Below are 46918 nucleotides of genomic sequence, written 5' to 3'. Positions count from 1 at the left end.
CGTGAGTCCTAGTAGATAGTGACTTCCTGACTACTTCGCCGCATTCTGAGCAGTTCTGGCTTGTGTAGGCAGGATTAACTGCGACAGTAGCCCTACCAAATTTATTCCCAAAATGCTCTAACCATTTCCTAAACTGATACCAACCAGCATCGTTAATAGACTTAGCCAAACAGTGGTTTTTAACTAGATTTTTTACCCTCAAATCTTCATAGGCGACCAGGTCGTTAGACCGGATTACGCAACGTGCCAGTCTCTTGGCATGTTCTTCACGCTGCCTACTTATTTTGAGGTGCTGTTTACCTAGTCTATTAATTGCTTTCTTACGGTTAGTAGAGCCTTTCTTTTTCCGATAAACCCGGCGTTGATAAAACTTTAATCGCTTTTCCCCCGTCCTGTAAAAACGGGGGTTAGGTTCAGTATTACCCCTAGAATCGGTATAGAATTCTTTTAGCCCTACGTCCAATCCTACGGTGGCATCTGCTGGCTCCAACTGTTCACTTACATCGACAGAGATGCAAAACTGAACGTAGTAACCATCTGCCCTTTTGACTATACGAACTCGTTTGATTTGCTTTTTGTCAAAGCGCCACAAGTCCCAGGTCCCTTTGAGTTTTAGCTTCCCAATTCCTTTTTTATCACTGAAAGTGATTGATTTTTTGTCAGGGTAAAGTTTCCATCCTGATTGCTTATACTCAACCGACCTACAGTGTTTCTGAAAACGGGGATAGCCTTTCTTCCCAGATACTTTTTTCTTGCAGTTTTCAAAGAAGCGAGAAATTGATGACCATGCTCTTTCAGCCGCAGCTTGTCGGGCGGTAGAATTTAGTTCATTAGCAAACGGGAAATTCTTGGCTAGTATCTTGCAATATTTACTAAGGTCGTATTTCCCTGTTCCCTTATTATCCATCCATAAACGGATGCAACTATTGCGGATAAACTTGACCGTCCGAATCCCTTCATCAATAGCTTGGTATTGATACGGTTTACCGTAGGCTTTCAGCTCAATTATGATCATCAGAACTCGACCTCTTCTGTTCTATTATTACGCTAACACGCTTAGCGAAAACTGTCAAACCATAATTCAATCTTTTTCACGGCGACTAAAGTCGCGCTTACACTTTCATCCCGGAGACGAAACCTTAAAACAAGGCAGCCTTAATCATAAAGTTTTAACCCTTTTACCCATAGCCGACCAACCATAAAGGCTGCCTTGTTTTTGCGGTAACTTCTGACCCGACCTAAAGGTGCGGGGCTTTCAGTGTTTTGTTTTCTAGTAATGGCTTAATCTCTTGATTACCGACCCTTTACCTTATTGCCTTAAGGTAGGGAAAGTATTCACGCCTTGTTGCCCCTATGCACCAATTTTCGAGAGCAATTCTAGAGAGAAAGCAGCAAGAGCCAAAGGTTAAACGCCGATTGCATTTTTACGCTAGGGGTGAGCAGATCCCTCTAGTAGCACAGGGTGTTTGGGAGGTAGACGAGGGCCGAGTCCAGCTGAGTACCCTTTCCCCAGAAGGGGAGGAGATATGGTTGGGTTGGGCAGAGTCTTCTGCATTCTTTGGTAATTGGTTTTCTGTCCTGTCAACTTATCAGGCAATCGCCCTATCTGATGTCCGTCTCAAATGGTATTCTTTAGCTGAAATCAACAATTCTCCCTATATAGCCCAGACCATTTTACCCCAACTAGTGCGTCGGATGCGACAGACAGAGATCCTGTTAGCAATCTCGGGTCAGCGCCGGGTTGAGGTACGCCTACAACATTTACTATTGCTATTAAAACGGGAAGTTGGTGAGCCAGTACCAGAAGGGATTCGGATTGGCATGCGTCTTACTCATCAGGATTTAGCCAATGCAATTGGAACGACGCGGGTTACAGTTACCCGACTGCTCACCAAGTTCAAGAATGAGGGAGCCATTACTGTTGATAGCGTTCGCCACATTATCCTAAAGCACGACAGCTTTACAAATGTAGCGGATTGGTGATAGGATTCTCAGACTAACAGATATCTTGGGCTGAAACCAGAAAAGCGCGCCATAAAGTTCGCTATTCGGCTTATCTTTAGTTGCAGCCCCGATTAATTCCCCAAACCTACTCCCTAGGGGAGAGGGTCAATGTGCGCTAGTTCAGCCCATCTATCTGGAATGCTGATCCGTTGTGTTCTTCAGGAGTAAGAGGCCTGTCTCTCGAAGCGATTTCAATTCCACCACCAAACGGTCAACGACCAGCACGATTGGTCGTAGCGTTACACGGTTGGGGTGCTAATGCTCAAGCTGTGGCATCTCTAGTGCCATCGTTAAACTTGCCCAACACCCAATTTTTAATTCCCGATGCTCCTTTTAGCCACCCTCAGGTAACTGGTGGCAGAATGTGGTACGACTTGGCAAGAGACGACTATCGGGGATTAGAAGAAAGCGAAGAGCGCTTGACCTACTGGCTCAATTCTCTCCAAGGTTTTACAGGTATTCCTTTGTCCTCCACAATTTTGTGTGGCTTTTCTCAAGGTGGGGCAATGGCTCTAGATGTAGGGTTGACCTTACCCCTGGCAGGTTTAGCCTCCTTGAGTGGCTATATGCATCAAACCCCTCAAAAGGTTGATTCATCGTTGCCGTCCATTCTAATTGTTCATGGTAGACAAGATACGGTTGTTCCTTTAAGTGCTGCTCACCGGTTACGAGATTATTTGCTCAACTTGGGAGCAGCAGTGCAGTACAGAGAATTAGATATGGGTCATGAGATTTCATCAGAGCTTTTAGAATTGCTCCGGGAATTTATTTTATTCAATAGATAGTCAACAGAGATCGTCAATATCCTAACTTCTCTGGAATCCCTTTAAAATAGAAATAAAATTATTCCCTCCTTGGTCTGATCAGTAATTCAGAGGCACAATAGTGGTGCTCAAACCATAACTACTGAGTAATTTCAGAACCCGATCAATATTTTCCAGGGTTGTGAACAATCCGGCTTGCATCACAGTTCTTCCTTGAAAGGAGGTCAGGAAAGAATCGGGAATTAGCGATCGCATTAAATCTTGTTGCTGCTCACTCTCAGCATTTACCAAAATCCGGTAACCCTGACTGGGTAGAGCTGAAGTAGGATTATTCCCTTGAGGTCCCCTTTGTTCCGAGTTTGATTGGGTACTTGTAGAAAACACTGGAATTGAGCTACCTGAATTGGAGCTAGCACTAGTATTTTGATTACTAGTATTTTGATTAACCGGTGTACTGATCTGACTAGACATTGACATCATAACGTTAACCTCCTCAGTCGAGGCTGCTTCTAATGTCGGTTTTGAACTGTCACTTGACCCATCAATCACATCCTGTGACGGTGAAGCTGGAGTAAAACTGCTAGAATCCTCTCCTGGTTTGGCTGGAGATGTTGGTTCCTCAAAAGATGACTGCTCCTGATTTTGAATAACTTTCAGAGTCAGGGGTGTCAGGGGTTCAGAATGTGACCGTTGAGTCCTAGCATCAGAAGGCTGTTGGGTTTCAGAGGTTTGCTGACTCTCAGTTTGAGACCTTGCTGCTGGTCTAGAAGATTCAGTACTTGCAGAATTATCTAGAGCTGCGTCTTTGCCGATGTTATCAGTCGAGGTAGATAGCTGAGGCTCCAAACTCGATGGAATAGGAAATGAAGCTGCTGAGACCTGAGCAGATGTAGATTCCTTTGTAGGTTCCTTTTCGGCAGGCGGTTGAGATGGGACGACTTGGCTGGGGGTGGTGGGATTCTCCTGAGAATTAGGCGTAGTCTTCTGTGAGTGATTAGAGTTTTCTGCCATGACAACGGCTTGGTTGTCAGAACCATCAGAAGTACTAGCTGGTTTACTAACAGCTGGTTTACTCATAGCTGGTGTTTCAAGCTTCGACTCTTGAATGATATCCTTGTCAGTTTTCCCTGAATTCACCTCACTGTTAGTTTCCTTTTCTAGCTGATTACCAAAAGCGATCACAGTAGGCTCAGAGTCCTGATTGTTAATATCAAACCGCCCATTCCCTCGAAATATATTGTTTAATTTATTGTTTAATGTATTGTTTGTTGATTCTGTTGAATTTCCCCAATCCGGATTAGCTCCCACCTTGAGGACTAATCCATCCAGTTGGGAATTTTCAATCAGGTTATTCTGGAAAAATGGTTGAGCATTGGTTTCAACCACTACCCCATTTTTATTGCCAGTGATGCGATTATTAACGATATGGGGTGCAACGTTTTCGGCAATCAGAATTCCTAAGTCATTATTTTCAAATACATTGTCATCCACTTGAGTGTTTGAGGTTCCGTAAATGCTGAGCCCATTTCCTTTATTCTTGTAGAAGTAGTTACTGCGAATTGTTGGTGTACTATTTCCCTCCACAGCAATCCCGCTTTTGCTATTCCCAGTTAAGGTATTGTCTTCCACTAAAACCGAACCGACTTCCAGCCACAAACCATAACCTTCTGGATTAGTATTGTTAAGGGTTACGCCAGAAATAATTGTTTGGTCAGCACCTACGATTAGGACATCGTGACTAGCAGCCGTGGCACTAACAAAGGTACCACCGCCGCGAATCACCACATCGTGACCTCTAGTGCGGGGGTTGCCCTGTAGCTTGATACCGGGTTTCAGAAGTAGGGGGAAGGTTTCACCCATTTCACTGCTGTAGATACCCCTAGAGAGTACAATCACAGTATTGGTCTGGGCAGCTTGTAGCGCCTGAGTGATAGTTTTCAACGGTGAATCCTGGGTGCCATCACCACTACTGTCGTTTCCGGTAACTGGGTTTACAAACAAAAATTTGCTTTCTATGGTATAATCCATTTTGATTCCCCGATCATCCTGAGTTGATTGGGCTAAAGCTGTGGTTCCTCCTAATCCTAGTGGCACCATTTTTGAAGGGATAACTTGGCTGAAGATGCTAAAGGTTAATCCCAGCAAAATCGTTGTTACTGGTAACCCAAGATCAAAGGGTCTAGGCTGATGTTGGTGATGTTGGTGATGGCAGTGGGAATGATTGGCCTTGGGCCACGCTACGGGATTGGCCTTGGGCCACGCTAAGCGAAGGTAAATAGTTAATTCTATAGTGTTAATTATGATCAAACTCATGGCTGTTCTCCTTTAGTCCAATGTTCATGGAATTTGACATAACAGTTGAGTTGAATGTCAAGCTTGATCGTATCCATAAACTAGGATAGTTGTAATCTATTTGTAATCATTTATCACTTGAAATGTGTCCGTTGCTAAAGGTTACTGACCACAGAAACAAGCTTTCCATCCACTGTTAGGATAGATAATAATGGAGTAGTTAGTAATGGAAGAGCAAGACAGCGGCATTATGGTTCAAAAAGCGGCGATTTGCCGAATTTTGGATGCAAATTTAGACCGAGCTAGAGAAGGCTTGCGAATTATTGAGGAGTGGTGCCGCTTTGGTCTCAACAGCGCCCAGATGGCTGGGGAGTGCAAGGAAATGCGCCAGGAATTAGCCCGTTGGCACAGCTCGGAAATCAGGATCTTCCGAGATACCTCAGGGGATCCAGGAACTGGACTAACTCATCCCCAGGAAGAACGACGTTCCAGCATTCAGCAGCTTTTACAGGCTAATTTGTGTCGGGTGCAAGAAGCACTACGGGTGTTGGAAGAATATGGTAAGCTATACGATGCTCAGATGGGGATCGCCTTTAAGCAGATGCGCTATCGGGTTTACACCCTAGAAAGCAATTTACTGGGATATCAGCGTCATCAGTTGCTAGAGCGATCGCATCTCTACTTGATTACATCCTTGTCAGACCAGTGGTTTGCCAAAGTAGAGGCTGCCCTCCAAGGTGGACTAACCTTGGTACAGTACCGGGAAAAACAAGCAGATGATGGGGACAAACTGGCTGATGCTCAGAAACTGTGCCAGCTGTGCCATCACTACGGTGCTTTGTTTATTATGAATGACCGGGTAGATTTAGCTCTGGCAGTGGAGGCTGATGGGGTTCATATCGGACAACAAGATGTGCCAATTGCGTTAGCACGGCAGCTACTCGGGTCCCAGCGTATCATTGGTTGCTCGACTACTAACCCTGATGAACTACACCGGGCAATTGCTGAAGGGGCAGATTATATTGGTGTCGGACCGGTTTATGAAACCCCCACTAAACCCAATAAGGCAGCAGCTGGTTTGGATTATGTCAAGTATGCTAAAGAGCATGCTACAATTCCATGGTTTGCAATTGGGGGAATTGATCCAAACAATTTAAACTATGTCTTGGATGCAGGAGCTCAACGAGTGGCGGTTGTGCGGGGGATCATGGAGGCGGAACAACCGACTCTAGTTACTCAATATTTTCTGTCCCAGCTCAAACGAGAGCACACTCTTCGATCTCTTGAAGCTGGCGTTTCTAAACCCTAATGTCCTAAAACTAGATAATAGTTAGACATGTTAGGTAATAAGTAATAGTGACTAATTTTGAATAGCTTGCTGGTAAATATTAGCTGATGATATCTAACAACACAACTCAAATTACCCTTGAAGTTAATGGTGAATCCCGGACCTGTTCTTGTGACACTAAACTACCCCAGCTATTAGAACAGCTAGGCTTAAATCCGCGCCTGGTGGCGGTAGAATACAATGGTGAAATTCTCCATCGGCAGTTTTGGAACCAGACTCAAATGCGGCAGGGAGACCAGCTGGAAATTGTCACAATTGTTGGCGGCGGTTGACTTTAAAGGAGATATTTTAAAATCTCCCCATCAATCTTCTTGATCATGGGTATTCAACTGGACTTGATATCACCAAAGCCAAGGGTAAAAGACAGTCAAACACAAATTAGCTCAGGAGTTAAACCTAGATTGTTGCATAACTGTCGAATCTCTTCTTCATAGATAGGGTTCATCACAATAACCAGATCAGGTTGGTAATCCTGGAGAAATTCTGGTGGAACAATTTCCTGTCCTGTTCCAGCAACGTACTTCCCCTGTTTGCGGGGATTGAGATCTACGATGTAATCAATCACATCTTGGCACTTGAGCAGATTCAAAAAAGTAACCCCTTTTGAGCCAGCACCCCATGCTACGGCTTTTTTTCCAGTTTGAGCGATGGTTGTCAGTTTGTGCTGCCAGCTTTCTAACTTCTCCTGAAACCTAGCGGTAAAGCTGGCAATATCGCGAGTCAATACCTCGATTTCATCCGGTTTTCCATAGCTGTTCGGGATTTCCCCATGCACTGGCTTTGCTTCCAGGCACAGGAACTGACCACCAAACGCCTCCTTGATTTCACTAACTTGAAACCCAGCATTGACAAAAGCTTGCCCTAGAGAAGTGGGGGCGAAATAGCAGCAGTGTTCATAGATAATGTCCCACACTGCTAAATGGCGAAAGGTATCTAAGGCGTTGGGGACTTCAAACAAAACAATGGTATTAAGGCGAGAACCGATCGCCTGTCGTAGTGGCTTGAGCAAATCTGCGGGATTGGAAATGTGCTCTAGGGTGTGCCGACAACAAATTAGATCGGCTTGATACTCTTGGTAAAGCTGTGAATAGAAATCTTGAACAAACTTGACTTGAGTCTGGAGTTGTTGATGCTCTGACCTAGGAACATAGCTGGGGTCAAAACCTACTCCTCGGTTATTACCTAGTTCACACAGACTTATCAGAAAATCCCCTTTGCCACAACCAATTTCAATAATGTCTTTATTGTAGAGATGGTGGCGCTTCACTAATCCAGCGGCAAGGGATTGGGCATAGTCCTGAAATCGGGCAGAGTAATGTAAGGAGTTTTCATAGTCCTGGGAATAACCTAATTTAGTAGGGTCAAACGCTAGGTTGCTAATAAAACCACAGCTAGGACAGAACCCTAGTTTGATATCTCCCTTAGGACAGTTTTGAGCAGTTTGACGCGATCGCCACAGGAGATTACAGTACACTGGCACCGCCAACATCTCAAAAAACACCTCTAAATCGGCAGAGGCACATACAGGACAGTTGTGGTTAGATAACGTGTTCATTTCAAGTTTTCACTCCATGAGACTAATACAGGGAAAGTACAAATAATCAGCTATCAGCTGACGGCTGATAGCTGACGGCTGATAGCTTTTAAGGAAACTTGGGTCAGATCACCCTTTCGAGAGTTTTCAGTGTCGGGATTTCACTAGCGATCGCATTACCAATCTCCAAAGAAGCCGTAGCACCAGGAGAGGGAGCGTTACAAACATGCATTGCTTTAGGACTATTGACAATTAAAAAATCATCCACCAGCTTGCCATCATTTTTTAAGGCTTGAGCTCTGACCCCAGCATGGGTGGGCACTAAGTCATCTGCTTGGATTTCAGGAATCAACCGTTGCAAACTCTTAACAAACGCAGCTTTACTGAAGGAGCGGATGATTTCCTGAATCCCTGCGTCTCCATGTTTGACAGCTAGTTTCCAGAAACCGGGATAGCTCATGACCTCCACAAAATCTTGCAGGTCAAAATCAGTCTTTCGATAACCTTCGCGCTTGAAACTAAGTACAGCATTCGGTCCAGCATGGACACTGCCATCAATCATGCGGGTGAAATGAACCCCAAGGAACGGAAAATTTGGATTAGGAACTGGATAAATTAGGTCCTTGACTAGATAGCGTTTCTCTGGCTTGAGTTCATAGTACTCACCCCGGAAAGGAACGATTTTAGCTGGAGGCTCAGCATCACCCAACTTAGCAATGCGATCGCTATGTAGTCCAGCACAGTTGATCACAAAGCGAGTGGGATAGTTACCATTGTTGGTTTCCAGCACTAGACCATCCCCAGTTTCCAGGATCTTTTCAACCTTACTATTGAGACGTAAATCCCCTCCCTGGACACGAACCAGTTCAACGTATTTTTCACAGACCTGCTTGTAGTTTACAATCCCAGTCGAATAAACTCGAATTCCAGCTAAACAACGGACATGGGGTTCAATTTCCTTAACCTCTTCACCAGTAATCTTGGCAATCTCTATACCATTTTCCAAACCCCTTTGGTAAAGAGTATCCAGTAATGGTAGTTCTTCTGGTTCAGTTGCTACAATCACTTTGCCGCAGACGTCATAATCAATGCCATGCTTTTGGCAGAATGCCACCATCGAGCGGTTTCCTTCGTAACAAAACTTAGCCTTGAAACTCCCTGGTTTGTAGTAGATTCCAGAATGAATCACACCACTGTTATTGCCAGTTTGGTGAGCCGCCCAACTGCTCTCTTTTTCCAGTACCATAATTTTGGCATCTGGATAACGTTGACCCAATGCCATGGCTGTGGATAAGCCAATGATTCCTCCTCCAATAATCGCCAAGTCGTACATGGTTATTCTTATTACTTACACTATTAAGGTTAACTTTAAATGTTCAATGTTGAATGTTGAAAGTTGAATGTTGAATGTTGAGTCTTGAATGTTGAATGTTGAATGTTGAGTCTTGAATGTTGAATGTTGAATGTTGAATGTTGAATGTTGAATGTTGAATGTTGAATGTTGAATGTTGAATGTTGAATGTTGAATATCAAAAGTTAACCGTATCCCTTAGAAAGGTATAATAAGGGAAAATATAGTATTTTTTTTTATGGTGAGGTACACCTTGAATCTGAAAAGGTTGTTAATTGAAACTTATGGTCTACCTCATTGGAGTAAAAACCGCTATAAACAATTAATTAATACTCAAAAAGTTTGGGTAAGCCTACTCACTTCCCATACTTTTTTGTACCAGAAAACCTATTGGAGTATTTGCCATTTTGGCCTAAAATGACGACAAAAAAATAAAAAATGACAAAGACTCTTTTTCCCGCAAGCATCCAAGCCTTACGTTATTTTTGATCAACTTTCCTTGGTGCTTTCTGATGGAAAAATTTTTTCCAAGTGTGTGCAGAAAAAACATAGTTCCCAAGTACACCTAAACAACTCCAGTAAACAATTTATGAGTCATAAGTCTTTAATTTTTGACTCATGACTCATAACTCATAACTCATGACTGATATTTATAGAGATATTACCTCTGTAGTTACTCCCATCTTATCCAACATTTGCTGAATTTCATGACAATATATCGAATTCATGACAATCACCTGATCAGGTCTGTATTCCTTTAAAAACTCTGGTGCCATAATTTTTTTACCAACACCAGGGATAAATTTTCCATGACGATGAGGATTAATGTCCACCACGTATTCAATTTTGTCTGTGGTATCAAGAGTGGTTAGAAAAGCCACACACTTGGAACCCGAACCCCAAACTACAACACGCTTGCCTTGAGCATGCATCTGCTCTAAGTGCTGCCTCCAATTCTCCAGCTTCTTGCTAATCTCGTTGGTGAAGTGTTTAACATGCTGGGTCACTTCCTCAAGACTCTCTTCCAGAGGATGTACTTTGTCAGATGGGATGGTGACAGGTCGGGTTTCAATTAACAGATATTGTTCACCATAAGCTCGATACAGGTCAGTCACTTCAAAACCACAGTTGCGGAATAATCGCGCTAGGGATCCAGGGGTGAAATAGGAGCAGTGTTCGTAGTAAATGTCTTCAAAGGCTAAGTCTTTCAGTACTCGTATGGTATCTGGTATCTCAAACACCACAACGGTATTGAGGCGATCGCCAATGGAGCGGCGCACGGTACTAATAAACTCAGCAGTAGGATAAATATGCTCTAGGGTATGGCGACAACATATAAAATCACCTACATACTCAGCATAGCGCTCTGAGTAATAGTCTTGAATAAAGGTGACCCGGTCAGCGGCTTCACTCTGGACTCGTCCTATTACAGCAGACGGGTCAATACCAACACCGCGATTGTTACCTAATTCGCACAGCAGCAAGAGGAAATCTCCTTTGCTACAACCAATCTCTATAATGTCTTTGTTATGAAGGTCGTATTTGTCGATCAGATGATTGGCTAGATCAAGGGCAAACTGATTGAAGGTTGGGGAAAAACTCTGTTGGTCTTCATAATTGGGAGCGTAAGCTGACCACCTGGGATCAAAGGAAACATTAGTGATGAAGCCGCAATCTTCACAAAACCCCAAAACCACATCACCGCAAGGGAAGTCTAGAGCTGCTTCCTGGGTTGACATCATTAAGCAACTGTGAACTGGTACGTTATGTACTTCATAAAATAGGGACAATCCTTGGTTTCCACAGTTGGGACAAATATGTTCTGATAATGAAATCGGTTGTGTGTGAGCAAAATTTTTGTACAATGCTTGTTGTATCATTTTGAGTGACTATTTTAGAATTTAAATGTGATGACTTCATAGGATTTGAGTGCCAATCAATATCAATCCCAGATTGAGCGGGTAATTCAGACCATTAAGCACGATATACCAACCCTGTCTTAGCAAGATATTGCCTATAATTTTTATACAAAAAATAGTTAATTTCAAGACCAAATTAGTCGATTTAAAGTAAAATTAAACTATCGAATTATAGTTTATATACTGAGATTTAACGCTCGGCTATTTTTTAGCACAATTTATTTCGTTCTGCATGATATCTCTCAAACCGATGAAAAGGTGATCACGGCAAATTGGACAGGGGTGCATCTCATATTTGTAAAAAAGTGGGTGCGTTAGGGACGGGCTCGCCAAGACGCAAGCCATAGCAAGTTTTGGGACAGTCCGTCCCGTAACGCACCACCGCGTCAAATAGCAAAAGTGAGATGCACCCATTGGACAGTTCGTGGGTGACACATTCCGGGTACCTTGGAAAGGTCATGTGTTTTTCAATGGCTCTTCTAGCTACCTCCTGACCAAAGATGGTTTTATCACCAATCACCTGGATACCTGGAATCGCAAACCAAGCTAGATTTTTCAGCAGTTTTTCCCCTGTGGTTTACCATAGCTGATTGATGAATTTATTTGGCATTGAAGTTAACGATTCCCCTACTGCGAATGATGCAACATTATCACCATACCTACTAATTTTTCAATAATGATTAAAGGTACTTGTACATAGAATTGGCATGAGCTGAATGAATTGAGTAATTGCCGGATAGTGGAACCTTATGCGACTTTGAGATTTAAGTATATTTGGTTGTTATTAGGCAAATAGGCTTGGAAATCATAGGTTTTGTTATACTAGGTTAATGGGGTAAAACTAGATTCAGACTTTACCATAAATTTCCAGATTTTAATGCCGTTTATTAATTTAAAATTTTCGATAAAATGGATAAAAATCCTAGAAAAAATCAGGATATTATTCCAGATTTTAACCTTCACAACAAACAACTGGTTCAATCGGATCGGGATGGGTATCTGCCAGCAGTAACAGTGGCAGAATTAGTCTGTGGTGGGCAGGATAACCCAGATACCCCACTCATCCTCAAACAATTAGCTCAATCGGATCAGTATTGGGATGTACGACAAGCAGCAGCCGAAGCATTAGCCCATGGTTGGAAAGATCATCCGGTTACCTTACCTTTACTCAAACAATTGGCTCAATCGGTTCAGAATGGGTATGTGCGACAGGTAGCAGTGCAAGAATTAGCTCGTGGTTGGAAGGGTGAACGTGATATCTTACTTATTCTTAAACAACGAGCTCAATCCGATCAGGATGCCGATGTGCGAATAGCAGCAGTTTCAGGATTAGTCGATGGTTGGCAAGATCATCCGGATACCTTACCCATTCTCAAACAACTGGCTCAATTTGACCACAATTCCGATGTGCGACGAGTAGCAATGGCAAAATTAGTCCATGGTTGGAAAAATCACCACGATACCTTAGCTATTCTCAAACAACTGGCTCAATCAGATCAGTCTTGGCGTGTGCGACAAGCAGCAGTAGCAGAATTAGTCCGTGGTTGGAAAGATGATCCAGATACCTTACCCATCCTCAAACAATTGGCTGAATCGGATCAGGATGCCGCTGTTCGACAAGCAGTAGCTGAAGCATTAGCTCGTGGTTGGAAAGATGATCCAGATACCTTACCCATCCTCAAACAATTGGCTGAATCGGATCAGGATGCCGCTGTTCGACAAGCAGTAGCCGAAGCATTAGCTTCTAGTTGGCAAGATCATCATGATACGTTACCTATTCTCAAACAATTGGCTCAATCGGATCAGGATTTGGCTGTGCGACAAACAGCAGCCGAAGCATTACCTCGTAGTTGTAAAAATCACCCGGATACGTTACCCTTTCTCAAACAATTGGCTCAATCGGATCGGAATGGATATGTGCGGCAAATAGCAGTGCAAGTATTAGCCCGTGGCTGGAAAGATGAAGATGAACCGGATATCCTACTTTTTCTCAAACAACGGGCTAAATCAGATCGGAATTTGGATGTGCGAATAGCAGTGCTGGGAGAATTAGTCCGTGGTTGGAAAGATCACCCAGACACTTTACATTTTCTCCAACAACGAGCTGAATCAGATCCGCATTGCCGTGTGCGAGCAGCAGTTATGACAGAATTAATCTGTGGTTGGAAAAATCAACCTGGGATGTTTGAATTTTTGTGCGTTCGCGCTGTCAATGATCCCTTTTATCGCAAGCAGCGCCGGGAAGAAAACCCTCGGCAAATTGCCCTGACAGCAATCATTGATGACTATCCAAACCATCCCCAAACTCTACTACTATTGCGAGATAGAGCAAAGCATGACTCAGATCAGAAAGTGCAGAAGTTCGCTAAAGAAAAATTGGCAAGTATCCGTACCCTCCCAAACTACCAAAGTTGACTTAAATTATAGCATTTATCAAATAGGTGAGGTATACCAATTTGGGATTTTATGGAATAGTGATGGCTCCCTACTCCCTACTCCCTACTCCCTACTCCCTTACTTGATCGTCAACCGTCAACTCTAAACAATCTTTGGTTGTGGAATCGGAATAATAAATTTACCTCCTTGTTGTCGATATGCTTCTTGTTGCTGCAAAATTTCATCAGCAAAATTCCAAGCTAGCAGCAACACATAATCTGGTTTATCCTCTAACAGTTTTGATGGTGGGAAAATCGGTAAATGATTAATGCCCATGTAGCGACCATGTTTGAATGGATTTAAATCCACTACATAATCCACCAGGGTTTTATTAATCCCAAAATAACTGAGCAGAGTAGTTGCTTTAGCTGCTGCTCCATAGGCTGCAACCTTTTTACCCGGTTTCTTCAAATCCCAGAGGATATCCAGTAAAGAAAGCTTAATTTCCTGAACACGGTTAGCAAAATCACGATAGTAATCAATGCGGTCAACTCCCCGCGCTACTTCTTCTGCTAATAGAGATTTTACGGATTCCTTGACCTGTTCCTTAGGCTCCACAAATAGGCGTAACGAACCCCCATGGATTGGAGTACGTTGGATGTCATTTAGGAATAAACCATGTTTCCTAAACAACCGATCCAAAGCAGTTACTGAAAAATAGCATAAGTGTTGATGGTAGATAGTGTCAAATTCACAGTGATCTACCAAGTCAACCACATAGGGGACTTCAATCACTGCTACACCAGTCTCTTTCAGCAGAACCCCAATTCCTGCTACAAAGCCATTCAGATCTGGCACATGAGCCAAGACATTGTTAGCAAGAAAAACATCAGCTTTCCGTCCTTCAGAGTGTAGCTCTATTGCCAAATCTTTGGTAAAGAATGTACAAAGAGTAGGAATACCTGCTTTTTGGGCAGCTTCCGCAGGTCCAGAGGCTGGGTCAATTCCCAGCACCGGAATTCCTTTTTCAACAAAGTTTTTGAGCATATAGCCATCATTACTAGCTGCTTCAATCACTAGACTGTTGCTATTGAGTTGTCTTGAATCAATGATGGCGTTAGCACTATCTCCAAAGTGTTTTAGTAACGATTTTGATACAGAAGAAAAATAGGGGTAGTCTCGACAAAATAGGATTTCCGGGGGGACACTTTCGGTGATTTGGACTAAACCACTGCTAGGATAAAACGCCAGATCCAATGGAGCAGTATATTCAGGTTTATCTAACTGGTCTTTAGTAAGTAATCCATCAGCTAATGGGGTGTAACCGAAGGAAATAATTAACTCTAAGTCATCAGTGCTGTTAGCACGGCAAATAGGCATTTTAACTAGTTATATAAATTATCATAAAAAGCTCAGGGGGTGACAAGCGCTCTTTAAAATATTACAGGGGTTAGGTTAATGGGGTTAGGTGTTAGGTAAAATTGCCCTGGCGGGATGGATTGATTAAAACTATCATTGACGAAGTATGCGTGAAAATTGCTTCAATTGCTGGGAAATACAAATGACACCGATACGCTCATTTTACCCAATACCTAAAACCTAAAACATAACACCTATATAGGTTTGAGCTTTGTTGTCACCCCGTGAGCATAAAAAGTTAACGACATAGTTTTACCTTTTAAGTAAAAAAGTAAAATGCAAAATACAAAAGACAATAGTAAAGATGGTTTTAATGGAATCAGAGTAAAAAAAAAATTGACGCCCTTTTGGTAATTGGTAATTGGTAATTAGAGTAGGATTACCGATTAGCGATTACCAATGACCCAACAGCTCCTAAACAGTAATAGGTTGTATTTTAGGAGATGTAGGTAGCTGGGTACGCCAACGCAGGGTTTGATCTAATCTGCTAGTGCTAAGTAATTGTTTGATGTGAGCAATACGCTGATACCTCGGTCCCTCAAACTCTTCCAAGGTTAAGCCTACGGTTTGATAAGCTTGGTAGAGTTCTTGAGCTCCCCGACGGGCATTCCATTGGGGTTTGAATTCGGATAATGTCTGAATGATCCTACTACAATCAACGCGATAACAGCGCTTATCGGGTCCAGCATTTTTAGCGTATTCAATTTCGCAGCCTGGAACTGTTTCTTTGACAATTTCGGCTAACTCTCGAATGCGATAGTTGTCCTCATTCCGTCCCACATTAAACCCTTGATTGTGTACCAGCTCACGAGGTGCTTCCAACACTGCAATAAAAGCTTGAGAAATATCTTCAATATGGACAATGGGACGCCAAGGGGTGCCATCGCTCTTGATATACACTTGACCCGTGGTAAATGCCCAAGCCACCAAGTTATTGAGTACTAAATCAAAGCGCAAACGCGGCGAAACACCGTAAGCCGTAGCATTCCGCAGAAACGTAGGACTAAAGTTATCGTCCGCTAACTGAGTAACATCTTGCTCGACACGAACTTTAGAAATGCCGTAAGGAGTGACAGGGTTGAAGGATGATTCTTCAGTCAACCAGTCATCACCACCAGCACCATAGTTACTACAGGACGATGAGAAGACGAAGCGCTCAATGCCTGCGGCTTTGGCTAACTTAGCCAAATGAACTGAAGCAGCATGATTAATCTGATACGTTAAGTCAGGATTTAGATTCCCCAGAGGATCGTTGGAAAGCCCTGCTAAGTGGATTAGAGCATCAAATCCTTCTAGTTCTGTTGCCGTAACGTCACGGATATCCTTTTTTAGCTCTGGAATTTTTCGAATTCCTTCACCAAAAGTACTCTTTTCAAATAAGTCGCTATCAAGACCAAATACATCATACCCTTGAGCTAATAGCATTGGCACCATGACTGTGCCGATGTAGCCCTTGTGACCAGTTACTAATACTCGCATTATTTTCCTCCCAAATTTTCCAAGGTGCATTGCCACTGTTCCACAGACTTTCTAACCTGCGCTTGTCGCGCAAGGTATCCATGCATTGCCAGAATGAAGTGTGGTGATAGGCCATCAGTTGCCCATCTTTGGCAAGTCGCTCCAGTGGTGCTTTTTCCCACTGGGTGTCATCGCCATCGATATAGTCAAAAACTCCGGGTTCTAAAACAAAGAAAGCACCGTTGATCCAGCCTTCTCTGGTTTGAGGCTTTTCAGAGAATTCCGTAATCTGGTTTCCATCTAGGTCTAAGTAACCAAAACGTGCAGGTGGACGTACTGCAGTTAAGGTAGCTAATTTGCCATGAGAGCGATGGAATTCCAGGAGGGCATTTAAATTAACATCAGAAACTCCATCTCCCCAAGTGAGCATAAATGTCTGATTGCCTACGTAGGGAGCGAGCCGTTTAATCCGACCGCCTGTATTGGTGTAAATACCAGTATCAATTAAATCAACTGTCCAATCCGGTGCTGCAGGACCGTGCTGGATGACTTTGCCATTGTTAAGGTTGACTGTTAAGTTACTATTAAGTGAACTATAGTCCACCATGTATTTTTTAATAACTTCTGCCTTATAACCTAGGGCAATCACAAAATCTTGGAAGCCATAATGATAATAATGCATCATGATATGCCAGAGGATTGGTCGCCCTCCGATTGCTACCATTGGCTTTGGTTTTGTGTCAGTTTCTTCCGCTAGACGAGTACCGAGCCCCCCGGCAAGAATTGCTACTTTCATATGACTGTTGAGACCAAAATCACTAACAACAAAATTACTAACAGGTTTTACTTAAACTCAATCATATATTTATGAATTCAGTCATCAATAAACCTATCGATGTATCCTATAAAATTCGGTTAAATAATGCTCATAATTCCTGAGGGTAATTGGTAATTGGTAATTAGTAATTTTTAGTTGGTAGTTAGTAATTAGGAATTGCTAGTTGATGATGAACCATCACCCATTACTCATTACCAAAAATTCAGGGATTATTTGGAAAGTAATTAACCGGACTTGATATCATTCAGTATTTTCAATTAAACCCAAGTTGTACTTAGATCTGTTGCCAGATTGGCTTGAATTAAATTTCACAAAAATTAATTAATTAAATATTAAATATTGTGATTTTTTTGACATAAAGTGGTAGTCGAACAATGCTAAAAACACGATTAACTAAGAACTGCTACCACTGGATGATCAGTAAAGGTTTGGCAAGACTGATTCACAATATGTTACTTTTTATACATCTAACGCATAAATATCAATCCCAAAGACTTAAAAATCTAGTAGGCATTCCTCTGCACCTAGCCAAGCTCATGCTCTTCTCCCTAAGCCTACCTAGCCAAGCTCACGCTCTTCTCCCTAAGCCTGTGCAGCCTACTATTGGTGATCGGGCTTACCTGCTAGCTTTTCCACCTTGGTCAGTTCTTCAGTAGCAGCGAATCCCCTCTATCCTTTGGATGCGAACATGGTCAATGTGTGGGATTAGGGTGCCAAAGGTGATGGTATTACCGATGACACAGTTGCCATTCGCCTAGCAGTTCAGGATAATCTCACGAAACATTACACCCTGTTCCAACAGGAACCTATTTGGTTAGTGATTCAATTGAGTGGAAGAATCAGAAGCGTGTGTTTGGGCATTTCTGACTTGGCAGGGTGAAGGCACTGACAAGACTATGAGCAAGCTTCAGGAGAAAGCCAAAGGTTTTGGTCATCCTTAGCAGCCCAGGGAATCGGCTTAGAATGGTTGTATGGGCTAGTTCAAGAGCCAAGTAGACTCTCGAACCGCTACTACAGTACCATGCCGCCTTTTATCTATCTGTCTTTAAAGCAACTGTTTTTAGAGAGTTTGTTGATAAAAATAATATGAAACAGTTAGCAAATAAATTATTAGGTTAAGAACTAAAACTAAACCTGGATAAACACAGGAAAAAATTCGCTTTATCTGTGTTATTGTTGAGTTGTTTGCCGTTTCAATAAACCCTAGGTAATAATTATAAGGGCTAAGTCGAGGTTATAGCAACTTTCATGCTTGATGAAGTAAACTCGTCCTCAATGACTTACTCACACACAGCCAATGAACATAATCACTCTCATTTTATTTATTGCTGGCTTTGTACTTTTAGTTGTTGGGGCGGAAATCTTGGTGAAGGGCGCATCACAGTTGGCGTTGGTAGCAGGTGTCTCCCCCTTAGTGATTGGGCTGACTATAGTCGCTTACTGCACCAGTGCCCCAGAATTAGCCGTAGCATTGCAGTCGAGTTATGACGGACAAGCGGATATTGCCCTTGGTAACATTGTTGGCAGCAACATTGCCAATATTTTGCTAATCTTGGGAATATCGGCAACTATGTTACCTTTGGTTGTATCCCGGCAGTTGGTGCGATTAGATGTACCTTTGATGATTGGCATATCATTCCTACTCTTGTTTATGAGCTTGGATGGCCAACTGGGTAGAGTCGATGGCAGCATCCTGTTGGCTGGCGCGATCGCATATAGTTTATTCACCATTATTCAGAGTCGCAAGGAAAATCAGGAAATCCGAGACCACGATACCCCTCAAACCAAATCTCGCCAGTCTCGTACTAGCCTTAAAAAGATAGTTACTCAGTTAGGGCTGATTTTTTTCGGCTTAGGAATGTTAGTACTAGGTTCCCGCTGGCTGATTAATGGGGCTATTGCTATGGCCAAGATGTTTGGCTGGAGCGAGTTAATTATTGGCTTAACCATTATCGCTGTTGGCACCTCTCTTCCAGAAATTGCCACCTCCATTATTGCCAGTGTCCGTGGTGAGCGAGATCTTGCCGTAGGTAACGCTATTGGCAGCAATATTTTTAATATCCTGTTGGTGCTGGGGATGTGTAGCTTGATTGTGCCTGATGGTATACAGGTGTCAACTCCTGCCCTAAACTTCGACATTCCAGTAATGATTGCAGTAGCGGTGGCTTGTCTGCCAATTTTCTTTACTGGCTATCAAATTTCCCGGTGGGAGGGATTTCTCTTTTTAAGCTATTACGGTGCCTATACCTTGTATTTGTTCCTAAACGCCACACAACACCAAGCTTTATCACAATTTAGTACTATCATGATGACATTTGTCGTACCTCTAACGATAGTTACCCTAGTCATTTTGGTGATGGGCAGTATACGGACTAGCATCAAGTCTGGTTGAATAATTGCCGAATTGCTGAATTGTTCCGATTGAGCAATTCAGCAATTGTATTTGTTAATTCTTGATTGAGGTAGTGCTAAGCTCAATTTGTCGAACAGCTACCATATATCTAAAAATATAATCGGCTAACTCCAAGTAGATCTGGGCACGTTCGGTGGAAGACGCCCAAACAGTTATACCGTGGTTCCGAATTAATAGGATATTGACTGATGGCGATGCAGCCTGAAAGCGATCGCATATCTCACTACTAATGCGAGAAACATCTAGATGGTTGACAAATACTGGTACCGTGACTTTAGGGTTCTCCTCCCGTACTCCAAAGCCCTTAAGCATTTCTAGCGGCGGCAAAGGCAGGGTATCGTCTTTAGTGAAGCCAGAAACTAAATTCGACTCAATGGTGTGAATATGATAACAGGCTTTAGCATCTGGGAATAAAGAGTAGATACTTTGATGAATGCTTGTTTCAGCTGAAGGACGAGATTCAGGTGATGGTTTTTCTACTACTGTGCCATCAGTGGCTATGCGAATAAAGTCTTTGCTGCCTAGCTGCCCTTTATGGCATCCACTCGCAGTAATCCAGAAGCTGCCATCGGGCTGTTTAGCAGAGAGGTTACCGGCTGTCCCCACCATCCAACCTAATTGATAGAAGTGACTAGCAGCAGTAATTAAGGTTGGTCTTGGATCAATAGCTGATAGTAATTGGTGGTGATTTCGGATTGAGGAGCCATGATTAACCATTGTTCCACCGCTGGGATAGCTTTTGTTGTACATCAAAAAAATCATCCCACGGAATGTAGGGCTTTTGGCGCTCCTCCAGGTATTTGCTGAGGCGATCGCGGGCGAATACTACCGGGGCTTTCAGGCTCATATTCAAGTCCGTTACCGAATCGCCAATGGCGATCTGCTCTTGAGCCGGGTGTTGTGCCATCACCCGCACTTTAGACACAAGTTCTGTCTCTCCTTCAAACTCAGAGGTTACCTTTAGAAAATCCCCGGTAGTTTCCACATCAACAGCATAAATAGCTGCTACCCGCTCAAGTAAGGATTTTTTCCCCGTGCTTCCCTGACTGAGAACCGTTTCCACCATGCAGCGCAAACCACCGGAAACGACAATGAAAGGGACATTTTGAGTATCAAGAAAGTCTAACAATTGCTCTAAACCAGGCCGAATCGGTTTGGATTGAGCGTAGGCAATAATGTCAGGATAGCTAGCTGAAGGAATTGACTCTAACATCTGGCGCACACCTTCCCTCAGAGTCAGCTTCATACTGTACAGCTGGGGCATAATTTGGGCGGACAACTCGGGAGCAAAGTGTTTGAGCATGCCCACAAAGGTTTCAACGGCGGTAATGGTACCGTCGAAGTCGCAGAATACAACTCGATTCACAATGGTATTTAGTCTAAGAGTGCTCAGTCCTGAGTAAGAACTGTGGCTGTTGACGATATGTTCACGATAAATAGTATTACTATATGCATTACTATAGTAGTGATCAAAAATGTGAGGTACTTACGTCCTTGGAGTTAATGGAAGTAAGTATTACGGAGTAAAGATTACGGAGTAGGGTAAAGAAACCAGAGTGTACCTCATAATTATGATAAACACTATCTTGTCATTACCCCATAACCCGATTACCCGATTACCTCCGAGATGAATGTATGGCTTCAAAAAATGCTTTAACGCCAGCAGCAGGACCATCGGGATGATCCATAATGCCAGTTCCAGCATTAAGAATAACCTCTTGTCCGTAATCTGCTACAACCTTAGGCACAATCCCAGCATGAATGCCAGCGGAGGGCACAGGAAATACATTACGCGATCGCAAACTATCTCGAATTCGCTTTTCCTCCTCTGGGTCAAAGGGTAAACTACCATAATGGGCGGGATATAGCACCGCATCTGCCCCACCATGAGCCATCAGGGTTCCCAAAACCACTGAGTAAGCCATCCCGTGGTTTGGGGCTCCACACAGGGCTCCTGCTAAGGCGGGATGGGCAAAAATAGGCACATTAATCTCTGGATCAGCAGCTAGGGCTTCTAGGACAGAGAAACCGTAGGTCAAGACATTCAGCAGCAGGGCATTTGCCCCTTCCTTTACCAACGTATGAGCTTTATCAAGCAATTTGTCAGCCGAACCAGTTACATTAATGGCATAGAGTACAGTGCGCCCAGTTTGCTGTTTGATTTCATCAAGTACCTTACGGCAGACTTCTAGACGTTTCAGGGTTGGTGCTATCTCCAAATCCCCCAGAATCTCATCATCTTTAATAATGTCAAGTCCAGCTCCAGCAACCTCTTGTAAAATCTTCCCATGGTCTTCCGCTGAGAGTCCCAAGGCTGGCTTAAAAATTGCCATAATCAGGGGACGGTCAACTACTCCTAGTCTTTCCCGAATCCCGGTAATTCCGAATTTGGGATGCCTACCGTAGTGTTCTGGCAAGCGCACTGCCATGACTTTAGCTGGTCCTGCCATGGAGTATTTGCCAAAAATCATGGTTAGTAGAGTAGGGATATCGTTTTCCACATTAGCTTCGGGAAAACGGATGGTAGCCAAACCAGAACCATCAGGGTTAATGACACCTTGAACAACAGTACCAAGATGGGAGCGAAACACATTTTCGAGATGGGCAAAACGAGCATTCCAGGTGCCTGCGGTTTGCCCAACAGCAATCACTTTCGCTTGTTTTTCGACATCAACACCGCGAGGAAAGCGGTAGTCAACTTCAATGGACATATTCAATAAGTTATGAACTGGAATATTCTCAAACAGCTACTACCGGCTTCATCCGAATTTCCGTACCCGTGTATTCCGGAACCCAGCCTTCAGTAGTGATAAAGTAGCGCACAGCTTTAACCCGTCGTGATGGTGTCAGATAAAACCAATGTTCAGTATTCGCTGGCACATTAATGTACTCCTCAGGCTGCACAGTCAACTCCATTTGGCTGCCATCAGGACGTACAAACCCAAAAACCCCTTCTCCAGCAATTATGTAGCGCACTTCATCGTCAGTATGGTAGTGACAATCCTTAAATTTGGAAAGGAGGGCATCAAGATTAGGTATGTCTGGATACAGTACGATTAAGTCACGGGATTGATAGCCAGCGGTTTCCTTAAGTTGTTCAAAGTAGCTATCTAAAGCTTTAAGTACTGTATCCTTTTCAATATCACTAAGGGTGTCTTGCTCTAGAAGGCTGTGAATTTCTGGGTTGTCCCCTACAGACCAGTGATTTAGCTGAACCTTCAGAGGTGCTAATTCTCCGGCAATATCACTTAGCTCGGTATAGGTTGTACCATCTTCAAGTCGTAAAACCGCCATCATGTCCCTCCTGTTAGCTGTTCGATCTCTAAAGCAAAAAATTATAATATTAAGCATTGCTCTAGGTCAACCCACACCAGCCATCCAAACACTATTATTAGGTATCACAAGGCATAAAACGCTTCCAGAAAGGCTGTTTTAGAATAAAGTCCGCCCAGTTTTCCTCAGAAAGGTTAACATAAATTAATATAAGAAGCTAAATTCTATATTTGCCACATCCTCGAATCTATGGAGGTAACAACGAGTGAATAAAAAGTGGAGAAACGCAGGGCTGTATGCACTCCTAGCCATAGTGGTGATCGCCCTTGGTACAGCATTTTTGGACAAACCGTCCCCAAGTCGAGATACGTGGCGGTACGACCAGCTGATTAGCCAAGTCGAGAACGACAAGGTGGAAACCGTTAGAATCAGTGCTGACCGCAGTAAAGCGATCGCGATCGCTCAAGATGGTCGTCAGGTAGAGGTCAATCTCCCCAATGACCCACAACTAATCAACCTTCTGAATAATAACGGTGTAGATATTTCAGTTCTACCCCAGAGTGATGAAGGCTTCTGGTTCAAGACCTTAAGCAGCTTCTTCTTCCCGATTCTGCTTTTGGTGGGATTGTTTCTATTACTGCGGCGTGCCCAGAATGGTCCAGGTTCTCAAGCCATGAACTTTGGCAAGTCCAAAGCTAGAGTCCAAATGGAACCCCAAACTCAGGTAACCTTTGGGGATGTGGCAGGTATTGAGCAAGCCAAGCTAGAACTTAACGAAGTAGTAGACTTCCTCAAAAATGCTGACCGCTTCACTGCTATTGGGGCTAAAATTCCCAAGGGAGTCCTACTCGTCGGACCTCCAGGAACCGGTAAAACTCTCTTAGCTCGTGCAGTAGCTGGGGAAGCAGGTGTTCCGTTTTTCTCCATCTCTGGTTCTGAGTTCGTCGAGATGTTCGTAGGGGTTGGTGCTTCTCGGGTGCGAGACCTATTTGAGCAAGCCAAGAACAATGCTCCATGTATTGTATTTATTGATGAAATCGATGCTGTGGGGCGTCAGCGGGGTGCCGGTTTAGGCGGTGGTAATGATGAACGGGAGCAAACCCTCAACCAGTTGCTGACTGAAATGGATGGGTTTGAAGGTAATACCGGTATTATCATTATTGCTGCTACCAACCGCCCAGATGTTCTTGATGCTGCCCTACTACGCCCTGGTCGTTTTGATCGACAGGTAGTAGTAGACCGTCCTGATTATTCCGGACGTTTGGAAATTCTCAACGTTCATGCTCGTGGGAAAACCCTGGCCAAAGATGTGGATCTCGAGAAGATTGCCCGTCGGACCCCTGGTTTCACCGGAGCAGATTTATCCAACTTGCTCAATGAAGCAGCAATTTTGGCAGCCCGTCGCAACTTAACCGAAATCTCTATGGATGAGGTGAATGATGCCATTGACCGGGTGCTTGCAGGGCCAGAGAAGAAAGACCGGGTAATGAGCGAGAAACGCAAAACCCTAGTAGCGTTTCACGAAGCAGGTCACGCCCTTGTGGGTGCCTTAATGCCCGATTATGACCCAGTGCAGAAAATTAGCATTATTCCTCGGGGTCGTGCTGGTGGTTTGACTTGGTTCACCCCTAGCGAAGACCGGATGGATTCAGGCATGTTTTCCCGTTCTTACCTGCAAAATCAGATGGCAGTGGCCTTAGGTGGTCGGATTGCTGAAGAAATTATCTTCGGTGAAGAAGAAGTGACCACAGGTGCTTCCAATGACTTGCAACAGGTGACTCGGGTGGCACGGCAGATGGTGATGCGCTATGGTATGAGCGATCGCCTTGGCCCAGTAGCCCTAGGACGGCAGAATGGCAGTATGTTCCTAGGTCGGGATATTGCCTCAGACCGGGATTTCTCAGATGCCACAGCATCAACCATTGATGAAGAAGTTCGCAAGCTAGTTGATGAAGCCTACGAACGGGCTAAGAATGTAATTCTTGGCAATAAGCACATCCTCGATAAGCTTGCTGAAATGCTGATTGATAAAGAAACCGTAGATGCTGAGGAACTCCAAGAGATTCTAAGCACTAACGATGTCAAGATGGCTGCGATCGCTCTTTAACACAAGGCGATTTGGGCAATCACCTAGGTAAATACAATGGTGAATACAATAGCCTCTAGCTATTAATCATCCGTAACAGGATACCGTAACAGGACAGTGTAACTAAGCACTGTCCTGTATTATTTTGAGATTAAATCTTAAACAAGCATAACGATATAATTATTTCTGTTAAAAATTCCATAAGCTAATTTAAATAATAAGTCAGGGGATCCTATAATCCGACTGATTTTATTTGTGATAGTATAATCAAACCAAAGCTAGGGGTGCCTGAGCAACCAGGCTGAGATTACACCCTTAGAACCTGAGTCCGGTTAATACCGGCGGAGGGAAGCTGTGATCGAGGAAATTAAATATGCGTATTGAATGGGTTGCCAAGCGCCGTGGTCAGAGCAATGTGACTCAAATGTACTATGCTCGCCAGGGTCTTCTGACAGAAGAGATGCACTACGTAGCCCAGCGGGAAAACCTTCCCGTTGAGCTGATCAAAGATGAAGTGGCACGGGGGCGAATGATTATCCCCGCCAATATCAACCACACTAACCTAGAGCCAATGTGTATTGGTATCGCCTCCAAATGTAAGGTGAATGCCAATATCGGTGCCTCCCCCAACTCTTCTAATATTGATGAAGAGCTAGAGAAGGTTAACTTGGCCGTGAAGTACGGGGCCGATACCGTTATGGACTTGTCTACAGGTGGTGGCAACTTGGATGAGATTCGTTCCGCCATCATTAATGCCTCACCCGTACCCATTGGCACGGTACCAGTTTACCAAACCTTAGAGAGTGTCCACGGCAAGGTGGAAAACCTTACTGCCGATGACTTTCTCCACATCATTGAGAAGCACGCTCAGCAGGGAGTTGACTATCAAACCATCCACGCTGGCATCTTAATTGAACATCTGCCTTTGGTCAGAAACCGGCTAACCGGCATTGTTTCTCGTGGTGGTGGTATCCTCGCCAAGTGGATGCTCCATCACCACAAGCAAAATCCCCTCTATACCCACTTTGACGACATTATCGAGATTTTCAAGAAATACGATGTCTCCTTCAGCTTAGGGGATTCCCTGCGTCCTGGCTGCACCCATGATGCATCTGATCAAGCCCAGTTAGCAGAATTGAAAACATTGGGGCAGTTGACTCGTCGTGCTTGGGAACATGATGTACAGGTGATGGTAGAAGGACCTGGTCATGTGCCGATGGATCAAATTGAGTTCAATGTCAGAAAGCAGATGGAAGAGTGTTCAGAAGCACCTTTCTATGTCCTAGGACCACTAGTGACAGACATTGCGCCTGGATATGACCATATCACCTCTGCCATTGGAGCAGCTTTGGCTGGCTGGTACGGTACCGCAATGCTGTGCTATGTAACCCCGAAAGAACATTTGGGACTGCCCGATGCTGAAGATGTCCGCAATGGCTTGATTGCCTACAAGATTGCTGCTCATGCGGCGGATATTGCCAGGCATCGTCCAGGAGCACGAGACCGGGATGATCAACTCTCCATTGCTCGCTACAACTTCGACTGGAACCGCCAGTTTGAACTTTCCCTTGACCCCGAACGAGCTCGGGAATACCATGATGAAACCCTGCCAGCAGATATCTATAAGACAGCAGAGTTTTGTTCCATGTGTGGACCAAAGTTCTGTCCCATGCAAACTAAAGTTGATGCTGATGCCTTGACTGAACTAGAGAAGTTCTTGGCGAAAGAACCTGCCCATCAAGGTTAATTCAATGGCGTTGGTTAATAATGGAATGATTTTAAGAGTTAGGTGGAATAGGCATCTTGCCTGTTCGGCGATCTTGTGGGGCGGGCAGGATGCCCACTCTACTCCTATTCATTCAAAGATTAAGCAACGCCAATTCAATCAACAATAAGCTAAACTTTTGAAAAACCCGGTTTCTTACCAGAAGCCGGTTTTTTTTACACTCCCACGGCCAAAAGCACGTGGGATTATTTTTACCGGCACTTACCTATTAGAGGGCTACAGGCTGGGAATCGGGAATCGGGAATCGGGAATCGGGAATCGGGAATCGGGAATAGGAAATACCAAATAGGAAATAGGGAATACGCAATAAGGAATACGCAATTGGGAATAGGGAATAGGCAAGAAGCAATAGAAAAGCCAGGGTAAACGCATCTTATTTGATATAAATGGTAACAGCAAAAAAAATGATTAACTCAATTTTTTGTTAAATTCGAATAAATCCCATCCTAAAAGCAGTTTTTTTTGTTCAAAGTCAACAAATTTTCCGCTGACTTTAAACAAGAATCAAAGTCGGATTTCCCTACGAAACCAGAATGTAGAGTACTCTCAAATCAACCAAGGATAACACAGCCAATATAGCAGAAGTCAGAAGTCAGAAGTCAGAAGTCAGAAGTCAAACTCTTGCGCTTACTTAGGTTTGAGACTTTTGTCATGTCCGCGCCTGCCCTGGCGACTGCTATAATTGAGAATAAGTGGCGCTTATTGAGAATCAACCGGGTAATTCTAGATTTTTGATACTATTGTTTAATTTTTAACTGTTAATTTTGATACAAATTTAGATGCGTTTACCCTGGAATTATACCATAGGCAATCAACCCAAACCCCAAGCTGACAATAATGACAAAACCCAAGCTCCTGGTTTGGTTTTTTTCTACCCAGCTTCTCCTTGAGCAAAGGCTAGTTCCTAGAATCAGGATTAGTGCATTGAAAAGCCGACAGAGTGCCCAGGTAAATGGAAGTGACGCACTCCCACCGCTAAGCTGGCGCTATAGCGTGGGCTTCTTCATCCGTTCGCCAAAGGCTAGGCCATAGGCCAAAGACTGAGAAGCGATCGAGTGTCCGTGCCGTCCCTTAGGATAGACACGATTTGCTTCGTGGTACTATTGTCCATATCGCCAGATACGACTAGCTTCCCACTACGCCGTTTTATACTTGGGAAAACGCCCAGCCCAAGTCGTTTGAGGTTGATTGCGGCATTCACATCCCGGTCAACCAAAACCTTTTCAACCGGATCGTAATACTTTCTGATTGAGCAATCGGTAAATATAACTTCGTTCCGATAACTCAGAATCATTGATGAATACGCCGGTTTTTGTTTGATAACCACTGCTCCAGCTTTTGAGGCTATGTAGTCCAGTGTGGTTATAAATTCACCAAACGCCGCGTCTAACCAAGACTTGTTCAGCCCAGACTTAGCCGATTGGCCGTTAGGCAAATACGTCCCATCAGCGGCTTTGTTGGGTTTATTTCGTTTTGTCAGTCCCTTGATATTTAGCAACTCTAGGAAAAACACTTTCTTGCCGGTTTTCACCAGCAAGTGAGCCAGGTTGTAACGGTGATTCTGGCGCTGCCTAGCAATGCGTTGATGTATTCGAGATTCACGCAATGCTAGCTGGCGACGGGCTTTAGAACCTTTACGTTTCGATGATTTCTTAGCAGAGACGGCCTTGAGTTTTGGTAAAGACTTACGCAGCGGTTTAGCTGATTTGTATTTGGTATTTTCAGATGTGGCAATGTAGTCATCGCCCTCTAGCACTGCGTCAAGACCGATTGAGTTATCCCAAGTGGGGACAATCTGATCAGGCGTCAACTTAGGCACCGTAGGATCTGCTACGGTCAGGTTGATATACCAACCATCGGCTTTTTTAGTCAAGCTAACACGTTTGACAACGGCACCATCCGGCATTGGTCGGTGCATCCGAACCTTCACCATTCCGAGCTTGGGAAGCTTGATATAGAGCCAGTTTTTGCGGACAAGATGAATCCACCTTGGTTTGACCATTGCGAACACCATCGTCCGGTAGCTGGATTGGTTCTTAAACCGTGGCTTACCGCTACGCAAGCCATTGGAATCACCCGATATATAACGCTTGAAAGCATCGTCAGCCCGTTTGCAGACATCCTGCAAAACGGTTGAATCTAATCGGGTGAAGTCCAACAGCTCACCGCTATGAAACACCTTGATCAGATCTGTTTTGAGTCCAGGCAATTGTGACTGTTGACCGTATCTAGTCGGCTGATCTCTGAGCTCAGGTAACGGGCAAACTAACGGACAAGCGTTGACTTTGGTTCTATTGTTGTCCCACCAATCGAAACGATCTCCGAGCTGGCGGTTATACCAATAGCGACACACTCGAAGCCAATAATTAGCCTCAAGTTTTTGCTTAGTGTTTAAGTAAGCTCGATACTGAAGCGTTGATTTCATAGCGGCCGATCCGACCATTACTGCGGGGCTTAGTGTTATTATAGCACCAGCACAGGAATTAGTGTCAACCCATGCCTAAAGATGATATCCACCGTGCTAGAGGCGTTTCAAACTTGAAAGCTCCTCAACGTGTTAGTCCCAAAATACCGGCGTAAAGTCTTCACAGGGGTGATGCTAACCCGCGTAGAATCAATATTTTCAGAACTGATGTCTAAGTGGGAAGGTAGTTTGGTCGAGTTCAATGGTGAAGCGGATCACGTTCATTTATTGATCCAATACAATCCCCAGACTCAGCTGAGCAAACTAATCAATAATCTCAAGACCGTTTCCAGTCGATACCTACGGAAATAATTTCCCGATCAAGTGAATAAGTATTACTCGAAAAAAGTGTTCTGGACTGGCGGCTACTTCATTGCTAGTTGTGGAGGGGTTACCGTTGAACAACTCAAAGAATACGTTCAGAGTCAGGACAGACCTGACTGATGTTGGGTGATGGGGCATCGAACCCCATCACCCAACCTGGCTTTCATCCCACGCTAAGCTGTGGCTTAAGCGTGGGAATTCCCGCCGAGCTAGTTAAATTACGATTATCGGCGACAACATCAATTAAGCGGTCAGCAGCCAGAGTATGAAAGGCATTTATCACACCAGCAAAAAAAAGTGATACGCCGATGATAGGAACGATTGGGTCTTTGGTGATGCTGTAGTTCGTGAAGGCTAAGCAAACAGTAAAAAACGCTGTACAGACAGCACTCCACTCCAGGAGTGTGTGTACAAAACTTCCGGAAAAGACCGAGTGCATGGCATCATTAACTTCATGGGGTTCCCATTCAGAGGCTGCCGAGAGGTCAAACAGTTCCTGATGGGTACTAAAATCAACCCCTAATTGATGCAGAATATAGGGTAAAATGCAGATAAAAATGACTGTCCAAACAAATGGTTTGGGCAACCTAGTTTTGCCGAAAAGCCTGGCTTTTATCATAGTTTTTATTCCATAGTTTTCATTCCCAATATGGCTTTCGGTTTGATGAGTGATCAAGATGAGGAAGGTCTTTAGGTAAGACTTGCCTAAATCATGCCACCAATAGGCAATACCAAGTACAGTTCTAGTGCCAGAGTCTATTGACTCAGTGATGGAATACCCTAGAGCTGTTCATTATGGGTTAGAATCATTGAACAACATGGACTTCTGTGATGCCAGTTAGATATACCAGTTACATATAGAGTTCCCGACTAGTCCGACCCAAATAACGGCGTTGTAATTGTAGCGGGATGATTTATGGAGATCGGGAAGAGACGGGAAGTGGGGGAAGATACTGCAAGAAGGGGAAGTAACCTGTGAGGCATATAATCTGAATTAGCACTATGAATTAGCACTATGAATTAGCACTATTAATGCTACAAATGATTTGATTTCTTTGATTGAATTGGTAAGGGGGCAGGGGTACTCAGGAGTAAGGGAAAGGACTTTGTAGTTTTTCTCCCTTACTCAAAAATCGACAATTTAAGTGCGCGACATCGTCAATTAATCCGTATCCACTGGGAAAACGTAGCCCCTTGACCACAATAGTTATTTTCCTCATCAATGAGATTCCAGACGATAAAATCTAAAATCTGGAACCGTTTACCAGTGCTAGAAATGCGGACACCTTGAGAGTTGCTAATATAGCCCTGGCTTGTCACTTGGTTAAGCAGGCGTAAGCGCTCCTCCCTTTCCATTGGCTCAGCTGAATATCTCGAAGGCATCTGAGTCAATTGGTTCCAATCCATTTCCCACAATTCCAAAGCTTTCCGATTGCCATAGTTGTAAATGGGGTCTGATTCAGTGTTGTGAGAGAAGACGGCAAAGGGAGCTTCAAATAGTGCCTGTGCAATTTCGATAGGTAAGCCACTGGTATCGATTAGAGAATGCCCTGTCCAATGATGAAAGCTATTGATTAGACGTTGGCTCTGGCGAATTACTGGGTCTTGTTGCCAAGGAAATTGGAGCTCAGTGTTCATCGGTTTATTATTGTGTACAGATTTATCACCCTTAGGAAACTATAGTAATCGTGACGCTCCTACACTCTCCTAACGGGTGAGTGTAGGCTTCTAGCACTCCTTAGAGCTACTAGAACTTGCTTCAAGGTACTATTAGTTAGAGAACTATCAACAACAGGATTCCCTCTACGCCGTTTTATAGTGGGGAACACGCCCAGCCCCACTCGTTTTAGGTTGATTGCGGCATTGATATCGCGATCGACCATCAGCATTTCTTGCTCATCCCAATACTCGCGGATAGAGCAGTCAGTAAATACAAACTCGTCTCGATAGCTCAACAGTTGAGAGGTATAGACAGGGTTACACTTTTTCGTTACTGCTCCAGCTTTTCCAGCTATGTAGGCCAGTATCTCAAAGAACTGTCCAAACCCTGCATCCGACCAAGACTTGTTTAATCCCGATTTTGCGGACTGTCCATTAGGCAAATATCCACCATTACTATCTGGCTTGGGTTTATTTCGTTTCTTTAAACCAGAAAGGTTCAAATTTTCATAATAGAAAACTTTTTTTCCGGTTCTAACCAGGAGATGAGCTGTTTTATAGGCATGATCCTTTCGGCTCCTAGCGATCCGTTGATGTATTCTCCCTTCACGCGATTGCAGCTTCCTCCGAGCTTTACTCCCTTTTTTTCTGGCATTCTTTTTGGTTTCTACCTTTTTGATAACAGCCTGATTTTTGCGGTAAGACTTAAGTGAGGGTAGCTTAGTATTTTCAGATGTCGCCAGATAATCATCTCCGTACAGGACTGCATCCAATCCCATGGTATTATTCCAAGTAGGAGTAACACTTTCTGGTTTAAAAGTTGGGACTGTAGGATCCTCTAAACATAAGGTCGTGTACCAACCATCGGCTTTTTTGGTTATTAGGATATTTTTGAGTTTAAACCCGTCAGGTAACGGACGATGGAGTCGGACTTTAACCCACCCTTTGAGCTTTGTTATCTTCAGCCATATCCATTTATTCTCGATTCTGGCTACAGTAAAAGAGCCTTTACCTTCTATTTTTAAAGTTCTGTATCTAGCTTGATTTTTGAATCGAGGTTTTCCGCTACGAGTACCAGTTTTATCGCCCTTGATGAATCGATTGAAAGCTAGGTCTGCTCTTTTACATACGTCCTGTAAAGTATTTGCCGGAACTCGGGTAAAGTCCAGCAATTCCCATGAGTGGACAACTGTTACCAAATCTTTTTTCCAGATTGGCAGAAGCTTTTTTTGACTAAAGTAACTGGGATTATCTCTAAGCTCTGGGAGGTAAGTAATCAACGGACAAGAATTAACACCAGTAAGGTTTTTATTCCACCACCGCCAGCGATCGCCTAACTGCCAGTTATACCAGTAACGACAAATTCGTAGCCAATCGTTTAGTTGTAATTTTTGTTGAGTAGTTGGATCAGCTCGGTATTGGTAGTTGAGCAGTATAACAATCACCTCTTGGCTTTTATTGCGCTTTCATATATATAGATAATAACAATCTTTCCGAAAAGTTTCAGCATCTGTGTTTACTCCCATAAAAAGCTTTTATGATTTACTTATGCCCGCATTCCTCTCACGTCTCATCCGATAGGGGAGCGTGAGAGGAATGCGGTTCCAGCTGAACTCCTGCAACTGCTTGATTACTCCGCTTCCCCAATCAGGGTAAAAGCCGCCCATTCCACTGGATTTGGGTACTGTTTAAGAGTCGTAAGCATGGCTTGACGCAGAGCAACTGCTTTGTCAGGTGTTTGTTGTAGCTGGCGATAGAATTCAATCATCAGGTCAGCTGTGGAGTCATCAGGTACTTTCCAGAGGGAAACAACCACACTAGGTACACCAGCAGCAACTAAAGAACGGGATAATCCAATCACGCCATCACTGGTAACTCTACCTCTACCAGTGTTGCAAGCACTTAAAACTACTAACTCAGCACTAAGCTTGAGGTCGAGTATTTCACTAGCACTGAGAAAACCTTTATCTGTTTTAGTCGGAGCAAGGGCGATCGCTCCTGGTAAACCTAATCTCTGGAAGTCATTCAGTAAGCCGTGAGTAGCTAGATGTATGATCTTTGCCCTTGACATTTGCTCAACAACTGCTTTCTTGGTGGCTTGATTGCCAATCAGGGCTTGAGTATTGAACATCTCAGCGATCGCTAGCGCTTCTGTTTCTGTTCCAGGAAGAGGGGGCAAACCTTGAGGCATAGTGGGATTACCAATTACTAGCATCTCTTCTCCAGAAACCAGTTGCCGTTGCTGGTTAGTTAAATCCAGCACCTGAATCGAGGGAGCAGTGAGCATAGTATGTTTTTCGATCAGGTATTGACCAGAAGCGTCTTGTAGTGCTGGGAAAGGTACTAGAAACAAGGATTCGTGGGGAATAAAAGTAACACGAGCTTCGGGATTAGTAGGTAAGAGTTCCGCAATTGGTTCAATGAGCAGTTTATGCAGTTGTTTTAATCGTTCAGTTTGACCAGCTCTCTCTGTTTTAGTCAATCTTTCTCTGGGAACTAAATCAACTAGGGATGGGCTTCTTCTTAAAAAAATCGATTTACGAGTGATAACAACCAATTCTTTCAGAGATGTATCCAGATTAGTTAAATCAACCTGACGAAAAGCGATTTTACCTGTAGGTTTAATTACCCAAATGTAAAGCTCTTTGTCTTGAAGTTGCCGCACACCTTGGGCTTCGACAACTTCTTTGATAATCGAGTATAAAACTATTGTCGAGTTTTGTTTTTCAGTAATTTTTTTAATTTGTTTGATCTTCGGAGGAGCAATCGGTTTGTGATTTTTGAGGTTTGGTTCAGACTCTGATAAACCTCTCGCTAATAGTTCAACAAAGGCTCTTGATCGTCCTCTTTCAGTAATTTCTAGGGCTTGATTGAATTGTTTTCGTTCTACTAAATACTCTTGTAAAGTGCTATAAGTTGTTTCATGAGTTTCAAATATTGATACTCTCTCAAGGTCATTGCTGCCTAAGTTTGACCGCAAAGACTCCCAAATTTCAATGGCAGCAAAGAGAGCCTCATTTGCTTCTTGAGGATTTCCGGCTTGATAGAGAGCATCACCTAAGTTACTCAAAGCTCGTCCCTTGGCGTGGCGATCACCTAGTTGCTTGGCAATTTCTAAACTCTGGCGTTGGTAGTTTACTGCTTGGTTGTAATCTTCTAGAGCATGGTAAATTATTCCCAAATTTTCTAGGGCTACTAACTCTCCATACTTATCTTGCAGTTTTTGTGCGATCGCTAAACTCTGCTGAGAGTATTCAATTGCTTGGTTATAGTTGGTCAGGGTATAGTAGACCAAGCTCAAATTAGATAATGCTCTTGCCTTTCCAGGTAGGTTATCGGATGTTTTAGCGATCGCTAAACTTTTTTCTTTGTATTGAAGTGCTTTGGTATATTCCTTCTTAGCGTAGTAAGCTAATCCGAGATTGCTTACTATATTCCTTTCCAGCTCAGACTCATTGGTTGAGTTTAATAGTTCTAGACCCTGTTTATAGTATTCAATAGCTTTGTCATAGTTTCCTATTGCACCATAAGCTGCTCCTAAACCACTTAAAGCTTGCGGTTTTACTCTTAAGTTTTGGTCTGATTGGGCAAGATTAAAATGCTGCTTATGATAGTCTATAGCTTTGCCATAGTCTCCCAATATATAGTGAGTTACTCCGAGGTTATGTAAAGCTTTTGCTTCTCGCAATTGATCGCCAGTTTTTCGTGCAAATTCTAAATTTTTGTCATAGCATTCGGCAGCTTTAGTGTAATCTTTGGCAGCAACTTGTAGGGAAAATACTTGAGGATTTCTGAGCAATTGTTCTTCTGCCAGACACTCTGTAATTTCCAGTACCAGGATTGTCAGTCGTTCTGGTTCAATTGCTGGAGTCTTGTTTAACCTCTTGCTCTGATTGACCGCCAAATCTGATCGATTAACCTGGGTTGGCAAGGCAGAGTTTTGATTGTCTGACCTTGGTGATGGTGTTGTTGGGGAAGGATTTGAAGGATTTACAGGATTTATAGGTGCAGGAATTACCGGTTTTGGAGGTTCTGGCGGTGGTAGTGGTGGAAAATCTAGCTCTGATGGTGTTGGAGGTTCTGGTGGTCGCTCGACTGGAATAGGTACTGCTAGTGGAGGTTCTGGCGGTGGTAGTGGTGGAAAATCTAGCTCTGGTTGTGGTGGTAGGGTTGGTAATGGCTTTGGGTCGATGACTGAAGCAGGTTCAATAATGGGTGGCTCTATAGCCACCAAAGGTGGAGGTTCAGGTGGTGGTGGGACTAGAGAGTCTGGACTGTTTGGAATGAAATTCTGGTTTATGGAATCTAGAATGGGAGTAATAGTAGGAGTATTAATGTCACTAACATCAAAAAGAGTAACGTTGCCACTCTCACCATTACTACTAGCAGCATTTATATCACCAGCATTAATACTTCCCTCGGTAGCGAATAATTGAACCTCTCCTCCTTGACCTTCCACAGAGGAAGAATCAACTACCCCAGCACTAGTATCAATACTTCCTCTATCGCTAACGCCAGTAATATCACCACCATCACCATTATTACTGGAAGCATTGAGACTCCCGGTAGTGATATTACCTTCTGCTTTCAGGTCAATATTTCCACTATCACCACTTACCGCCGTTGAATCCAACGTGCCACTACTAGTATCAATCCCTCCTTCTCTACTATTGAGGAAAATTCTTCCACCATCCGAGGTAACTGATGCTGTCCGAATATTACCTTTTGCTTCAATAACTACTTGCTTACCAGCGCTGATATCCTGCACCACCACATCACCATCTTGCACCTGGATACCAGAACCTATCAGTTGTACTGTACCATCACGATTTACCTCAATTCCTGTAGCATCACCGCCGCCAACTGTCAGCAGTTCGGGTAGGGAAAGGGGAGTGAAGGGAACAGTGGCAGAGGGGGAAACTTCTAAACTCAGAATATTACCTGGCTGGGAAATACGGAGTAAATTTTCTCCAGGCACAGCCTCAATAGTAACTTGACCACCAGATGCAGTAAGAGTGCCATTACTGACAACAGTACCACCTACTAAGGTTAAATTCTGCCCCTCTTTAACTGCTAAATCAGCTAAATTGATGATCCCACCTGGTTGGGAAACAGCAAAATCAAAAGTATTGGGCTTGCCTACCAAAGAAGCATAGTCATTGCTACCAATGGCGTTAAACCACCCGCCATCAAAACCAATACCAGTAGCAGTGGTGGCGGTAAAAGAAGCAGGTAGATCGATGCTGGCACCAGCACCAAAGACAATCCCAGCGGGGTTGATCAGGAATAAATTGGAATTACCCCCTGTAACCTGGATTAAGCCATTAATTACAGAAGCATCACCACCAGTCACTCGCCCTAGGATATTTTGGATATTAGGATGAGAGAGAAAGATGGCAATCTGACCTTCACTCAGACCAAATTTCTGGAAGCTGTGAAAGAGATTCGCACCATCTCCCGACAGCTTACCGCCATCAATGTTGAATTGGTTACCCTCAGGGTTGACAACAGTACCAGTACCATCGTTGGCTTCAACTATCGGTTGCGCCTGCACAGGGGTTGGCAACGGGCAACAGCTCAAATAGGTTGAAGAACAAACAAGCAGGAAAAACTTAGTTGCTGCTGATCTTCCCTTACCCATGATCTGGCTCAACAGGTTAAGACAGCTCAATGTTAGTCTCATAAGTTATGGAATTCATCGAGAATCTGGGTCGAATACACCCTTTTCAAGAAAGTAGACCTAGATTTAACAGGGGGCTACTAGAGCGGATTTGGTATCAAAGCTCTACAGCTTCATTCTTTCGGAGAAATCCCCCTTGGGATGAGGACACTTTATTTAATTTTAGAGAAATATCGATCATCTCAGTTTCCTTTAAACTATGTATTTATCAGGGCTAATGCCTCCCTTTTATGCAGATTGTTGGTTTTTGTCACAAAACTTTACATACTTGACTTTACATATTAAACTATATATAATTGACTTTAAACACATACTCTAGGGCGTGTCTGCTTGCCTCAATAGCCCTAAACCAATAATTCCTCCAACTCCTGTTAGTGTAAAAACTCTTAGTTAAGTTCGATTACCTAGCAGTTTATCCCGCAGCTGGTTAATGCGATCGCGTAACTTGGCTGCCGTTTCAAATTCCAAGGTCTTTGCTGCTTCCTTCATCTGTTCTTCTAACTGATTAATCAACTCCGGAATCTTCTCCAAAGGTACATCATCCACCTGTTCAAACACCGCTTCCAACTGTTGGGAATTCAACCGTCGGGAGACATCCAAAAATGTCAAAATCGGATTATTGGCGGTTTTGCGAATCGGCTGTGGTATAATGTTATTATTGATATTATATTCAATTTGAATCTTACGACGGCGATTAGTCTCATCAATCGCTTTTCTCATGCTTTTTGTAAGGGTATCAGCATACATAATGGCTTGCCCTCGGACATGACGTGCTGCTCTGCCTATAGTTTGAATAAGCGATCGCTCTGCCCTGAGGAACCCTTCCTTATCGGCATCCAAAATTGCTACCAGAGAGACTTCTGGCAAATCCAACCCTTCTCGCAACAAGTTAACTCCAACCAACACATCAAATTCACCCTGGCGCAACGCCTGCAAGATTTCAATCCGTTCAATAGAGTTAATATCCGAGTGTAAGTAGCTTATCCGAATATCCCGTTCTTGCAGATAGTCTGTCAAATCCTCAGCCATGCGCTTGGTTAAGGTTGTTATCAGCACCCTTTCCTGACAATCCACCCGCTGCTTAATCTCAGCCAACAAATCATCTACTTGACCTGCTGTAGGACGAACAAAGATTTCTGGGTCAAGCACTCCGGTAGGACGAATGATCTGTTCCACGACTCGTTCTTGAGATTGTTCCATCTCCCAATCCCCAGGAGTAGCAGAGACAAAAATACACTGATTCACCTTTGCCCAGAATTCCTCTGCCTTCAGGGGCCGATTATCTGCTGCACTGGGTAAGCGAAAGCCATGGTCAATCAACACTTGCTTTCGAGCGCGATCGCCATTGTACATTCCCCGAATTTGCGGCACCGTAACATGGGATTCATCCACTACCAAAAGCCAATCTTCGGGAAAATAATCAATCAAACACTCTGGTGGTTCCCCAAGCTTGCGTCCAGCCAAGTGACGAGAATAGTTTTCCACACCATTGCAGTAACCAATTTCGAGCAACATTTCCAAATCATAGCGGGTACGCTGTTCCAACCGTTGCGCTTCTAGCAAGTTCCCAGTTTGCTCCAATTGAGCCAAACGTTCCTCAAGTTCTGCCTTAATAGCATTACAAGCTTCTTCCAACCGTTCATCGGGAGTAACAAAGTGACGAGCAGGGTAAATATTTACGCCCTCTACACTTTGGAAAATTCCACCGGTAACTGGGTCAACGTAGTGAATAGCATCAATTTCATCTCCGAAGAATTCTACCCGAATAATTCGGTCTTCATAAGCCGGACCAATTTCTAACACATCCCCCTTCACCCGGAACCGTCCGCGTCCCAATTCTAAATCATTCCGGGAATACTGTACTGAGACTAAATCCCGTAAGAGTTGGCGTTGGTCAACTTCGGTATTTACCCGCAGAGGAATCGAAGCTTTTAAGTATTCTGAGGGGATACCCAAGCCATAGATACAGCTAATGGAAGCCACCACTATTACATCCCGCCGTTCAAAAAGCGATCGCGTAGCTGAGTGCCTCAGCATATCAATTTCATCATTAATTGAAGCGGTTTTCTCGATGTACGTGTCAGTGACCGGGATATAAGCTTCCGGCTGGTAGTAATCATAGTAGGAAATGAAATACTCCACCGCGTTATGGGGAAAAAACCCCCGCAATTCGTTACATAACTGGGCAGCCAAGGTTTTGTTGTGGGCAAGTACTAGGGTAGGTTTGCCGACTTTTTCAATTACCGATGCCACGGAGAAAGTCTTACCTGTCCCCGTAGCACCCAGTAGAGTTTGGATAGGGTTGCCAGCCTTGAGGTAAGTGGTGAGTTGGGAAATAGCTTGGGGTTGGTCCCCTGTTGGTTTAAAAGGGGCTTCGAGGTTAAATAGCATCTTAGATTCTGGCACAGCTAAAAAAAAATCCGTAAAAATACTATCTATAATTTCATCATAATTTTTATACATTGATAGGTACTGATGGATAGATTATTACCCAAAGTCAAGAGATAGTTTTAATACTTGCCCAAAATCCGGAGGGTAGGATGACAACTATCTGCTTAACTGCTAATCCCTTAAAGGGTTATCGTTACGGATAAAGGATAATAGGTCATGGGTAATGATTAATGGGTAATTATACCAATTTTATAGCCATCACCGTTTATCATTTACCATCGACTCTCCCGTCTTTAAGTGGAGAGCATTTTTATCTTCTCCTTAATCAGCTAAGCTTTTTTGAACCAATACTTATTAATTTAGGATTAAAAATATTGAATATATTCGCACTTATTAATTTTATAAAAATTATCCACATATTAATTCTCAAATTTGGTAATGGTTAATCTATAATAACGAAGGGTATTATGAGTAACGATTAAACCTGATAACGAACCAATGAATATCGATAAGTATATGTGGTATTAATTTTATAAAAAATCAAGTCTCAAATCCAGGTCTTTTGATTAATTTAATCTCAACATAAAAAACTATTTTTTAGTAATTATGAATGATATAAATGCTATTCAGCGGATTGAAATATTGCTAGTGGAAGACAATCATGGTGACGTAGACCTGACCAAAGCTACTTTGAAAAATAGCAATATCCGCAACAATCTGCAGACGTTTAGCAATGGTAAGGAAGCTATGGCATTTCTACGTCGAGAGTCCCCTTATACTAAGGCACCCCGTCCCGACGTAATTTTGCTGGATTTGAATCTACCAGTGATGGATGGTCGTGAAGTGTTAGCACAGATCAAATCTGATCCAAAATTGAGTCTGATTCCCGTGATTATTCTCACCTCCTCAGATTCTGACCAGGACATCCTCACAAGCTACAAGCTAAACGCCAATGCCTACGTCACTAAGCCCCTTGAATTAGAGCAGTTTGTCAAAGTATTGAAGTCAATTGAAAATTTCTGGCTAAGTATTGTTAAACTGCCACCAAAAAATTAAGCATTTCCAATTCATGGTATAGCGTTTGTATCTGGTAATAGGTAATAGCTAATAGGTAATTGGTAGTTGATGATTACCAATTACCTATTACCCATTACCAAAAATCCCAAGACTATGTCTTGATGCAGTCGCTCATGGGGGAAACCCCCAAGACCGCGCTGCATCGCTTTGATAACTGATTAATCGGACTTGATCGTAATAGTCAATTGGCAATTAACAAATTTAAATTGCTGTTGGTATACTACAAATCTTCACTGAGAACTTCATGGAAAGCAAACCCAGGGGCAGCCAGTACAAAGACAATGGTAGGAAGACCAGCAGTTTTTAGCTGTAAACTTTCGTAATATTGAGTAAACTTATCGTCTGGTGTAGCCATACCCATAAAGATTAAGTCAGCATCAGCCGATGACTCATGAAGAATAGTATTAAAAGAACGCCCTTCGGAAACGAGCACCTGACAAATAACCCCCATCCGCAACTGTTTCACCCAATTACTTAGGTTTGCCCGTGCTGCTTGAGCTGCTATTTCATTAGGAAGCACCAACTTGAGGTAAATCTCAGCATTTTGCCACTTCAGGTCGCTGCGCAATAGATAGGCGAGGAGCAACATCAGGCTACCATTGGCTTGCTTACCGCCCCACCAAACATCAATCCGTTGACGACTACCGAAACCCTGCTCCCGATTTTCCCGCAGAATCACTACATTACGCTTTGCCTGGTGTATGTGAGTAATCAAGCGACAGTAAGGCTGGCGGCGGCTAAGGGTTTCGTTATCCCCGAGTAAAACTGTATTGGGCACTAGTGGTCCTATACCGTAAGTTTCCACCAGTTGCCGGGCTCCGGTAAAGGGATCCGGTGCTGTTACCAAGCGCACTAGAGCTTGTACACTGCGCCGTTCGAGATACTCACTGATGGTTTGTTCTAACTTTGCCTGCTTAGCAACACTATGGGAACTACTGGGTAAAATACTCGAAACGGTCACTAAACCGCGATTATGGGTCAGAGCATCGGCTAACTCTATCAAAGACCATCGTTTAGTGGGAGCTCCCGAAAGCACCAAGATGTGGGGTCGCCAGTTTTTCGGATCAGGGTGATGACTAATCTGAAAAATACCAGTGCGCAATAGTGCCATCCAAATACCCCGGCGTACATCCCCCCAAGCCGTGCGCAGTTCCCGCTGCTGTAGCCAAAGGTAAACCCCCAAGACAATAACAGCTGCTGCCACTGTGGCAAAGGCATTGATCAAAAACATCACGATCAGGCAACCCAATGCCCCTAACAGTGACAGAAACCAGTTAACTTTAAAGGAGGGTCGGAACGAAGGACTTTGCAAAAAGCCCTCAATGCCAGCTGCTACATTCAACACCAGATAGGTGGTCAGAAAGAACATACTTAGCACTGGTGCAATGATATCTAATTTACCAAGGCAAACTGCAGCAGTAGCTATTCCCAAGGTTACAGCGGTGCCAATCCGTGGTTCATCATCTCGTCCACTACCCGTACCTAGGAATCGCATCCAACGGGGTAATACTCCATCTCTAGCTAGTGCCTGTAAAATCCGGGGAGCCCCTAGAATACTCCCTAAGGCACTGCTGAGAGTAGCACCCCATACCCCGAGTAGGATTGCCGGACCCCAAAATGCCATCTGCTTCATAATCAAAGGATTGCCAATTAGGGCATCTCCCCCCACCCGCATTGATAGAATAATTGGTACGATCATATAAACGGCATATCCTGTACCTACTGCTGCCAGAGTACCGATGGGAATGGCGCGGATCGGGTTGCGTAGATCACCGGACATATTCACCCCAGCCATGATACCGGTCACGGCAGGGAAGAAGACAGCAAAGACACCCCAGAAGGATTCTTTGGAGGTCACCCACAGCTCAATATTAGCTACATCATAAGGGTAATCATGGTTACCGACGAATAGAGCAATCAGGGATAGCACTATCGCAGCCATAATAAAGTATTGAATGCGGATGGCGAGGCTAGCGGAAGTCAAAGCCAGTATTGCCACTAAAATAGTAGTAATTAGCGCTACATAAAGCTGGTTGAGCTGGGGAAAGGTCTTAACTACGCTCTCTGCAAAACCAATAGTGTATAAGGCGACTGAGAGAGCTTGGGCAAAGTAAAGGGGAATTCCTACGGCACCGCCAGTTTCAATTCCTAGGGAACGGCTAATCATGTAATACGCACCACCAGCCCTAACAATGCGGTCAGTTGCGATCGCAGAAATAGACAGAGCCGTCAAAAAGGTAATACTGGTGGAGAGGGTAACAATGATGAGGGTACCCACTAAACCAACATTACCAAGTACCCAACCAAAGCGCAGGTACATAATAACCCCCAGGATGGTGAGAATCGACGGAGTATAGACCCCACCGAATGTTCCCAAACCTGACGTTTTTTCCTGAGTAGGCTCGACAACAGGAGATGAGCGGCGACCAAAGAATAACTTCATATATCTAAAACACGAATATAGTGCATTAAGCTAATCTGAATATAGGGAATAGGGAATAGGGAACAGAGATTTTCATTCCTTTGTTGTCGGCGAAACGCCCATGGGTTTCTGACTTGAAAAAGCCGTCGAGGCAAGCAAGTGCGTTAGTCCTCGGTAAAATACCAGAGATGTTCATACTTTGTTCTTTGTTGTAAATGCATTTTTGATGGGGGTATAGCTGGAAAATTTTTCAAGTCCTTGGCAGACAATGTCAGTTGGTGAATTGATAATGGTCCATGAACAACTCCACCAGTTCTACCCCCAAGCCACCAACATTGCAACTCAAGGATGTTACAAGGTTGGTAGCCTCGGCTTTTGGTTCAACATTGGATGAATTTCACACCACAGGACTAACTGCTGTCATGGGGTTTTGGGCAAACAAGTAGAAACTGCTAATGGAACGAAGAGAACAGAAACGATAGTCTTTTAATCTGACAGTCTTTTAAGCTGACTACAGAATTAACTTGCGCGCATTCCCAACTTTATGCACCCCAATCACGAATTTAAGGCATTTTTTGCTCAATGACCAATTACCCAATATGGGTAATATCAAGTTCGGTTAATCACTTCGTTGATCAATCCAGTCTTCAAGAAGAGCGCCAGTGTGTTGTACTTAACCAGACAATTCTATGTAGAATTCTGTTGGGCTAGATAGTCAGCCCACAGCCTGCGATACCATCCAAATGTAGCGTGATTAACAATAAGCACTATGGAGCCTGATTCTCTACCGACAGAGTTAATTTTGACGCACCCGCTTCAGACCATTGGCAATGTTCAACTGGATTGGATACCTCAACCCGGTAACTATCTCGACTTTAAAGGTAAAACCTACACAGTTTTAGAGCGCCGCCACCGCTACTGTCTTAAGTCAGGGCGCTATCGTTTGCATAAAATTGCTCTGTATGTGCAGTCTTCTGGACACCCTAGTGAAAAAAGCCTGCTCCAGGGGCGTTGGGTGATTGGGGATGCCAGCTGTTATTTCAATGCTCACTCTGAATTGATTCGTTGTGCAGTCAATCCAGACGGACCATGTGATTCTTGCCGCTTTTACGAACCCTTGAAAACCGCAACTAACTAACTAACCATTACCTAGAACTTCTCCTACTTCTAAACGCATACCATTGGCAAAATCCCAAGCCGATTGAGCACGTTTGCCAGCTAATTGCACTTGCTGCAACAACAACACTCCCTTTCCAGTTTGAATAATTGGACCGATTCCCTTCGCAATCTTGACAACTTCTCCAGGACGACCTGAACCAACATCAAGAGTAGACCACTCCTGCGATCGCATTTTTAACTGTGAAGGCAACTCGGATAAGTAAGCCGAATCTAAGGGAACAGTGGCACTGATTTTCAGAGATTTACCCCGAAATGAGGTGACGCAGTTCGGGAAAAATCCCCGGATATGATTGTGTAACTCCAAGTTAGACCGTGACCAATCTAGGCAATAATCTGACTTTTGAATCAGTGGTGCATAGGTAGCCAATGAGTCATCTTGAGGAATTGGTTGGATTTCCTGTAACTCTTGCTTGAGGAGAGTTTCAATCAACAAATCAGCTCCCAAATTACTCAGAGTTTGTGCCAAATGCTCGGCAGTATCCAATAGTCTGATTGGTGTATACGCTTTCAAGAGCATTGCTCCAGTATCCATGCCAGCATCCATCAACATCGTTGTGATGCCCGTTTGGGCTTCACCATTATAAAGACACCACTGGATCGGAGCTGCTCCCCTATACTTAGGCAAAATTGAGCCATGTACATTGATACAACCTACCGTAGGCATATCCAGAATCTCTTGGGAGAGAATCTGCCCATAGGCAACCACCACAAAAACATCAGCCTTTACCTGCCTTAGCTGAGTTAGGGTTTCCCTATGCTTTTTCAGGCGCTGCGGTTGCCAAACTGGTAGTTTATGTGCTACTGCTATTGATTTCACTGGGGAAGGAATCAGCTGGTTACCACGTCCTCGACGCTTATCTGGCTGAGTTACCACACCCACCACCTCAAATTCAGGATGGTTCAACAAACCTTCCAAACAAGGTAGAGCAAATTGGGGAGTACCAAAGAATACAACTCGCATCTAGAAATTACCAATGACTAATGGGTTGAAGGTTAGCTGGTTGAAGGTTAGCTGGTTGAAGGTTAGCTGGTTGAAGGTTAGCTGGTTGAAGGTTAGCTGGTTGAAGGTTAGCTGGTTGAAGGTTAGCTGGTTGAAGGTTAGCTGGTTGAAGGTTAGCTGGTTATACATCCAGATTTGAGTTGTTAAGGCTCTAATCTTCAACCTACCCTACAAGGGACGCCCAAGGGAAACAACCAAATAACTTTCAACCAAATAACCTTCTAACCTTATAACTAATGACTAATCCACAGCAATTTCCACCCTACGATTGCGTTGCTGGTTAACCTCAGTATCATTAGCTACCAGAGGACGAGTTTCTCCGTAGCCAATAATCAGCCAACGGTATGGATCGTCTAAAGCGCTACTAAGATACTGCTGAACTGCTTTGGCACGCTCAAATGAAAGGTTTCGATTCTCTTTGGCTTCGCGGGGGTTGTCGGTGTGGATAGCAATTCGGATTGTACTACCAGGATAGGCTTGCAAATCTGTGACAATTTTGTCTAGGATCAAACCTGCTTCTGGACGTAACGTACTTTTACTTTCCTGAAATAAAATATCACTGGGCAATGTGACTTTCAACTTATCGGCAGCCGAGGCAGCTAGTCGATTACCATTGCTATTACCAACTAATGCAGCATTGCTACTTGAAGTCGATGGTTCCTTCAGAAGCAAAGTGATCCCTTGGATGCGCCTTTCGAGAGATTCATTCCCTCCCGAGGTTCCCAATTGAGTTTCCAACATTGTCACCTCCTCACTCAATCTCTTCAGTCGCTTGTCTAACTCACTTAGCTGAGCTTTGACCTGGACTCTTTGAACCGGTGTCAATTGTTTTAGTAGATTGGCTTCCGTTGGTTCCCGAATTGAACTAAAATTGAGAAACGTTGATTCTCGCTTGTTATCCAGATGCTCCAGTAATTTTAAGATCAGGGGTTTTTCTGGATTCGGGTTAGGGTAAGCATTGGCAACAACAATGCCAAATATCACGGCCAAGCCACTCCCTACGCCTAGCAGTAGTAGCCTGAAAATTAAGATTAGTAGGCAGTTCAGTATACTTATTGAGGTTTCAGGTCTGGTATTGGTGTTGGAAGTAGCGGGTTGAGTCACACCGAATTTTGTTAGATCTCCTTCAACATAATGAGGCAGGATGCTCCAATTGTACTCCGTTAGGGGTCAAGCGCAGGTATTTTACATTATAGAAGAATTCAAAAAAACAAGGTTGAATTCCAAATGGCTATCATAACACTAAAACCTCCAAACCAACCAGTTAATTCCAATGTCAAGCCTGACAACTTTTGTGTGAGGGCTACCCACTTTAGCCAAGACCTCTTAGGGGAAGGAAAGAGTGTTAATTTTTTATTTTTCCCTGGCTTATTTTCTTTGTCTGCCTTCGGTAGCTTGATAGTCGAGGGTTTAGGCAACTGACTGAGTCCAAGTTTAACAAACCCCGTTCGTAATGCCACGGTCCGACGGGGTAGTTGATCACTTTTTAACCTTTTACACCTAAAGTTAAGGAACTATATTCTAGTTTCTTGGGGTTGCTCCTCTAACTAGAAACGCTAATTAGTAACTGAAAGACCAATCAATGTTGAAAAGGCAATTGAGTTTATCAGGATGGCTTAAAAATCAACCACTAGGACTCTTGTTAGCAACTTTGATGTTGATAACATCTAGCCTATTTTATGAGAAAGCCAAGGCTAATGAATCCTTCGTAGCCAGTCAATCATCGGTGCTATATTCCCAGCCTTTAAGGGAAGTAACAGAAGCTATCAAACCTGATCTAACCGAACCATACGTTCAGAGTGACCCACTCAATAGTCCTTATCCTATTCCTTGGAATTGGGTCTTGGAAACCCACGCTGAA

General features: G+C 43.7%; 36 protein-coding genes, 3 pseudogenes and 1 riboswitch. Of the genes and pseudogenes, 15 read left to right on the top strand and 24 right to left on the bottom strand.

Features of this window, described 5'->3' with window-relative positions:
- Positions 1 to 1015 (bottom strand): transposase (locus F6K49_RS15020; protein ID WP_293097894.1); only part of this gene is annotated, 1015 nt, incomplete at its 3' end.
- Between the two features lie 338 nt (positions 1016 to 1353).
- Here F6K49_RS15020 and F6K49_RS15015 point away from each other — a divergent pair.
- Both F6K49_RS15015 and F6K49_RS15010 read left to right on the top strand, forming a co-directional pair.
- Positions 1354 to 1983 carry a Crp/Fnr family transcriptional regulator gene (locus tag F6K49_RS15015; protein ID WP_293097891.1) on the top strand — a complete coding sequence of 210 codons (630 nt, stop codon included), beginning with the start codon at positions 1354 to 1356 and terminating at the stop codon, positions 1981 to 1983.
- Between the two features lie 194 nt (positions 1984 to 2177).
- The gene (locus F6K49_RS15010; RefSeq protein ID WP_293097907.1) at positions 2178 to 2789 is read left to right on the top strand and encodes an alpha/beta hydrolase; all 612 of its coding nucleotides are present in this window, start codon (positions 2178 to 2180) and stop codon (positions 2787 to 2789) included.
- Between the two features lie 78 nt (positions 2790 to 2867).
- Here the strand turns inward: F6K49_RS15010 and F6K49_RS15005 are convergent, their stop codons facing one another.
- On the bottom strand, positions 2868 to 5081 hold the full coding sequence (locus F6K49_RS15005; RefSeq protein ID WP_293097888.1) for a DUF1565 domain-containing protein: 2214 nt from the start codon (positions 5079 to 5081) through the stop codon (positions 2868 to 2870).
- Between the two features lie 205 nt (positions 5082 to 5286).
- Here F6K49_RS15005 and F6K49_RS15000 point away from each other — a divergent pair, with 205 nt between their 5' ends.
- Together F6K49_RS15000 and thiS are read left to right on the top strand one after the other, a co-directional pair.
- Positions 5287 to 6369 carry a thiamine phosphate synthase gene (locus F6K49_RS15000; protein WP_293097885.1) on the top strand — a complete coding sequence of 361 codons (1083 nt, stop codon included), beginning with the start codon at positions 5287 to 5289 and terminating at the stop codon, positions 6367 to 6369.
- 86 nt (positions 6370 to 6455) lie between these two features.
- On the top strand, positions 6456 to 6680 hold the full coding sequence (thiS, locus tag F6K49_RS14995) for a sulfur carrier protein ThiS (protein WP_293097882.1): 225 nt from the start codon (positions 6456 to 6458) through the stop codon (positions 6678 to 6680).
- A gap of 95 nt (positions 6681 to 6775) precedes the next feature.
- Here the strand turns inward: thiS and F6K49_RS14990 are convergent, their stop codons facing one another.
- From F6K49_RS14990 to F6K49_RS14980, 3 genes are all read right to left on the bottom strand, one after another.
- A complete protein-coding gene (locus F6K49_RS14990) occupies positions 6776 to 7963 on the bottom strand; it encodes a class I SAM-dependent methyltransferase (RefSeq protein WP_293097879.1) in 1188 nt (395 codons plus the stop codon).
- A 103-nt stretch (positions 7964 to 8066) separates the two neighbouring features.
- Positions 8067 to 9275 (bottom strand): L-2-hydroxyglutarate oxidase, encoded by a 1209-nt coding sequence (lhgO, locus tag F6K49_RS14985; protein WP_293097875.1) that lies wholly within the window; start codon positions 9273 to 9275, stop codon positions 8067 to 8069.
- Positions 9276 to 9943: 668 nt separating this feature from the next.
- Positions 9944 to 11173: a class I SAM-dependent methyltransferase gene (locus F6K49_RS14980; protein ID WP_293097871.1), complete on the bottom strand. Its 1230-nt coding sequence runs from the start codon at positions 11171 to 11173 to the stop codon at positions 9944 to 9946.
- Positions 11174 to 11347: 174 nt separating this feature from the next.
- Between F6K49_RS14980 and F6K49_RS53380 the strand changes: the two genes are divergently transcribed.
- The 3 genes from F6K49_RS53380 to F6K49_RS14970 all read left to right on the top strand — a co-directional run bounded on the left by F6K49_RS53380 (position 11348) and on the right by F6K49_RS14970 (position 13627).
- On the top strand, positions 11348 to 11530 hold the full coding sequence (locus F6K49_RS53380; RefSeq protein ID WP_366514186.1) for a DUF2358 domain-containing protein: 183 nt from the start codon (positions 11348 to 11350) through the stop codon (positions 11528 to 11530).
- A gap of 106 nt (positions 11531 to 11636) precedes the next feature.
- Entirely contained in the window at positions 11637 to 11762 is a 126-nt protein-coding gene (locus tag F6K49_RS14975) for a hypothetical protein (protein WP_293097868.1), read from the top strand.
- A gap of 359 nt (positions 11763 to 12121) precedes the next feature.
- Entirely contained in the window at positions 12122 to 13627 is a 1506-nt protein-coding gene (locus F6K49_RS14970) for a HEAT repeat domain-containing protein (protein ID WP_075895824.1), read from the top strand.
- A 123-nt stretch (positions 13628 to 13750) separates the two neighbouring features.
- Here F6K49_RS14970 and F6K49_RS14965 read toward each other — a convergent pair whose 3' ends face one another.
- The 3 genes from F6K49_RS14965 to rfbF form a co-directional block, all read right to left on the bottom strand.
- Positions 13751 to 14968, bottom strand: coding sequence for a class I SAM-dependent methyltransferase (locus tag F6K49_RS14965; RefSeq protein ID WP_293097863.1), 1218 nt, complete (start codon positions 14966 to 14968; stop codon positions 13751 to 13753).
- A gap of 453 nt (positions 14969 to 15421) precedes the next feature.
- A complete protein-coding gene (locus F6K49_RS14960) occupies positions 15422 to 16486 on the bottom strand; it encodes an SDR family oxidoreductase (RefSeq protein WP_293097861.1) in 1065 nt (354 codons plus the stop codon).
- Positions 16410 to 17261 (bottom strand): glucose-1-phosphate cytidylyltransferase, encoded by an 852-nt coding sequence (rfbF, locus tag F6K49_RS14955; RefSeq protein WP_293097859.1) that lies wholly within the window; start codon positions 17259 to 17261, stop codon positions 16410 to 16412. Before rfbF ends, F6K49_RS14960 begins: the two co-directional genes overlap by 77 nt.
- Before the next feature lie 1339 nt (positions 17262 to 18600).
- Between rfbF and F6K49_RS14950 the strand changes: the two genes are divergently transcribed.
- Positions 18601 to 19695, top strand: a complete 1095-nt coding sequence (locus F6K49_RS14950) for a calcium/sodium antiporter (protein WP_293039531.1) — start codon at positions 18601 to 18603, stop codon at positions 19693 to 19695.
- 54 nt (positions 19696 to 19749) lie between these two features.
- Here F6K49_RS14950 and mtnB read toward each other — a convergent pair whose 3' ends face one another.
- The 4 genes from mtnB to F6K49_RS14930 all read right to left on the bottom strand — a co-directional run bounded on the left by mtnB (position 19750) and on the right by F6K49_RS14930 (position 23010).
- On the bottom strand, positions 19750 to 20433 hold the full coding sequence (mtnB, locus tag F6K49_RS14945; RefSeq protein ID WP_293097903.1) for a methylthioribulose 1-phosphate dehydratase: 684 nt from the start codon (positions 20431 to 20433) through the stop codon (positions 19750 to 19752).
- The gene (locus tag F6K49_RS14940; protein WP_075895812.1) at positions 20426 to 21082 is read right to left on the bottom strand and encodes an HAD-IB family phosphatase; all 657 of its coding nucleotides are present in this window, start codon (positions 21080 to 21082) and stop codon (positions 20426 to 20428) included. Before F6K49_RS14940 ends, mtnB begins: the two co-directional genes overlap by 8 nt.
- A 250-nt stretch (positions 21083 to 21332) precedes the next feature.
- On the bottom strand, positions 21333 to 22427 hold the full coding sequence (locus tag F6K49_RS14935; RefSeq protein WP_293066015.1) for a RuBisCO large subunit C-terminal-like domain-containing protein: 1095 nt from the start codon (positions 22425 to 22427) through the stop codon (positions 21333 to 21335).
- Positions 22428 to 22455: 28 nt separating this feature from the next.
- Positions 22456 to 23010, bottom strand: coding sequence for a cupin domain-containing protein (locus F6K49_RS14930; protein ID WP_293020967.1), 555 nt, complete (start codon positions 23008 to 23010; stop codon positions 22456 to 22458).
- Positions 23011 to 23254: 244 nt separating this feature from the next.
- Here F6K49_RS14930 and ftsH3 point away from each other — a divergent pair, with 244 nt between their 5' ends.
- Positions 23255 to 25096: an ATP-dependent zinc metalloprotease FtsH3 gene (gene ftsH3, locus F6K49_RS14925; RefSeq protein ID WP_293020955.1), complete on the top strand. Its 1842-nt coding sequence runs from the start codon at positions 23255 to 23257 to the stop codon at positions 25094 to 25096.
- 249 nt (positions 25097 to 25345) lie between these two features.
- Positions 25346 to 25442: riboswitch (TPP riboswitch) on the top strand.
- Positions 25443 to 25448: 6 nt separating this feature from the next.
- Entirely contained in the window at positions 25449 to 26822 is a 1374-nt protein-coding gene (thiC, locus tag F6K49_RS14920; RefSeq protein ID WP_293097856.1) for a phosphomethylpyrimidine synthase, read from the top strand.
- A gap of 255 nt (positions 26823 to 27077) precedes the next feature.
- On the opposite strand, the gene F6K49_RS14915 is transcribed toward thiC, so the two are convergent.
- Positions 27078 to 27233 (bottom strand): hypothetical protein, encoded by a 156-nt coding sequence (locus F6K49_RS14915; RefSeq protein ID WP_293097853.1) that lies wholly within the window; start codon positions 27231 to 27233, stop codon positions 27078 to 27080.
- 649 nt (positions 27234 to 27882) lie between these two features.
- The gene (locus F6K49_RS14910) at positions 27883 to 29286 is read right to left on the bottom strand and encodes a transposase (protein WP_293039522.1); all 1404 of its coding nucleotides are present in this window, start codon (positions 29284 to 29286) and stop codon (positions 27883 to 27885) included.
- A gap of 129 nt (positions 29287 to 29415) precedes the next feature.
- Here F6K49_RS14910 and tnpA point away from each other — a divergent pair.
- Positions 29416 to 29769: pseudogene (tnpA, locus tag F6K49_RS14905) on the top strand (IS200/IS605 family transposase).
- A gap of 43 nt (positions 29770 to 29812) precedes the next feature.
- On the opposite strand, the gene F6K49_RS14900 reads toward tnpA, so the two are convergent.
- From F6K49_RS14900 to uvrB, 5 genes are all read right to left on the bottom strand, one after another.
- Positions 29813 to 30268, bottom strand: a complete 456-nt coding sequence (locus tag F6K49_RS14900; RefSeq protein ID WP_293097850.1) for an MASE3 domain-containing protein — start codon at positions 30266 to 30268, stop codon at positions 29813 to 29815.
- Positions 30269 to 30807: 539 nt separating this feature from the next.
- Entirely contained in the window at positions 30808 to 31287 is a 480-nt protein-coding gene (locus tag F6K49_RS14895) for an MEKHLA domain-containing protein (RefSeq protein WP_293020945.1), read from the bottom strand.
- Between the two features lie 59 nt (positions 31288 to 31346).
- On the bottom strand, positions 31347 to 32753 hold the full coding sequence (locus F6K49_RS14890; protein ID WP_366514184.1) for a transposase: 1407 nt from the start codon (positions 32751 to 32753) through the stop codon (positions 31347 to 31349).
- 185 nt (positions 32754 to 32938) lie between these two features.
- The gene (locus F6K49_RS14885; RefSeq protein ID WP_293097846.1) at positions 32939 to 36991 is read right to left on the bottom strand and encodes a CHAT domain-containing protein; all 4053 of its coding nucleotides are present in this window, start codon (positions 36989 to 36991) and stop codon (positions 32939 to 32941) included.
- Between the two features lie 387 nt (positions 36992 to 37378).
- Positions 37379 to 39379 (bottom strand): excinuclease ABC subunit UvrB, encoded by a 2001-nt coding sequence (gene uvrB / locus F6K49_RS14880; protein WP_293097897.1) that lies wholly within the window; start codon positions 39377 to 39379, stop codon positions 37379 to 37381.
- Positions 39380 to 39985: 606 nt separating this feature from the next.
- Between uvrB and F6K49_RS14875 the strand changes: the two genes are divergently transcribed.
- Complete coding sequence (locus tag F6K49_RS14875) at positions 39986 to 40435, top strand: response regulator (protein ID WP_293097842.1); 450 nt, start codon at positions 39986 to 39988, stop codon at positions 40433 to 40435.
- A 241-nt stretch (positions 40436 to 40676) separates the two neighbouring features.
- On the opposite strand, the gene F6K49_RS14870 is transcribed toward F6K49_RS14875, so the two are convergent.
- On the bottom strand, positions 40677 to 42899 hold the full coding sequence (locus tag F6K49_RS14870; protein ID WP_293097839.1) for an amino acid permease: 2223 nt from the start codon (positions 42897 to 42899) through the stop codon (positions 40677 to 40679).
- Positions 42900 to 42924: 25 nt separating this feature from the next.
- Positions 42925 to 43074, bottom strand: coding sequence for a hypothetical protein (locus F6K49_RS14865; protein ID WP_293097836.1), 150 nt, complete (start codon positions 43072 to 43074; stop codon positions 42925 to 42927).
- Between the two features lie 100 nt (positions 43075 to 43174).
- Between F6K49_RS14865 and F6K49_RS14860 the strand changes: the two genes are divergently transcribed.
- Positions 43175 to 43324: a hypothetical protein gene (locus F6K49_RS14860; protein WP_293020934.1), complete on the top strand. Its 150-nt coding sequence runs from the start codon at positions 43175 to 43177 to the stop codon at positions 43322 to 43324.
- 323 nt (positions 43325 to 43647) lie between these two features.
- Complete coding sequence (locus tag F6K49_RS14855) at positions 43648 to 44016, top strand: DUF6464 family protein (protein ID WP_293020932.1); 369 nt, start codon at positions 43648 to 43650, stop codon at positions 44014 to 44016.
- On the opposite strand, the gene fmt is transcribed toward F6K49_RS14855, so the two are convergent.
- The 3 genes and pseudogenes from fmt to F6K49_RS14840 form a co-directional block, all read right to left on the bottom strand.
- Complete coding sequence (gene fmt, locus F6K49_RS14850) at positions 44017 to 45018, bottom strand: methionyl-tRNA formyltransferase (protein ID WP_293097833.1); 1002 nt, start codon at positions 45016 to 45018, stop codon at positions 44017 to 44019.
- A gap of 7 nt (positions 45019 to 45025) precedes the next feature.
- A pseudogene (locus tag F6K49_RS53375) lies at positions 45026 to 45121 on the bottom strand (hypothetical protein); the annotation flags it as partial.
- Between the two features lie 176 nt (positions 45122 to 45297).
- Positions 45298 to 46041: an OmpA family protein gene (locus tag F6K49_RS14840; RefSeq protein WP_293097830.1), complete on the bottom strand. Its 744-nt coding sequence runs from the start codon at positions 46039 to 46041 to the stop codon at positions 45298 to 45300.
- A gap of 670 nt (positions 46042 to 46711) precedes the next feature.
- On the opposite strand from F6K49_RS14840, the pseudogene F6K49_RS14835 reads away from it, so the two are divergent.
- Positions 46712 to 46918 (top strand): annotated as a pseudogene (locus tag F6K49_RS14835) (hypothetical protein); the annotation flags it as partial.

The sequence above is a fragment of the Moorena sp. SIO3I6 genome, from assembly GCF_010672095.1.
This window is presented reverse-complemented; position numbering and strand designations above follow the sequence as displayed.

Coding starts and splice junctions, on each gene's coding strand:
- F6K49_RS15015 (WP_293097891.1), top strand. CDS start 1,354: ATGCACCAATTTTCGAGAGCAATTCTAGAGAGAAAGCAGCAAGAGCCA.
- F6K49_RS15005 (WP_293097888.1), bottom strand. CDS start 5,081: ATGAGTTTGATCATAATTAACACTATAGAATTAACTATTTACCTTCGC.
- F6K49_RS15000 (WP_293097885.1), top strand. CDS start 5,287: ATGGAAGAGCAAGACAGCGGCATTATGGTTCAAAAAGCGGCGATTTGC.
- thiS (WP_293097882.1), top strand. CDS start 6,456: ATGATATCTAACAACACAACTCAAATTACCCTTGAAGTTAATGGTGAA.
- F6K49_RS14990 (WP_293097879.1), bottom strand. CDS start 7,963: ATGAACACGTTATCTAACCACAACTGTCCTGTATGTGCCTCTGCCGAT.
- lhgO (WP_293097875.1), bottom strand. CDS start 9,275: ATGTACGACTTGGCGATTATTGGAGGAGGAATCATTGGCTTATCCACA.
- F6K49_RS14980 (WP_293097871.1), bottom strand. CDS start 11,173: ATGATACAACAAGCATTGTACAAAAATTTTGCTCACACACAACCGATT.
- F6K49_RS14970 (WP_075895824.1), top strand. CDS start 12,122: ATGGATAAAAATCCTAGAAAAAATCAGGATATTATTCCAGATTTTAAC.
- F6K49_RS14965 (WP_293097863.1), bottom strand. CDS start 14,968: ATGCCTATTTGCCGTGCTAACAGCACTGATGACTTAGAGTTAATTATT.
- F6K49_RS14960 (WP_293097861.1), bottom strand. CDS start 16,486: ATGCGAGTATTAGTAACTGGTCACAAGGGCTACATCGGCACAGTCATG.
- rfbF (WP_293097859.1), bottom strand. CDS start 17,261: ATGAAAGTAGCAATTCTTGCCGGGGGGCTCGGTACTCGTCTAGCGGAA.
- F6K49_RS14950 (WP_293039531.1), top strand. CDS start 18,601: ATGAACATAATCACTCTCATTTTATTTATTGCTGGCTTTGTACTTTTA.
- mtnB (WP_293097903.1), bottom strand. CDS start 20,433: ATGGTTAATCATGGCTCCTCAATCCGAAATCACCACCAATTACTATCA.
- F6K49_RS14935 (WP_293066015.1), bottom strand. CDS start 22,427: ATGTCCATTGAAGTTGACTACCGCTTTCCTCGCGGTGTTGATGTCGAA.
- F6K49_RS14930 (WP_293020967.1), bottom strand. CDS start 23,010: ATGGCGGTTTTACGACTTGAAGATGGTACAACCTATACCGAGCTAAGT.
- thiC (WP_293097856.1), top strand. CDS start 25,449: ATGCGTATTGAATGGGTTGCCAAGCGCCGTGGTCAGAGCAATGTGACT.
- F6K49_RS14915 (WP_293097853.1), bottom strand. CDS start 27,233: ATGCGTTTACCCTGGCTTTTCTATTGCTTCTTGCCTATTCCCTATTCC.
- F6K49_RS14910 (WP_293039522.1), bottom strand. CDS start 29,286: ATGAAATCAACGCTTCAGTATCGAGCTTACTTAAACACTAAGCAAAAA.
- F6K49_RS14900 (WP_293097850.1), bottom strand. CDS start 30,268: ATGATAAAAGCCAGGCTTTTCGGCAAAACTAGGTTGCCCAAACCATTT.
- F6K49_RS14895 (WP_293020945.1), bottom strand. CDS start 31,287: ATGAACACTGAGCTCCAATTTCCTTGGCAACAAGACCCAGTAATTCGC.
- F6K49_RS14885 (WP_293097846.1), bottom strand. CDS start 36,991: ATGAGACTAACATTGAGCTGTCTTAACCTGTTGAGCCAGATCATGGGT.
- uvrB (WP_293097897.1), bottom strand. CDS start 39,379: ATGCTATTTAACCTCGAAGCCCCTTTTAAACCAACAGGGGACCAACCC.
- F6K49_RS14875 (WP_293097842.1), top strand. CDS start 39,986: ATGAATGATATAAATGCTATTCAGCGGATTGAAATATTGCTAGTGGAA.
- F6K49_RS14870 (WP_293097839.1), bottom strand. CDS start 42,899: ATGAAGTTATTCTTTGGTCGCCGCTCATCTCCTGTTGTCGAGCCTACT.
- F6K49_RS14865 (WP_293097836.1), bottom strand. CDS start 43,074: ATGAACATCTCTGGTATTTTACCGAGGACTAACGCACTTGCTTGCCTC.
- F6K49_RS14860 (WP_293020934.1), top strand. CDS start 43,175: ATGAACAACTCCACCAGTTCTACCCCCAAGCCACCAACATTGCAACTC.
- F6K49_RS14855 (WP_293020932.1), top strand. CDS start 43,648: ATGGAGCCTGATTCTCTACCGACAGAGTTAATTTTGACGCACCCGCTT.
- fmt (WP_293097833.1), bottom strand. CDS start 45,018: ATGCGAGTTGTATTCTTTGGTACTCCCCAATTTGCTCTACCTTGTTTG.